Here is a 56,899-nt window from a genome sequence, read left to right as displayed (position 1 = left end):
CGAAGCCGACCACATCCTCGCCTGGCACCAAGGCGGCACCACCGGAATATCGAACCTCGGCCAACCCTGCCCCAAACACCACAAACTCCGCCACACCAGCGGCTGGAAACCAACACCAGCCACCACAACCGAACCACCGGGCTGGACCTCACCCACCGGCAGGCACTACAAAAGCGAACACCAGGACTGGGAACCACCCCACTGGCCGAAATGGATTGAGGAACTTTGGGATGCCTCCGTCCAGGCCGACTCGGAGCCCTCGGACCTGTACGTGCCTGGGTACTTTGCCCTGCCGGAAAACCTGGACCGCCAGGAAGACCCGGACCCGCCGGAAGATCCTGATCTGCCAGATTTGATGTGCCGGAGGACCCAGGCCCTTCTGAAGACGAACTGCCCAAGGACCCGTTTCCGGACTGGCACCTCTGGTTGGATACGGCTACCTCTGCCCGCTAAGACTGGCGGACGCGCAGCAGCTCCGGGGACGGGTCCCCAGCAGAAGGATTGACGGAGCCGCGCATCGTTACATCCACCGCATGCTTGACCACTGCACCAAAGCCCAGGTCCTCCGGGGCTGACGCGGCCAAAGCCCTGTCGCGGATGCAGCGCTGTTCAGCTGCCCCCGTCCCGCGAGCAATGATGTCCTCCACGCCTTGACGGGCCAGGGCGAGTTCACCCTGCTCCTGCAATACCGGTGCAAGGTAGTCCACCAGGGAACGCACCACATCGGCAGCCTGCGCGGGCCGGAAAGTACCGAAATCCAGGAGTTCCCCGCTGAGTCCGCCGCTGCTGGCCTGCCAGGAAGCCATCCGCAAAAGTACGGTGGGTACCGGGGCGGGCTCAACCCCCTCGTGCCACTCACGGCTCGCAGTCTCCACCAGAGCCCTGACAAGAACGGCAAGAAGTGCAGCATCCTCGGCCCGGAGGCAGACATCTGCAACGCGGACCTCGACAGTGGGGTGGTTCCGGGACAGGCGGGCGTCGAAGTAGAGCATTCCTTCGTCCAGCATCACTCCGCTGTCAAGAAGGCGGGTGACCACCCTCCGGTACGCGGAATACGTCCCATAAATACCAGCGGGTCCCGCTGTGGGCCAGCGGTTCCACGCTTGGGTGCGGTAGCTTTCAAACCCCGTTTGAAGCCCGTTCCAGAACGGTGAGTTCGCGCTCATTGCCGTGAGGACGGCAAGCTTGTCACGAATCCGATCCAGCACAGCCACACCCTCGTCGGGTGACTCAATAAAGGTATGGACGTGGAAGCCGCAGGTCAGCTGCTCCTGGGCCGTCAGGCCAAAGCGCTCCAGCATCCGGGCATAGCGTGGATCAGGGGTGGTGTGGCTCGCCAGCCCAAGGGGCGACGTGGCCAGCGCCGCCACCCGCGCATTATGCTTCCTGGCAGCCGTGTCAGCGAGTGCCCGCCCCGCTCGGATCTGGTCAAGCAGCACACCGTACTCCAGGCACGGGCGCGTCTGGGTCTCGATCTGCTCCAGCTTGAGTTCGGCACTCAGGCCCATCTCGTCGTCGTCGTAAACGGTCTTGTCTTCCGTTACGAGATCCCGGGGCTCGTCAGGAGCGTCGTCTGCCGCCAACCGGCGGAGGGACAGCAGGGCGTCAGCGAGGGCAAGCGGCTCCCCGCTGTCTGGATCAACGATCAGGAGCTCTTCCTCAACGCCGAATGTTCGCATACTCACATTCTGCGGCAGCTGAGGGACTTTTGAAGGTCCTCAGGACTTCATGACGAAGCGTGAATGCTCAGTCCTGGAAGTACTCCACCTTGGCCCCGATAGTGTTCAGCCGCTCCGCCAGGTCCTCATACCCGCGCTCGATAACGTAGATGTTCCGCAGCTCGGAGACTCCCCGGGCTGCCAGCATGGCCAGCAGCAGGCAGGCTGCGGGACGCAAAGCAGGTGGACAGCCGACCTCTGCAGCGCGCCACTTGGTGGGCCCATTGACGTAGATCCGGTGGGGATCCAGCAACTGAACCTGTGCACCGAGCCGGTTCAGCTCCGTGAGGTATATGGCCCGGTTTTCGTAAACCCAGTCATGGATCATGGTCTGTCCGCTGGCATTCGCGGCAATGACTGCGAAGAAGGGCAGGTTGTCAATATTTAGGCCGGGGAACGGCATGGGGTGGATCTTGTCCTCCGGCGCGTGCAGTTCCGAAGGTTTGGTGGTGACGTCCACCAGTCGGGTCCGGCCGTTGCGTGCCATGTACTCGCCGGAGATCTCCAGCTGCTGGCCCATCTGCCCCAGCGTGGCCAGCTCGATCTCCATGAACTCGATGGGGACCCGGCGGATGGTCACCTCGGAGTTGGTGACGATACCGGCGGTGATGAGGCTCATTGCCTCGATGGGGTCCTCGGAGGGGAAGTATTCGATCTCGGCATCGATCATGGGACGCCCGGTGATCTTCAAGGTGGTGGTGCCCACGCCGTCGATGGCCACCCCCAGCATCTGCAGGTAGAAGCAGAGGTCCTGCACCATATAGTTCGGGCTGGCGTTGCGGATCACCGTTATCCCCTCACGGTGAGCGGCAGCCATAATGGCGTTCTCGGTGACAGTATCGCCGCGCTCGGTCAGGACAAAGGAACGGTCGCCGGTATCGGCCGAAGGAGCCTGAACGCTGTAGAAGCCTGCCGTCGCCTCCACTGCCAGCCCGAACTGGCGCAGCGCCTGCATATGTGGCTCTACAGTGCGCGTGCCCAAGTCGCAGCCACCCGCGTACGGAAGGCGGTACTCCGAGGTTTCGTCCAGCAGCGGCCCCAGCAGCATGATGACGCTGCGCGTGCGGCGGGCAGCTTCCACGTCCATCGCCGCCAGGTCAAGGACGGCCGGCCTGCGGAGCTGGAGATCGGTATCATTGAGCCAGGTGCACTCGACCCCGATGCTGCTGAGCACCTCGACGATGCGATTAACTTCTTCAATCCGCGCGAGCCGGCGAAGAATAGTTGTACCGCGGTTAATGAGGCTCGCACATAGCAGTGCGACGCCGGCGTTCTTGCTGCTGTTGACGTCCACGGCTCCTGACAGCGTGTGCCCGCCCTCCACGCGAAGGTGTGTCATCTGCGGTTTGCCCACATTAACGATGCTCCGGCCAAAGATGGTCTCGAGCCGCTGGATCATTTTCAGGCTCAAATTCTGTTTGCCCTGCTCCATCCGGGCAATGGCGCTCTGGCTGGTTCCGAGTTCTGCGGCCAGCTGGCCCTGGGTCCAGCCTTTCTCGCCCCGGGCATCCCGGAGCATGGCGGCAACGTGTTCCGTAGTTTCCTGCGTCATGCCGAAAATATATCATAGATGAGTTAGTTTTGAGCCGATTCGCGGGGATGCAACCTAAGCTGGCCAGCATTTACCCACTACATGCGATAGAAATCGTGACCTCTCCTCCGGCCCACCCGGTTGTTGACCCTACCGGCCGGGCCGGAGGAGACTGGATGGAACCTCTTCCTTCGACGACGACGGAGGTGCTGATGCGCCGGAAACGAGGCCCCGCAGCGGCAGCCACGCTGGCGGGCCTGATCTTCGCCATCGTGCTCCTGGTCCCCGGTTGGCCGGCCTCCGCAGCGCCGTCGCCAGGGGAAGGCAGACAGTCAACACTGGGCAACGACGTCTCATGGCCCCAATGCCGCAAGGACCTTCCCACGGGCCAGGCTTTTGCCATCGTCGGCGTCAACAACGGGTTGGCCAATAACACCAACCCTTGCCTGCGGGAACAGCTCGAGTGGGCTGCGGGTTCATCCGGCAATTCGACCCAGCCTGAGGTGTCCCTTTACGTGAACACCGCCAACCCGGGAAGCAGCGGCTCATGGTGGCCCTCCAGCAACGAGTACCCGATAGGATCGGCCGTCCATAACCCCTATGGCTCCTGCAAGGAAAAGGACTACGGCACGGCGTGCGCCTACATGTACGGCTACGCCAAGGCCTGGGACGATGCCTACATCCGCGGAATCAGCAACCCCTCCCACTACGTCTGGTGGCTGGATGTGGAAAGCGAAAATTCCTGGTCCACCACTGACAAGGATGCCAACCGCGCAGTCTTGGAGGGCATGACGGACTTCTTCCACAGCATCGACGTCAAGGGTGTTGGGATCTACTCAACCGGCCTTCAATGGAGCCGGATTGTGGGAACCGTCAGCAGCTCAAGCAACCTGCACTCCCTGCCGAGCTGGCTGGCGGGGGCGCGCGACGTAGCCGGAGCCAAAGCCAGTTGCGCAGGCCCGCCGCTGACCGCAGGCGGCGAAGTCACGCTCACCCAGTTCGTGGCGGGAAGCTTCGACTACAACCACTCCTGCGGCTGACGCAGCAGACGTGTGAGAAATCAGCTCCCCAGCCACACCATATTCCAGGTGCCCGCCCACATCGCAGCAGCAAACGCTGCAGCTGCCATCACCACCCCGGCAGCCAGAACCCAAAGGTCGAGGGCGCTGTACGTGGATTCCCGCGCCCAGGTCCGCCTTCCGCCGCCGAAGCCGCGTGCCTCCATGGTGACGGCAAGCCGGGAAGCACGCCGGATAGCCTGAACCAGCAGCCCGAAGCTCTGCCCCAGCGTCGCCTTCAGCCGCTGGAGGGCACTGCCGCGGGAGCCGACGCCGCGGGCACGGCGGGCCATGCCAATGGTCTGCCATTCCTCCGCCATCAGCCCCACAAGCCGCATGGCGGCCAAGGTCCCCAGCACGAACCGGTGCGGAAGGCGTGCCTTCTGCGCCAGCGCATCGGCCAGGTCGGTGGGATCGGTGCAGCTCATCAACAGGACCGCCGGCAGCGCAATCGCCAGCCCCCGCAGCATGAACCCGGCCCCCAGCTCCAGGGACCCTTCGCTCATGGTCCAGATGCCGACGTCGATAAGCGTCACTCCGCTGTCCGGCGCCAGGATGGAAGTGCTCCAGCCACCCACGGCTGCGGCAAGGATGAGCGGCCAGCCCCGCTGCCACAGCAAAGTCAGGGTGAGGCCCGCCAAGGGGAACAGCAGGAACTCAAAGACCAGCGCCACCGACGCGGACACCCAGTCAATGGACAGCGCCAACACTGCGGTGATCAGGAAGACGGCGGCGAACTTGCTCAGCGGATTGGCGCGGGTCAGCAGGGCGTGGTTGCCGCGCAGGTTCAGCTCCTGCCTCATGGCGCCACCGCCGCCGCAGCAGCCAACCGCAGTTCCATTCCGCCCAGCGCTGCCGTGAACTCGGCATCATGGGTCACGGACACTACGGCCGTGCCCGCGTCCAGGAGCTCGGACAGGAAGGATGCCAGCTCAGCCCAAGTATTGGCGTCCTGCCCGAAGGTTGGTTCGTCCAGGACCAGGACCTGGGGATGCGCTGCCAGGACCGTGGCTACGGAAAGGCGCCGTTTCTCACCGCCCGAAAGGGTATACGGGTTGGCGTCAACGAGTCCCGTGAGCCGGAGCCGCTCCAGCAGTTCATCCACGCGCTCCTCCCCGTGGCCCAGGTGCCGCGGGCCGAACAGCAGCTCGTCCAGTACTTTCCCTGTGACGAACTGGTGCTCAGGCTCCTGGAACACCGTACCCACGCGCTCGATCAGCTGCTCGGCCTTCCACTGGTAAGGGTCAATCCCAGCTCCCCGGCTGAGCGCCAGCGTGGCGGAAACCTTGCCGTCTACGGGCTCCAGCAGCCCGGCGAGGGTCAGCGCGAATGTCGATTTTCCCGCGCCGTTGGGCCCGGTGATGGCCAGCGCCTGCCCGGCCCGGACCTGCGCGGAAATGCCCTGCTGCACCGGCACCGGCGGCACCTTCCGGAAGCCCTTGCGGCGCGGACGTTCACGCGACACCGCCAGCTCCTCGGCGGCAAGCAGCAGGTCGCCAGCCCCGGGAGCCGAACCGGCAGCACGCAGACGCGTCGGCGGGACGTAGCCGGGCACCCAGACTCCGGCCGCGATCAGCATGCTCCGGGCTTCGTTGAGGACCTGATCCGGCGGCCCGTCCAACAGCACGGCGGAATCGGTCGACGAGCCGGGCTGCAGCACCACAATCCGGTCAACCAGGTCCTTCCACACGGCCACGCGGTGCTCCACCACCACCAACGTTGCCCCGGTTTTGTCGAGGCAGCGGCCCACGGCGTCGCGCACCTCCACCACGCCGGCAGGGTCCAGGTTGGCGGTTGGCTCATCGAGGAGGATCAGCCCCGGCCGCATGGCAAGGATGCCCGCCAACGCAAGGCGCTGCTTCTGCCCGCCGGACAGTGCCGGCGTCGGATGGTCCAACGGCAGGTGGGAAAGCCCGACGTCGTCCAGCGCCTCATGCACGCGCGCCCAGATGTCACCGCGGGGCACGGCAAGGTTCTCGGCGCCGAAGGCGACGTCGTCACCTACGCGCGAGAGGACCACCTGGGTCTCCGGGTCCTGCTGCATCAGCCCGGCCCGGCCGCGCTGCTCCCGGGGGGAAGCGCCGTCGATCAGCAGCGACCCGGACTCATCGGAATCGCCGGCGTCAGCGTCGTCGGCATGTGCGTCCCCCAGCACCCCAGCCAGCGCGTGGAGGAGCGTGGACTTGCCTGCGCCGGACGGGCCCACCAGCAGGACGCGTTCACCCGGTTGGATGTCCAGGTCGAGGGCACGGACAGCGGGTTTGGAGCGGCCCGCATGCCGCCAGCCCCAGCCTCTGGCCGTGACTGCAGCCGGCCGCGCCGCCACCGCAGAGCTGTGGAGGGAAGGAGCAGTCATCAGGAGAAGACGGGCTCCGATGCTGCCTTGCGTGACGCAAAGGAGCTCAGGACGCCGGTCCTCGCCAGGCCGCGGGTGGCGATCCAGGACAGGGCTCCTGCGATCACGGCGCCGGAAATCGCTGTGAAGATGATGTATGCCAGCTTGTCCCCGCCGGAGTAGGCGATGTTCCAGCCCCAGGGCGCGAACGAATCGTTCAGGCCGCAGAAAAGTCCGGCAGCGGCGCCGGCGAGCAGGGCTACCGGCAGGTTGAACTTCCGGTACACGAAGATCGCGAAGACGATCTCGGCGCCCAGGCCCTGGACAAACCCGGAGAACAGCACCGAGGCGCCGTACTGCGAGCCCATAAGCAGTTCGCCGGTGGCGGCCACGGTCTCGCAGAACAGTGCGGCGCCCGGCTTGCGGATGATGAGCATGCCCAGCACCGCGGGGATCATCCAGCCGCCGGCCAACAAGCCGGTAAGCGGTGGATAGACGGCGTTCATGGGTGCCGAGACTGCGGCTGCGCCCTGGGACCAGGCCCAGAAAATGACGCCGCCGGCGATGGCGATGAGGGCTGCCACCACGATGTCCACAACGCGCCAGGACTTGCTGGTGGTCTTCTTGATTGCTGTCGTTGCCATGCGATCCTCCTGAGGAACAGGAGGGGAAAGTGGATACAGCAACCGGCGCTGCCGCCGTTGCCGCACACTTCGAGAACTCGACTCCCTTGCGCCGGTACTAACCGGATCAGGTTCGAGGGTCTGCGGCTGTCCGCACTCTCAGCGCCCACCTGCGGTCCCTGGCATGGCCAGTGATGCCCGACGGCGGCGCTCCCCTGTCGTTGAATGATTCTGTCGGTAAATAATCGCCCTTGTGGGCGGGGTCCAGTTTACACCGGAGGAGGGGTAGATTGTGGGCCATGACTGCCAATTCCCCGCATGTGACCGAGTTCGATCCGGATTCCGATGCCATCCAGCAGGAAGGATCCCTGCAAGCGCTCATCGCCCGGATCGAAGGCGAAATCCACGAGCTCCAGTTTCCCGGCTTCTCCCTGGACGATGCACTCAACCTCGGGCTGCTGCTGGTGGAGCTGGGCAAGGAGGGCCAGTTTCCCATCGCGATAGACATCACCAAGGGTGAGCAGGTCCTGTTTCATGTGGCGCTGCCCGGCGCCACCCCGGACAACGAGCACTGGATCCGTGCGAAGCAGCGCACGGCCGCCCGGCATGAGGTGCCTTCCCTGCTGGTGGGGCTGCGCGCCCGGCTCAAGGGCGGACGGATCGAGGACAACGCCTGGTTCGATCAAAGCCTGTATGCGGCCCACGGCGGCTCCTTCCCGGTGTACGTCACAGGGGTGGGCGCAGTCGCAACCGTGACCGTCTCAGGGCTTCCCCAGGTGCAGGACCATGACCTGGTGGTACAGGCCCTGCGCGAGATCCTCGGTTCCATGCGGGCGGACTGACTTCCAGTGGGCGGACCGACTGCAGCATCAACGCGGACTATGGACGCCGCGAAATGCTGGGAGTACATTCGAGGCCAGCGGCCGGAGTTCCAAACAGGAGGACGCCATGATCGGTCCTGCAGCCGAAAACCAAGTGCGTGCGGCGGTGGACAAGGCAGCCGAGGAAATGATCTATATCGGCCCGGACCACCCTTACTATCCACTGCTGGCGGAACTTGTGTCCGCCGTCGGGAAGGCCTGGCAGCAAGGGTACGAGCACGGCCGCCGGGGCGGGCACCAGGCCAACCCCTACGTGTGGAGTACCTCGGAGGGGTGAGTACCACCACCGGCGGCCGGGTCCGCCGCGTGCTGGCTGTCCGCCAGATGGAAAGCGTACTTAGCTTTTATTAGTAATCATGCTTACTATGTTGTCTCCCGGCTTTTGAGGAGACAGGACAATGACAGTCAGCACCCGGGCCACCGGAGCAAGGACCGGCCTGCAGAAGGCAGCGCTTGCAACGGGCGCCCTCTTCCTCCTGGTGGGTGTCCTGGGATTCATCCCCGGGATCACCAGCAATTATGAAGCCCTGGGCTTGGCCGGGCACGGCTCCGGGGCCTTGCTGTTGGGAGTTTTCCAGGTGTCCATCCTGCACAATATCGTGCACGCGGCCTTCGGGGCGGCGGGACTGTTGCTGGCCCGGACCCACCAGCAGGCAAGGAGCTTCCTCATCTACGGGGGCGTTGTCTACCTGGTCCTTTGGCTGTACGGACTCCTGGTGGGTGATCAAACCCCCGCCAACTTTGTCCCCCTCAACGGCGCCGACAATTGGCTGCACTTGGCCCTAGGCTTGGGCATGATCATCCTGGCCATCCTGCTGTCACCGCGGACCACCCCAAAAACGCCGCCCCGGACCTGACCCGCCGGCCAAACCGAAACCGTCACCGTCGACGCCGCAGCACAGGCAGCACCGGCAGTACCACTGCCACCCATAAGGAGCATCATGAAAATCCCCGAAGCCCGAGGCCCCCTTAGCAGCGCCCTTTTTACTTCCCTGGCCGTTGGCGCCGGCACCGACGACGCCACGACGCGCGTCGAAGAACTGCGCCCGCTGGTCACGGCAGGGCTGGCTGCAGCCACAGACATCATCGGGGACGACGACGTCCAGCTGGCACTTTTCTGCCTTTATGAGCTCCACTACTCCGGCCTTGAAGGCGTCAGCGACGACTGGGAGTGGGAGCCGGGCCTTATCCAGGTTCGCCGCCTGCTCGAAAGGCCGTTCGAGGAAGCGCTACGGGCCGCTGCCCAGGCGGCAGCCGGGGAGCTGGACCTACCGCCGGCAGCAGAGATGACCAGTGACGCAGTGGCCGACGTCCTGTTTGGACTGGCCGGAACCGACACCGGGCCCAGCGTGTCCCGCTACGTGGCGAAAAAGGCGAGCCTGGACCAGCTCAAGGAGTTCCTCATCCACAAGTCCGTCTACCAGCTGAAGGAAGCGGACCCGCACACCTGGGCCATCCCCAGGCTTACAGGTCGGCCGAAGGCGGCGCTGGTGGAAATTCAGGCCGACGAGTACGGCGGAGGACGCCCGGAACGGATGCACAGCGCGCTCTTCGCCCGCACCATGCGGGGACTGGGAATGGACGACCAATACGGCGCCTATGTCAACGCGGTACCCGCCATCTCCCTCGCGGCGGTGAACATGATGTCCCTCTTCGGGCTCAACCGCCGGCTTCGCGGGGCCATCACGGGACACCTGGCACTTTACGAAATGACCTCGTCCCGGCCCAACCGCTTGTACGGCAACGGCTTCCGGCGGCACGGCTTCGATACCGAGGTGACCCACTATTTCGACGAGCACGTTGAAGCCGACGCCGTCCACGAGCAGATAGCGGGCCGCGACCTTGCGGGTGGGCTGGTGGAAGCTGAGCCCGGGTTACTCGGGGATGTCCTGTTGGGTGCAACGGCGGCAATGGCGATCGACGGCAGGATTTCCACGCACCTTTTGGCCTGCTGGGAAAACGGCGAGACCTCGCTGAGGGCGGCAGTGCCGGCGGCGGCATGAACGCTAAGGGCATCGTGTCCGCAGAGTACATCCTGCCGCTGCGTTGGACTGAGGATTCGCAACTGCCGGACCTGGCCGCGTACCTTGGGCGCCTGGTGAAGTGGATACCCGTCACCGTGGTGGACGGCTCCGACCCGGAACTGTTCGAGCGGCATGCGGCAGCCTTCCCGGCTGGCGTTCGCCATCTCCGTCCGGTGCAGGGCGGCGGGGACAGCCACAGCAGGGGCGAAGGCAACGGCAAGGTAGCCGGCGTCATGACGGGCGTCCGTGCCGCGAGGGCTGCGCTGCTGGTGATAGCCGACGACGACGTGCGCTACACGCGCGAATCGCTCACCGCCGTCGTCAATCACCTTGCCTCAGCGGACGTAGTGCGGCCGCAAAACTACTTCGAGCCCCTGCCGTGGCATGCGTGGTGGGACACGGCCAGGACACTGATCAACCGGGCCTGGTCCGCAGATTACCCGGGAACCCTGGCCGTGCGGAGGAGTGCACTGCTCGCCACCGGCGGTTACGATCCGGTGCTCTTCGAGAACCTCGAGCTCATCAGGACCGTGAAGGCAGCTGGCGGCCAGGAAAAGATCCTGCCGGACCTGTTTGTTGCCCGCCGGCCGCCCGGGCCGCGGCACTTCCTCAAGCAGCGCACCCGCCAGGCCTACGATGACTTCGCCCAGCCCCGCCGCCTCGCCGCGGAGTTATCCCTGCTTCCGGCGATAGCCGCAGCAGCCTGCCTCCCCCGGGGGTTCCGCGGGCGGGCCTTGCTCGGACTGGCGGCCGCGCCGGTTATCTTCGCCGGCATTGGGCGGCAACGGAACAACGGCGCAGCCGTCTTCCCCCTCCGGGCGGTGTGGTGCGCCCCGCTGTGGGCCCTGGAACGGGCTGTTTGTATCTGGATCGCGCTGGCATTCCGCATCGCCGGCGGCGTTCCCTACGCCGGGACACGGCTAGGGACCGCTGCCCACTCGGAGGCTGAACTGCAGCGCAGGCATTCCGGAAAACTGGCCACTTTGCGCCAACAAGACATCAAGCCGTCCGCCAGCAACCGAGACCAGGAGCAGCCATGAACCAGGAACCCGCCGAAAGCTCGATCGTGGTGTGCCCGGATGGGCCCCTGATTGTCCGGGGCGACTTCGAAATCGTGACGCCCTCCGGCGACCCCGTCCAGCGCGAGCGCAAGACTGTAGCACTGTGCCGCTGCGGCGCCTCGGCCATCAAGCCCTACTGCGATGGCACCCACAAGATGATCAAGTTTCGGACGGAACCGCCCGTTGCTTGAACAGCACTCCTCGACTGAGTGCGCAACGCCAGCAGCGAACCGGCGCCTTGCCGCACCGGGCGCCGCCATGATGCCGCTAGGCTGAAGTCAGCCCGTTTTCCGCCCGCAAGGAGTACTAAGAATGAACCTCTTCATCAAGCTGCTCGGCACCGGTGTGAGCCTTGGCGCAGGCTTCGTCGGAACCAAGCTGGTCAACACCATCTGGGAAAAGTCCACAGGACGGAAGCCGCCTACCGGCAAGGACGAGGACATCCCCACCAGCCTGCAGTCGGCGCTGACCTTCGCGTTGATCTCGGCCTCGGTCAGCACCATCATCCAGGTCCTGGCCAACCGAGGCACCCAGCGGGCCATCACCCGGTTCGCCAAGAGCAAGGACATCGTCTAACTAACGTAGTTTTTGTCCAGGTAAGCCGGGCTAAATCGTTCGGAAGCCAGCATATCTGGACAAAAACTTTTAAGGCTGGGAGCCGTCGCCGGTACCGTCCTCACGGGCGGTCTTGGCGGCGGCTTTCTGCACTACCGCCTCCAGCTCATCCGCCGTCAGCAGCTCGCGGTGCAGGTGCTTGGTCCGGTAGCCCGCCCTGCCCACCATGTGGGCGGACACCGGCACCGTCAACAGCTGGAAAATCCAGGCGACCACCAGCACGGGCCACACCCACCAGGTACGCATCTGCAGGCCGATGGCTGCCAGCAGCAGGAACAGCCCCAGCACCTGCGGCTTGGTGGCGGCGTGCATGCGGCTCAGCAGGTCCGGAAAACGGAGCAGGCCGATCGCGGCGCCCAGGGACATCACGGCGCCCACCACCATGAAGACGGCTGACAGCAGGTCGATCCAACCGTCGAGGGCAGTGGCTTCAGGATTCAATGGGCTGTTCCCTTCGATCGGCCACAAACCTGGCAACAGTCACGGACCCGATGAAGCCGATGATGGAGATGGCCACCACGAGCATCAGGTTGTTCAGGTGCCGGTTAACGGCCATGTCCACACACAGCGCGCCGCCGAGGATGGCGAGCAGGACGTCTGTGGCAAGCACCCGGTCCAGCAGCGACGGCCCGCGCGAAATCCTGATGATGGCGCCGGCTGCGGCCAGCGAGAAAATGACGGCTGTAACAACCAGGACGGTCTGCATCATGATGCTGCCTCCATACGAACGGTTTCGAGTTCTTCCCTGGTACCCATGATCCTGATCAGCCCGGCTTCGATGGACCGCACCTCCTGCCGGAGGTTCTCCACCTCCTCCGGGGAGCTGATGTTCAGCGCATGCAGGTAGAGGGTGGAGGTTGACCGGTCCACCTCCACCACCAGCGAACCGGGAATCAGGGAAATCACGTGCCCGGTGGCCGTGACCAAAAGATCCTGGTGGCTCCGCAGGGTCACAGCCACCACAGCGTTCCTGACCCGCGGCCCGCGCGCTGTTGCCAGGTACAGGACCTGGCCGCTGGCAACCACCACCTTGGCCAGGAACGTGAGTGCGAAGGGGACGGCGTAGAGGATGTTGAAGCGGCCGCTGAGTTCCACCGGCGGGAGATAGAACAGCCGGGCTACGGCTACGGCCAACAGCGCGCCGAACAGGAGGCTTCCGGGGCTGAAGTCCTGCCACAGGGCGCCCCAGACAATGACCAGCCACACCAGGAGCGGAAGTTCCTGGCGCAGCGAGATGCGCCGGCGGCTCATTTTCCTCCTCCGGACGTGAGAACCATGGGGACCGTGGTGTCCTCGCCCAGCACGGCCTGGATGTAGGAAGACCGGTCCAGCATGTCCTCGGCGGCCTGGTCGGAGACGGTGAACAACGGACCCGCGAAAACAGTGAGCGCAACGCCGAGGACCACCAGGCCCAGGGTGGAACCCACCATGGTGCGCGGCAGGAGGGTCACGGTGTTCCGCTTGGCGCCCGGTCCGGCCACTGCTGCCATCGGCGGGGCCAGCAGCACGGGATCCGGATGTTCGGCGTCGCCGGGGCTGCGCCAGAAGGCGCGGTTCCACACCCTGGCGATCGCGAGCAGGGTCAGGAGGCTGGTGACAACTCCGCCGATCACCAGCGCGTAGGCCAGCGGCGTGCCCAGTTCGATGCCGGCCTGCATCAGCCCCACCTTCCCCAGGAATCCGGAGAACGGCGGGATGCCGGCCAGGTTCATGGCGGGAACAAAGAACAGCAGCGCCAGCAAGGGCGAGAGTTTCGCGAGGCCGCCCAGGCGGTCCACGGACGAACTGCCGCCACGGCGTTCAATTAGCCCCGTCACCAGGAAAAGACTGGTCTGGATAGTGATGTGGTGGGCCACGTAGAAAACCGCCGCGCCCAGGCCGGCCGTAGAGGACATCGCCAGGCCAAACACCATGTAGCCGATGTGGCTCACCAGTGTGAACGAGAGCAGACGCTTAATGTCGTTCTGGGCCAGCGCGCCAAGGATTCCCACCACCATGGTCAGCAGTGCGGCCACCATAAGGGGGGTGTTAAGGGTGTCACCGGGAAAGAGCAGGGTCTCGGTGCGCACCATCGCGTAAACGCCCACCTTGGTGAGCAGGCCTGCGAACACGGCAGTAACCGGCGCGGGCGCCGTGGGGTAGGAGTCCGGCAGCCAGAAGGACAGCGGGAAGACAGCGGCCTTGATGCCGAAAGCCACCAGCAGCATTACGTGCAGGAGCGTTTTGGTGCCCTGGTCCAGTTCGCCGAGCTTGATGGCAAGGTCGGCCATATTGACGGTTCCCGTGGCACCGTAAACCATGGCGATGGAGATCAGGAACAGCACCGATGACACCACGGACACCACCACATAGGTAACGCCCGCGCGGATCCGCGGCCCGGTGCCGCCAAGGGTCATGAGGACGTAGCTAGCCGTCAGCAGGATCTCGAAGCCCACGTAAAGGTTGAACAGGTCCCCCGAGAGGAACGCATTGGAGACGCCGGCCACCAGGATCAGGTAGGTGGGGTGGAAGATCGAGACGGGCGCGTCCTGATCGCCGTCGGCCATGCCCTGCCCTGTGGCATACACCAGGACGGCGAGGCTCACGGCCGAGGACACCACCAGCATGAGCGAGGAGAACTGGTCCACCACCATCACGATGCCCCATGGCGGCAGCCAGCCGCCGATGGTCACGGCAGCCGTCCCGCCGTCCCAGACGGAGGCCAGGAGGAAACATTCCAGCAGGAGCGTGAGGGACAGCAGCGCGATGCTGACCGCCCGCTGCGCCCGTGAGTGCCGGATCAGCAGGAAGGTCAGGGCGGCGCCCAGGATGGGAAGTACGACGGCGAGCGGGGCAAAGCTTGCGATGTTCACTTTCCGCCTCCTTCCGGGCCAAGGGCCACATTTCTGGAGCCGGGTTTTTCTTCTGCGGCCGCGCTCTCGGCGGACATCTCCCGGCCACCGGCCACCACCGTTGCCACGGGGAACTCGGAGGTCTCGGCAGGGATCTCGGCGTCGTCCTCGGCGTCGAAGCTTGGCGTTTCCGCCACGCGGCGGTCTTCGATGTCGTCCTGGATCTCATCCTGGCGGGCCAGTACCCACGTGCGGTAGATGATGCCGAGCATAAAGGCCGTGACGGCAAAGGAGATCACAATGGACGTCAGGATCAGCGCCTGGGGAAGGGGGTCGTTGTACTCCTGGGCCGCAATGTCCTTTGAATACAGCGGGGCAAGCCCGGCGTATCCGCCGGTCGCCAGGATCAGCAGGTTGGTGGCATTGGCCAGGAGCATCAGTCCCAGCAGCACCCGAGTGAGGCTGCGCTCCAAGATCAGGTAGATGCCGCAGGCATACAGGGCACCCATAACTATCAGCAGGGTCAGGTTTATGCTCATGCTTGGCCCTTTCCGGTGGTCTCGGCGGAGAGGCCTTCCGGACTGTGTTCCCGTGCGGACGCGTCCTGCGCTGCTATGCCAGCGGCGTGCGCGTCCCCGGCAAATTCCTGCCCGTCGTCGGCCATGTCATGGGACACCGCGGCGGAACCCTTTTCAAAGTGCTCGTCGATTTCGGCTCCGAGGCTCCGCAGGACGTCCAGCACCAGGCCCACCACCACGATGTAGACACCGATGTCGAAGATGGTGGACGTGACGAACTTGATGTCTCCGAACACAGGCAGCCAGAGTTCGATGATGGCCGTCTGGAACACCTGGCCGCCCAGCAGCAAGGGCACTACGCCTGAGGCTGCGGCAACTGCCAGCCCGACGCCCAGCAGGGCTCCGGCGCTAATGGGGGTGGCCTCGCGCAGTTCGAACCGCCCGCCTGCCAGGTAGCGGATGGTCAGGGCAAGGCCTGCGGTGAGGCCACCGGCGAAACCACCGCCCGGAAGGTTGTGGCCGGCCAGCAGGAGGTAGAGCGAGAAGATGATCATGGAGTGGAAGATCAGCCGGGTGACCACCTCGAAGATGATGGAGCGCCGTTCCGGGGCCAGGGTCCTGCCCGCCACAATCCACGCGTCCCGGGCAGACGCGGCGAACTTCCGGCTCACGGCCAGCGCAGCGGCGTCACGGGAACCGGGGCTGGCTCCGCGGTAGCGGCCCACAGTGCCGGCGGCAACGCTGGCGGAGTTCTTGATCCGGTCGCCGCGGCCACGGACGAAGATGAGGCTTGCGACACCTGTTGCTGCCAGGGCAAGGACGGTGATTTCACCGAAGGTGTCCCAGGCCCGGATGTCTACGAGCGTGACGTTGACGATGTTCAGTCCCCCGCCGCCTTCGTAAGCGAGGCGCGGAAACTCCAGCGAAACAGGGATGGCTGTCCTGGCGCCCATCGCGTAGATCGCGGCGAACACCATGGTGACGCCGAAGCAAAGGCCAATAATAACGCGAACCACGCGGTATCTGCCGCCGGTGCGGTCCCGAAGCTCTGGCGGCAGGCTCCGCAGCGCCAGGACAAAAGCCACCAGGACGATGGTTTCCACCAGCATCTGGGTGAGGGCCAGGTCCGGCGCGGCCTGGAGGGCAAACATCAGTGCGATGCCGTAGCCGGTGACGGAAACCATCAGGACCGCCAGGAACCGTTTGTTGGCCTTGACGGCGGCCAGGGCGCCAATCACGATGCCCGCACCCACCACCAGTTGGAGCGGCGAACCCGGATCCACAAGGTAGATCCCGTCCGGAAGCGGCTTGCCCGCCAGCAGGATGGCCGCCAGGGGCAGCACAAAGGCGACGCTGAGGATGACGGCGAGGTAGTAGTACAACGAACCGCGCTGCGTGCGTCCGGTAATCCACACAGCTACGTCATCCAATGCCCCGATGGTGTACTGGTATGCCTTGTCCGAGTCCACCCACGGCGGCACCAGGGACTGGGCCCGCGTAACAGTGTTGCGGCCAAAGTACATTGCCAAACCCAGCGCGAAGGTCAGGGCCGTCAAACCAAGCGCCGGGGTGAAACCGTGCCACAGGGCGAGGTGGCCTGCCTGCTCAGCCGGCGTACCGGCGTCGGGAGCGGACGAAGCAAACAGCGCGGCGTACGGCTGGATCCATGCGTCCACAGGGACCGGCCACAGGCCGTAGACAATGGTCAGGAGGCTGAGGATGGCCGGCGCGGCGAGGAAAGAGGGCTTGACGGCCTTGAAGGGTGTGGGCTCGACTCCCGCCTTGACCGCAAACGCACCCCACATGAAGCGTGCACTGTACGCGAAGGTAAGGACGGACCCCAGGACCAGCCCGGCCAGGACCACCATGCCCCAGGGACCGGCGGCAGGGTCGCTTGCGTGGTGGACAAAGGCCTCCAACACCGATTCCTTGGCCACGAAGCCCGCCAGCAGTGGCACACCTGCCATGGACGCGGCGCCGATGCCGGCCACAATTCCCAGGGCGCGCGCGGACTTGAAGACCCCGGAAAGCTTGCGGACATCGCGGGTTCCGGACTGGTGGTCGATGATGCCCACCACCAGGAACAGGGTGGCTTTGAACAGGCCATGAGCCAACAGCATGGCCAGGCCGGCGAGGGCCGCGTCCGGCGTGCCCAGCCCCACCACCATAGTCAGGAAGCCCAGCTGGCTTACCGTGCCGTAGGCAAGGATGAGCTTGATGTCGGTCTGCCGCAGCGCCCGGTAGCCGCCCACCAGCATCGTCGCCAGCCCGAGGCCCAGCACCACCGGCTGCCAGAAGGACGTCTCGGCGAAGCCCGGGGCCAGCCGTGCAACGAGGTAAATGCCCGCTTTGACCATCGCCGCGGCGTGGAGGTAGGCGCTGACCGGGGTGGGGGCCGCCATGGCTCCGGGGAGCCAGAAATGGAAGGGAACCAGCGCCGATTTGGTGATGGCACCCACCAGGATGAGTACGACGGCGGCACCCACCAAGGAGCCCGCAGGTCCGCTTACGAGCGCCGGCGCCTGCTGGAGGATGTCCGAGATGCGGTACGTGCCGGCCGCGTAGCCAAGCATGATCAGGCCCACCAGCATCGCCAGGCCGCCCGCGGTGGTGACCATAAGTGCCTGAAGTGCAGACCGCCGCGCTGCCAGCCTGGTGCGGGCGAATCCGATCAGGAGATAGGACAGGATGGTGGTGAGTTCCCAGAAGATAAACAGCAGCAGGAGGTCGTCCGCCACCACCAGGCCGAACATGGCTCCGGCGAAGGCCAGGAGCTGGGCTCCGAAGGCGCCAAGGTCCTGGTCCTTCTTTTTGAAGTACCTTGCGCAGTAGACCAGGACCAGCGAGCCGACGCCCAGCACCAACAGGGACATGACCCATGCCAGGGCATCCATGCGGAAGGCGAACTCAAGGTGGAGGCCCGGGATCCAGGGGACCACTTCGGCGACCGCCCCGTCCCTGGAGTAAACAGGGCCGTGCTGGAACAGCAACCAGATGAAGGAGACAGCGGGAACAGCCGCCAGTGCGTAGAAAGCATTGCGGCCCCATGCCCTGAAGAGGAACGGCGCCACCACAGCCACCGTAAAGTGCACGGCAAGGACTGTGATCACTGTTATCTCCGCAACGTCAGGGATTCGATTGTCAAAAGTTGGAGCAGGCGGCTTTTGGTTGGGTTCGGGAGGAGCCAGTTTATCAAGACCCGGCCTCCCCTTCCTTCCTCCGTGTTGTATCCTGCCCCCGCATTCCCCGGCGTGACGGGCTCGAAGTCCGCCGCCTGTTCGCCATCGGCGGATACGATGCATCATATGAACAGCGCCAGCGCTCCCGGGGCAACCCATCCGTCCTCGGAACTTGAATCCGGGAACCAGGCAACCAGCAAGGGCCGGGTTCTGGCTTGGGCGTCCTGGGACTGGGGTTCGGCCGCCTTCAACGCCGTCATGACCACGTTCGTCTTCACCGTGTACCTCACGTCCAACGCGTTCGGGGGCGAAGACCAGGCGTCGGCTGTCCTGGGCGGGGCGCTGGCCGTTGCCGGCTTGGCCATCGCTTTACTGGCTCCGGTCACCGGTCAACGGTCGGACGCCGGCGGCAGGCGCAAGCTCTGGTTGGGAGTCAACACGGCCGCCGTCGCCATTCTCACTGCACTGTGCTTCTTTGTATTCCCCCGGCCCGAATTCCTCCTGCTGGGAGTGTCCCTCATCGCCCTTGGCAACGTGTTCTTCGAGTTCGCGGGGGTCAACTACAACGCCATGCTTGCCCAGATCTCCACGCCGCGGAACATCGGCAAGGTCAGCGGCCTAGGGTGGGGGGCGGGCTACCTGGGCGGCATCGTTGCGCTGTTGATCGTCCTGCAGTTGTTCGTCCAACCAAGCTTCGAGTGGTTCGGCGCCTCAACGGAGGACAGCCTGAACATCCGGCTCGTGGCAGTCTTCTCTGCCCTGTGGTTCTTTGTGTTCGCCTTGCCCGTGCTGTTTGCCGTGCCCGAACTGCCAAAGGCTCCGCAGGTTGGCCGCCTGGGAATCATGGGCAGTTACGGGCTGCTGATCCGCCGGATCAAGGCGATCTATGCCACCAGTCCGCACACCATCTACTTCCTGCTGGCCAGCGCCGTTTTCCGGGACGGCCTGGCCGCGGTCTTCACCTTCGGCGGAATCATCGCCGCGGGCACTTTTGGCTTCGAACTGTCCCAAGTCATTTTCTTCGCCATCTTCGGCAATGTGGTGGCCGCTGTGGGCGCCATCATCGGCGGTTTTCTTGATGACAAGATCGGGCCCAAGTCAGTGATTATCGGATCCCTGGTGGGCCTGCTCATCGCCGGCACGGTCATCCTGGTCCTGGGCAACGGCAACTATGACTTTTTCGGCACGGACTGGCCCGGCAGCACCACCTTTTGGGTGTTCGGGCTGTTCCTTTGCCTGTTTGTGGGTCCCGCCCAATCCTCGTCCCGGGCGTACCTGGCCCGGCTTGCCCCGCATGGCGAATCCGGCGAGCTCTTCGGGCTTTACGCCACCACCGGCCGGGCCGTCAGTTTCCTGGCGCCGGCGCTCTTTACCCTCTGCATTACGCTGGCCACCCCGCTGGTGGCCCCGGGTGAAGCTCAACGCTGGGGCATCCTGGGAATCATGGTGGTTCTCCTGGCCGGGCTCCTGGTTCTGCTGCCGGTGAAGTCACCGGACAAGGCCCCCATCGCGGTCATCCCCGCGGCCTGATTTTCCCCGAACGCTGCCGCACCACGCGCATCTGCCTCGCCTTTTGCTGTGCCCGCCGCAGCCACCAGCTACCCTGCCGTATTGGCCCTCGAGGTATTGACTCCTTCTGTTATCGATCACATACTTGAACTAATCGAGAAAATGAATCCTTTCAATGACGAGGAGCACTACCTATGGAGCAGGCCTCCCGCCGCCCGCGAGCAGGAATCATCGGCACGGGCGGCATAGCCCACGCCCACGCCGAAGCCCTTCAACTCGCCGGCGCAGAGCTCGTGGTCGCGGTGGACATCGACGCAGACCGCGCAACAGCATTTGCGGAGAAAATGGGCTTCGCCCAGACGGCGCCCAGCCTGGCCGCTGCGGCCGAAGCCGGCCTGGACGTCGTCGCCGTCTGCACCCCGCCGTCGTCGCACGCGTCCCTGGCCCTGGAGGCACTGTCCCTGGGCCTGAACGTGGTGCTGGAGAAACCTCCGGCACTCTCGCTGCGGCAGATGCGGGAGCTGCAGGTGGCCGAACGCGCCTCCGGCAAGCACGTCAGCTGCGTCTTCCAGCACCGGTTCGGCAGCGGCGCCCGCAAGCTGGCCGCGCTGCAGGAGTCCGGCGCCCTGGGCGCCGCACTCACCGGTTTCTGCAACACGCTGTGGTTCCGCAACCAGGAATACTTTGACGTTCCATGGCGGGGCCAGTGGGACGTTGAAGGCGGCGGGCCCACCATGGGCCACGGCATCCATCAGTTCGACATGCTGCTCCACCTTTGGGGCCCGTGGCAGGAAGTCACCGCCTTTGCCGGCAGGCTGGCGCGCCGCACGGAAACCGAGGACGTGTCCACGGCAATCGTCCGTTTCGAGTCAGGTGCCCTCAGCACTGTCATCAACTCTGTCATTTCACCGCGCGAAACTTCGCAACTCCGGTTCGACTACGAGAACGCCACCGTGGAACTCGAGCACCTCTACGGCTACGACGACTCCCACTGGCGCTTCACCCCGGCCCCCGGACAGGAGCACCTCGCCGACCTTTGGGCAGACGGCTCCGCCGTCACGCCAAGCGGTCATCCGGCCCAGTACGCACACATCATTCGCGCCATCAGCTCCGGCGCCGTCCCGCCGGTCACCCTTGCAGAGGCCTACCCCACGATGGAACTCGCCGCCGCAATTTACGCTTCCGCCATCACCGGCAAGACCGTCCGCCGTGGCGAAATCACTGAAGGAAACCCGTTCTTCGACCGCGCCGACGGCCGGCTCGAACCCTGGAAACTCGAAAAGAGCAACGCATGAGCACTGCCGCACCCGGATCCTCCACCACCTCTACTGCCGGCCCCTTCAGCTGGGTTGACGACGGGGCTGCCGTCGCCGTGTCCCTCGACAGCGTCCCTGTCCTGACCTACACCTACGCCGCCGATGATCCCCAGGTGGAGTCACCCAGGCCCTACTTCCACCCTGTCCGGACGCGGACCGGCGACTTGGTGAGCGCCTACCGCCCGCACGATCACGTCTGGCACAAGGGCATCGCCTGGTCGCTGCCGCACCTGGGCCCGGACAACTTCTGGGGCGGCCCCAGCTACCGCCGCGGCCAGGACTACCAGTGGCTGCCCAACAATGGCGCCCTGCGGCACGGCGAGCTTCGCCAGGCCGCGGACGACGGCGGCAGGTTCAGTTTTGCTCATACCCTGCAGTGGATTACCCAGGCGGGGTCGCTCGTGGTTGAGGAGGAGCGGTCCTTCCAGGTAGTGCCGGATAACGACGACAGCTACATCCTGGTCTTCGATTCAGCCATGACCAACGTCTCCGGCGAGGACATCCACATCGGATCGCCCACCACGGAGGGACGTGACAACGCCGGTTATGGCGGACTGTTCTGGCGCGGCCCCCGGTCCTTCGCCGGCGGAGCGATCATCGGACCCGGCGGGGCCACAGGTGAGGAGCTGCGTGGACAGCGGGCACCGTGGCTTTCCTTCGTGGGCCAGCATGATGAAACGTGCCGCTTTTCCACGGTTGTGATGGTTGACGACCCCCACAGTGATCACCCCCAGCCGGAGTGGTTTGCCCGGTCCGAGCCCTTCGCCTGCATGGGCCCGGCACCGTTCTTCAGCAAGGAAGTCCTGTTCCCGGCCGGCTCCACCTTGCGGTACCGGTACGGGGTGGTGATAGCGGACGGCGAGTCGGATGCCGGCCGGGCTGAAGCACTTGCCGCCGCCGCCCGCGATGTCCTGGCAGGTGCGGCTGAGCCGCGGGCAGGCCGGGGAACGGAACGATGAATTCATCCGCAGTGGTGCCCGGCTTCCCCGGCGGTACTGCCGTCAGTGGGCTGCGGGTCTACGACTGGGAGGCGAGTGACGGGCTGTGCGGCGGCTCCCCGCACCTGCATACGGTGTCCTCCGAGGCCTACCTGGTGACAAGCGGGGCCGGCCAGGTCCACACCATCTCAATGGAGGGCCCGGCCGAGCATGACCTCACTGCAGGATCCCTGCTCTGGTTCAGCCCCGGAACAATCCACCGCCTGGTCAACACTGCAGAGCTGACGCTCAACGTCATTATGTCCAACGCAGGCTTGCCGGAGGCGGGGGATTCCGTGCTGACCTTCCCGCGGCACATCCTGCAGGACCCGGACCTTTATGCGCAGCACGCGGCCCTCCCGCCGAACGCGGATCAATCAGTGATTTCCTCCGCCGCCCGCCGGCGGCGGGACCTTGCGCTGGAAGGATACGCCGAGCTGCATCAGTCGGTCCTTCGTGACGGGCCGGAAGTCCTGGCTGAATTCCATCTCCTCGCCGCGGCGCTGGTCCGGCCGAAAGTGGAGCGCTGGAAGGAAATCTGGGCTGCGAACGTACGCAGCCAAGTGGCAGCAACGGAGCAAGCGCTGCTGGAGCTGGAGGACGGGTCGGCAGCTTCGATGGCGGGAGCGGCAGTGGTCCGGGGCCGGCAGCGAACTGGTGAAGGCTACGGCATGTGCGGCCGGCTGACCACGTGGGAAGATTCCAGGCTGTGACACAAACCCCGGCCGAGTCCCGGCAACCCGCCCGCGCCGCCACCATTTATGAGGTGGCGCGGCTCGCCGGCGTCTCGCACCAGACGGTTTCGCGGTACATGGCGGACCGTTCGAAGCTGAAGGCGGCCACCTCCGAGAAGGTGGAGCGGGCCATGGCGGAACTGAACTACTCGCCCAACCTGACGGCCCGTTCGCTACGGACCAAGGCCACGTACCGGCTCCTGGCCCTGGTGCCCGGCGCCTCGCCGTACTTTCCGTCCCGGATGCTCAACGGGGCAGCCGACACGGCCCATGCAGCGGGCTACCAGCTCGACGTCGTGGCCCTGGAAGGAACGGGGCCGGAGCGGACAGCGAGGCTGCGGAGGATCCTCGATGGCGGTCCGTTCGCCGGGGCCCTGTCCTTTGTGCCGATTTCGAACAGCGACCTCCTGCAGGCGCAGGAACGCATCCCAGTGGTGGTCGCCGGGGAGTACGACGACAAGATGCGCGGCCAGGGCCGGATCTCCGACGGCTCCGCAGCGCAGGCCATCGTGGCACACCTCGCGAGCCTGGGACACCGACGGATTGCCCACATTGCCGGACCACAGGAGTGGCCAGCCGCGCGCAACCGCCTGGCCATGTACCGGCGGGCCCTCAGCGACATAGGCCTGGAGGACGCCGGGGTCGCAGACGCGGAATGGAGCTCGGCCTCCGGCTACAGGGCCGCAAGAACCCTGATGGCCGATACCTCCATCACCGCCATCTTCGCCGCCAATGACCAACTGGCTATCGGAGCCATGCGCGCCCTCCACGACCTTGGCTACAGTGTGCCTGCGGATGTCAGTGTGGTGGGGTGGGATGACCACCCGGAGTCCGCATTCCTGGTGCCCTCGCTGACCACCGTGCAGATGGACCTGGAGGCCCTGGGAAGCAGCACCATGCACCAGCTGCTCGCTGCGCTTACCCCTGATGCCCCCGCTCCCCCGGAGCCCGGCCCTACCGCGATGCGGCTGGTCGTGCGGGAATCCTCAGGACCAGCGCCAAGCGGGTTGCGGCAGACTAGGCTTGGTTCATGAACGTGGATGAGACGGATCTTCCGGGCCTCGGCCGGCGGAAAGATTTTATGACGGCATCCGGCCGCCGAATCGGCGTGGTGGAGCTGCGGGAAGGCCAGATGGAACTCATCGTTTCCACCTGGGATGATCCCGATACGTGCCAGGCTTCGATTCCCTTGACCGGGGACGAGGCTGCAGCCCTCGGAAACCTCCTAAGCGGGCAGCACCTGGCCATGAAGCTGACTGAAGAACACAAGGATGTTCCCGGCATCGTCACCCGGCAATTCTCGATCGCGCCGGACTCCCCGTTCCAGAACCAGCCCATGGGGAAGGCCTGCATCCGCACCCGTTGTGGCGTTTCCATCGTGGCCATCATGCGCGAAGGCGAGGTGCTCCCCTCGCCGGGGCCCGACGTCGTCCTTCACTCTGGCGACCTGCTGGTAGCTGTTGGCACCCAGGAAGGCCTCGACTCGGCGGCCGATATCCTGCGTAACGGATAAACGCGATGGACCCGTTGGCCCTGACCCTCATCGAACTGGGGGCCGTTGTGTTCTGCCTCGGCCTCCTGGCCAGGCTGGCCGGACGGATCGGAATGTCACCCATCCCGCTGTATCTCCTGGGCGGGCTCGCCTTCGGGGCCGGCGGGATCGTCAAGCTCGAAGGCATGCATGAGTTTGCCCACCTCTCCGGGGAAATCGGCGTCATCCTGCTGCTGCTTATGCTCGGACTGGAATATACGGCCGCCGAGCTTTTCACTGGCCTTCGCCGCTCCTGGCAGGCCGGCGTACTCGACCTGGTCCTGAACTTCCTCCCTGGAGCCGCCCTTGCCCTGCTGCTGGGCTGGGGCGGGGTGGGCGCCATGGTGATGGGCGGCGTCACTTACATCTCCTCGTCGGGAATCGCGGCGAAGGTCATCACGGACCTGGGCCGGCTGGGCAACCGTGAAACTCCCGTAGTGCTGTCCATCCTGGTTTTTGAAGACCTGGCGATGGCTGTCTACCTGCCCATCCTCACAGCGATGCTGGCCGGCGTGAGCTTCCTCGGCGGACTGACCACCGTGGGTGTCGCGCTGGCCGTGGTGAGCCTCGTCCTGATGATTGCGCTGCGCCACGGACACCGGGTGTCGAAGGCCGTGCACAGCGAGAACTCAGAGGTATTCCTGCTGAATGTCCTGGGCGCCGCGCTGCTGGTGGCCGGTTTGGCTTCAGCCATGCAGGTGTCCGCGGCGGTTGGGGCCTTCATGCTCGGGATCGCCATCTCCGGCGCCACCGCCCACAACGCCACCCGCATCCTGGAACCGTTGCGGGACCTGTTTGCCGCCATCTTCTTTGTGGCATTCGGGCTCAACACGGACCCCACGTCGATTCCGCCGGTGCTCGGCTGGGCACTCGTGCTGGCCCTCATCACCGCAGCCACCAAGATGGCAACCGGGATCTGGGCTGCAAAGCGGGTGGGCATCGCCCGTCCCGGCCGGTTCCGTGCGGGAGCCACACTGATAGCACGCGGCGAGTTCTCGATTGTCATCGCCGGGCTGGCCCTGGCCTCCGGGGCAATTCCAGACGAACTTGCCGCCCTCGCTACTGCCTATGTGCTGATCATGGCGGTTGTTGGTCCACTGGCGGCACGCTACGTGGAACCGCTGGTTAAAACGGTGCTGCCCCCTGCGGGCATTGCCGCGAAAGCCTAATCAGCGGTTGTTGCGAAAGCCTAGATAGCGGTGCGGTGGAAGTTCAGGTGGCTGCGGCTGGCTGTTGGCCCACGCTGGCCCTGGTAGCGGTTCCCGTAATCGCCTTGCCCATAGGGGTAGGCGGCCGCCGAGGTCAGCCGGAAGAAGCACAGCTGGCCAATCTTCATACCTGGCCACAACTTGATGGGCAGCGTGGCCATGTTCGAGAGTTCCAAGGTGACGTGGCCTGAAAAGCCGGGGTCGATGAAACCTGCGGTGGAGTGGGTCAGCAGCCCAAGCCTGCCCAGCGAAGACTTGCCTTCCAGCCGGGCAGCAATGTCGTCGGGAAGCGTCACCGTCTCATAAGTGGAGCCAAGGACGAACTCGCCCGGGTGCAGGATGAAGGGTTCGTCCTGCTCCACTTCCACCAAGCGCGTGAGCTCCGGCTGTTCTTCGGCCGGATCGATGTGCGCGTACTTGTGGTTGTCGAACAGACGGAAGAACTTGTCGATTCGGACATCCACCGACGACGGCTGCACCATCGCCGGTTCGTACGGTTCCAGCACGATCCGCTGGGAGTCTATTTCGGCGCGAATGTCGCGGTCAGAGATCAGCACCGTCCCAAATTACCGTATCGGTTATACACAGCCGCATTCTTTCGTTGTTCCTGTGATCTAGTGGGGCTAATGTTGCCTCAGTGATTCAGGCGCCGGATGGTCTCCCGGATGGCCCAACAGAGCTGGGGATGTAGTGAATAAATTGGTCGCGCCCTCTTTTATTGGCGTGCTCTGCGCGCTGGCGCTGGTTTCCTCGTCCGCAGGCACCGCACCCCTGCCGCTTACGGCGAGCCAGGCAGCGAGCGCGGCGGGACCGCGGAGTGTCACCCTGGGCCCAGTCAGCGTGAACGACGACGGCGGCGCTTCCTCGAGCGACCCTTCGGCTGCCTCCGGGCTCACCCCCGCCGTCGAACCGGACATCCGGCCGGCATCACCGGCCGGGACCACAGGTCCGGCCAAAGCGGAGCCAGCCGCGGGAGCAACTGCTACGGAGGCCCTCACCGCACCTGCGCCGGCCACCGCCGCAGCCGCAGAACCAGCCGCAGCACCAGCCCCCGAAGTCCCCTGGATCCCGCCGCTCTGGGGGCCGGACGGGGACCCGGCCCCATCGCCCCAACGCCTGGCGGCCCCCGAGTCCCCTGCTGCTTTGCCCTCGACGGAAGCGCTGATACAGGACAGCAATGCCGCGGCGGTCCTCACGGTGTTCAACAGGATCAATGAGTACCGGGCATCCAAGGGCCTGAACCCGGTGAAGTACCACCCCACCGTGGCAGGGCTGGCGCAGGAGTGGTCGGACAGCATCGCCTCCCGTGAAGTCATTGAGCACCGCGCCAGTTTCTGGACTGACGCCCGTGCCATGAATGCCAACAACGGCGCCGGTGAAGTCATCGCCATCCGCACGGACCGTGACGCCGCACAACTGGTGGAGTGGTGGAAGGGGTCTGCCGGCCACAACGCCATGCTGCTCGATCCACGTTTTAATGTCATGGGTGCCGGGATCTCTTACACGGACCGAACGTACAAAATCTGGGGCGTGGTGAACTTCTTTGGCTACACCAGCCTGCCGGCCGGCACCGTGAATTCCCCCGGCGGCGCAGTGTCAGGCCCTGCGTTCCCCCCGCCCACGCCCAGCATCTGCGACGCTCCCGGCCGGCATATGCCGCCCACTTTGGACCTCTCGGCCGCAGCCATCAAGGGGCCAGCCGACCTCGTGGCAGTTGACTCAGCGGGCCAAGTCCTCGCCCGCGCGGCCACCGGGGCGCGCACCTATGCCGCGGCCCGGTCCATCGGGTCAGGCTTCGCAGGCGCCAAGGACGTGTTCACTACAGACTGGGACCGCGACGGCGCATACGACCTCCTGACGCAATGGACCAACGGCACCGTCACCCTGCACCGCGGCATAGCCGCCGGCGGATTCCAGGTGCCGGTCACGCTTGGGAGCGGCGGCTGGGAAACACTCACCCTTGCAGTGGGCGGCTGGTGCGCCAACAACAGGTACCCCCAGCTTCTGGCACTGGACGGAGGCGGGAACCTTTACCTGTACCCCAACAAGGGGCTGGGAGATCTCTCCGAGCGCGCTTTGATTGGGAACATCGGTACCGCCCGGAAGTTGTCCATGGTGGATTACGACGCTGACGGGTTCCAGGACATCCTGGCCGTGCGGTCGGACGGATCCGTCCAGCTTCACCGCGGCTGGGGCACCACCGCGCTGCGCGCGGAGACAAGGCTGACCATTGCCACCGGCTGGGGCGACGTTACGGGGATTCGCCCGCTGCGGGACGTTACCGGGCTCAACTCCACTGGGGTGGCGCTCCGCCGGGCCTCGGACGTGGTGCAGTACTGGGACCTGACGTCAGGAAGCCTGGCCTCGCCGTCGAACATTACAGGCCCATGGACGGGGCAGCGGCTGGCGCAGTAAAGGCTATACGGCCGGTTGGAGCTCCAAGACGTCCTTGAGCCGCTCCAGCTGGCCTACCTCCGAGCTGAGGCTCCGCCGCATCATCGTGCTAAGCAAACCGAGCCGGTTCAGGAAAGTCATCGGGTTCAGGAACCCATAGGGCCCCTCCTGCTCGGCTTCAACCGCGAACCGGACGCGCGTGCCCGACGTTTCCGTGCTCAGGTAATAGCCGCCCGACCGGCATGACGGGCCCGAAACGACATCAAACTGGATTTCAGCCCCAGGCCTTGCTTGGGTGATTTCCAGGTCGGCCGGGATGCTCAGGCCGGACCGCCCTGCCACCATCTGCCGGTACACGGCGCCCTTGGTTCCTGCGGAGCCCCGCAGCAGTTTGACGCTGCGGACGCCGTCCCGCCAGAGCGGCAGGTTGGTTGCATCGAGCAGGTAGAGGTACACAGCCATGGCATCGCGGCGGATGAGGACCTCATGCTCTGCGAATGCCATCGGGATCTTTCATAGTTGACGTCTACCTGCCGCAGCAGCTGCACCCCCCGGCTTTGCAGCTACCCGGATCAGGTTAGCCCGCACTCCCCCGCCCCCACCTAGCCAGCGCCCGCGACGTTATTGAAGAGTTACTGGATGACGTCCCAGATGTTGGGACACGCGCACCCCGCCCGCCGCTTGGACGGCCCGCCGCCACATCTGCGCTAAGCTATGTTCTGCCCCTGGAACGGGGCGATGCGGCTGTAGCTCAATGGTAGAGCGCTAGCTTCCCAAGCTTGATACGCGGGTTCGATTCCCGTCAGCCGCTCCACGAGTGCAGCGGAAGAGGCACTTACACCCCGGGTCCATTAGGTACCGGCGTGTATCGTCAGAGGTCAGGAACCTCTTCGGTTCCGCTACAGGAGCAATCATGGCTGACAAGTCCCCGCGTCAAGCAGCATCCAAGAAATCCGGCAAATCCATCAAGGAAAAGCGCGCAGACAAGAAGGCCGCTTCCGCGCCGGCCAGCTCCCTGGACCTGACGTCCAGCAAGGCCGCAAAGAAGAAGTGACCGGCCTCGAGAACAAACTGACCCTGGGCGTCCTGGCGTCCACGCGAAAACCGGCCGAGCGCCGGCTCCCCATCCACCCGCTGCATCTTGAGCGCATCGCGCCCGATGTCCGCCAACACATCATCCTCGAGCAAGGCTACGGCGAGCGCTTCGGCGTCCCGGACGCGCACCTCTCCACCCTGGTGGGCAGGATGGCCGGCCGGGAGGAACTGCTGGCGGGGGCCGACGTCGTCCTCCTGCCGAAGCCGCAACCGGAGGATCTCGCCGAACTGCGCGACGGGCAGGTCCTTTGGGGCTGGCCGCACTGCGTCCAGGACCGCGCCATCACCCAACTGGCTATCGACAAGAAGCTGACGCTGATCGCCTTCGAGGCCATGAACCACTGGGCAAGCGACGGCGGCTTCGGCCTGCACGTCTTCCACAAAAACAACGAGCTTGCAGGGTACTGCTCGGTCCTGCACGCTCTGGCGCTGACCGGTTCAACCGGCGACTACGGGCGGCGGCTCAGCGCAGTGGTGATCGGTTTCGGCGCCACGGCCCGCGGTGCAGTGACGGCCCTGAATGCCCACGGTATCCACGACGTCCAGGTACTGACCAACCGCGGAGTGGCCGCCGTAGGCGCGCCTATTCACTCGGTCAATATCGTCCAGTTCGATCACGACGACGAAGCACCCTTCCTGAGCCAGGTCATCACCGAGCGGGGCCGGGTGCCGCTGGCGCCCTTCCTGGCCGAGAGCGACATCGTGGTCAATTGCACCCTGCAGGACCCCAACAATCCGCTGACCTACCTGCAAACAGAGGATCTTGCCGCTTTCACCCCGGGCAGCCTGATCGTGGACGTTTCCTGCGACGAGGGAATGGGATTCAGCTGGGCCAGGTCCACCACCTTCGCAGATCCCATGTTCACCGTGGGTGAACACGTCAACTACTACGCGGTGGACCACAGCCCGTCCTATCTCTGGAACTCCTCCACCTGGGAGATCAGCCAGGCCCTGCTCCCGTTCCTGGCAACGGTCATCGACGGCCCGGAGGCGTGGGCCGGGAACGACACCATTACCCGGGCCATCGAGATCCGTGACGGCGTCATCCGCAACAAGGATGTGCTCGCGTTCCAGAAGCGGGAAGCCGCATACCCGCACCTGGCCCTGTAGCCCGCTTTACGCCGCCGTCGCCTTGCTGACGATGCTCACGGGGTGGCGGCGGTCCTTAAGGCTGACCCTCAGCAGCAGCGAGCCTTTCCGCGCCAGGACGACGGCGACCGTCAGGGCGGCGAGAGCCGGGACTCCCCCGGCGACCAGCAGGGCCACGTGCGGGCTGGCATGCTCGGAGAGCCAACCGAGCATCGGCCCGCCTATTGCCTGGCCGCCGATCAGGACCATGATGTACAGGCTCATGACCCGGCCCCGGATGCTCATGTTGGAGCTGACCTGGACGAGTTGATTCGATCCCGTCAGGAACATCAGGCACCAGAATCCGGATAGCACCATCACCGCCCCGAACACCGGCATGGACGGTGCCACGGCAGCAAGGCAGAGCATGATTCCGTACATGCCGGCGCAGAACACCACGGAGCGGAGCCGCAATTGCCGGCGCCGCGTCGACGCCACGGCTCCCGCTAGCGCGCCAAGTGCCACGAGGGCGTTCAGCAGCCCGTAGCCTCCGGCTCCGACGTCGAAGACGTGATCGGCGAAGGCGGCAAGCACTACCGGCAGGCTCATGGCAAAAACCGCGATGAACCCCGCCATCAGCCACGGCCAGTAGATGGTGGGCTTGCTGAGGGCATAGCTGAGTCCTTCGCGGAGCATGCCCTTGCTCTTGGGCGTCGGTGCACTGACGAACAGCTGGTCCTTCCGCAGGATCAGGAGCATGGCCACCGTGGAACAACAGGCCACGGCATTGCCGGCAAACGCCCAACCGGCCCCCACGGCGGTCAGCAACCATCCAGCGAGGGCGGGACCAATCAGTCCTCCAAGTTGGAAGGTGGTGGAGTTGACGCTGATCGCGTTGCGCAGGTACTTCGGCCCCACCAGTTCGTTGACGAACACTTGCCTGGCGGGCTGATCCAGCACGGTGACCAGGCCGAGGACCAGGGCGATGACGTAGACGTGCCAGACTTCAACGGTCCCTGTCAGCGCAAGAACCGCGAGCGCGGCAGCCAGGACCGCGGCCATACTCTGGCACAGGATCAGGATTTTCCGTTTGGCGAATCGATCCGCCACCATGCCGCCCCAGGGTCCCAGCAGAAGGGAGGGCAGGAACTGCAGCGCCACGGTGATGCCCACCGCAGTTACGGATCCGGAAAGCTGCAGGACCATCCAGTCCTGGGCGATGCGCTGCATCCAGATGGCGATGACGGCGATGAAGTGACCCACCGCGAAGATCCGGAAATTCGGGACCTTCAGCGAGATAAAGGTGTGCTTCCACGGCAGTCGGTCAGGGACGACGGCGAGGGGCTGGGTCTGGTTATCCGGCGGCGCAGCGCTTGTGGAGTCGGTGACGGGCTGGGTGACGGTTGCCGATGAAGGCGGAGGGGGTGCCACAGGTGTGTCCTCAAATTGCGGTCGGTCCGGGATGCCGTTAACGCTAGGCTGGGTGCACGTGATTATGGAGGCGTATTGTCCCTATAACTCGTATTGCAAACTGCAATGCCGCCTCTATCCGCACCCTGCCCCACTGGAGTCCACAGTGTTTGAACCTGCGCAGCTGCGCTCCTTCCTGGCGGTCGCCGAAACCCTGAGTTTCACAAAGGCTGCTGATCGGCTGGGGCTGGCCCAACCAACCGTCAGCCAGCACGTCCGCAAGCTAGAAACAGCTGCCAAACGGGTGCTGATCACAAGGGACACGCGGGATGTCCGGCTGACGGACAACGGGGATGCGATGGCAGGCTTCGCACGGAACATCCTCTCGGCTCACGATGCCGCTGCACGGTATTTTTCCGGCTCCGCCATGCGTGGAAGGCTCCGGTTTGGTACCGCTGATGATTTGGCAATTACCGGCCTGCCAAGGATCCTTCGCGAATTCCGGCAAATCTATCCGCAGATCAACCTGGAACTCACCGTCGGCCAAAGCGATCAACTGTACCGGAAGCTCAATGCGGGCCAGCTGGACCTCGTCTTTGTGAAATGGGTCGCCGGGGCCAAGGACGGCACAGTGGTGCAGCACGACTCGTTCTCCTGGGTGGGCCAGGAACAGACCGTGCTGGAACCCGGGGCTCCCGTCCCGCTGATCGCCTACCCCTCACCCAGCTTGAGCCGAAAGCTCGCCATCGATGCGTTGGAGGCGCACGGCAGGACCTGGCGCATCACCTGCACCACGCGCCAGATCAGCGGCGTCCTTGCCGCAGTCCGGGCCGGCATCGGGGTCGCCGTCATGCCGTCCTCGCTGGTGCCCGACGACTTGAAGATCATCACCCGCCGCTTTGACCTGCCGGCAGTGGGCGACGTGGATTTCACCCTGATCCGCAACCCCTTGGCAAACTCCGAGGTGATCGATGCGCTGACGCAGTCCATTGTGGGCCGGACTATCAACCGCCCGGCCTAGGCACTTTCGAACCTATTGATGCCGGTCCCCGCCTGCGGGCTCACGCCGAGTAGGTTGTACGCATGACAGCAACCACCGGCGTTGTACAGCAGTTCGCCCTTGACGTTGGATTCGGGGTCCGGATCAACTACTTCGACACGGGCGGGGACGGTTCTCCGGTCGTTATCCTGCACGGCCTTGCCGGCAGTGCAATGGAATTTTTCGAAACCGCCGGCGCCCTTCCGGAGTTCCGGACCATCCTGGTTGACCTGCGCGGCCACGGCCGAAGCACCTCACGGCCCAGCGACCTTTCCCGGGAAGCCTTTGTTGCCGACGTCGTCCACGTGATCGAGTCCGCGGTGGGCGGCGCCGTGGCACTCGTGGGCCAATCGATGGGCGGCCATACCGCGATGCTCGTTGCAGCGAAGCGGCCGGACCTGGTCAGCAAGCTCGTGCTTCTGGAAAGCAGTGCCGGCAGCAGCAGCGCTGCCGGGAATATGCAGCTCGGAGAATTCTTCCGTTCCTGGCCGGTTCCATTTCCAAGCCGGGCCGCCGCGAAAGAGTTCCTGGGCAACGGGCCCCTGCAGGACGCGTGGGTGGCCGACCTTGAAGAACGGGAGGACGGGTACTGGCCTCGCTTCTGTGCTGACGTCATGGCGGGCACGATGGAAGGGCTGAACCGGCCCCGCTGGGAGGAGTGGGAAGCCGTCGCGGGGCCAACCCTCGTGGTGTATGGCGAAGAAGGAATGTTTTCAGCGGAGGAGAAAGCGGAGTTCGTCGCCCGCGGCCATAACGTCCGGCGCGTTGACATTCCCAGGGCATCCCATGACGCACACCTTGATGCCCCCGGAGCCTGGGTAACAGCCCTGAAGTCGTTTCTGAACAGCTGAAGCTTTGGCTGGAAGACAACCCGTTCTCCATTGATGCCGGAACGTTACATCCCCTATGCTGGTTTTCCCATGGTCAAGCAGCTGGCCGTTCTTCAATACGAGCACGGCCCTGCCCGGCAGGTGGCGCGCTCGGGACAGGCAGCCAATGACGACAGCCAAGAACACCCGCCTCAGCACTTCACATGCCCGCCCGCATAACACTGCGCGGCCACTGGCCACCCGCCAATCCACCCTCGGCTCCGGACTGGCCACCACGGACTCCGGATACGTCGGCAAGCCCACCTGCGACAAGTGCCGCACTGATGAATTTATCTACCTTGAGTCCTACATCCCCCCGACCTACCGGCGGGACGGGGCTGTTGCAGCCCTGGGCGAAGTCGCCTATACGTGCACCCGCTGCGAGGAGTTTTCCGCTCACAGCGTGCCGGTGACATGGACACCGCCGGGCTGGTACCTCGGCTAGCGGATAGCCAACCAGTCCGTACAGCAGAAGGCCGGGTGGCCACCGTCAAGGTGACCGCCCGGCCTTTGCTGTGCCCCTGCGAATGAAGCTAGATCAACGCGTCCGAGAGGTGGTTCGGCGTGCCGAAGCGGTGCGCCGTGATGCTGACAGCCTGCTCATGCAGGAACGGCAGCAGTTCCACGCGGCCGGCCTCGGTGACCGGGTGGGAGTAGACAGCAAGGTCCGGCCGGCCGCCGGTCGCGTGCGCCAGGGCAGCAGCATCTCCGCCGATCAGGCGGATGCGTGCTCCGGAAAGCCTGCCGGCAGTGGCGAGCTGGCCGGCGGTTGACAGCCATTCGGCGTCGGACTCAACTTTGACGTCGATGTCCAGTGCGGTGAGCACCGCGCGCAGTTGGGCAGGAAGCCCGGCTGCGGTGGACACCGTAAGCTCGGAGCCCGCCAGCACGCCCGCCGCCACGGTCCGCACGAGGTGTGCGAGAGGCGCGCCCCCCGAGAGTCGGATTGTCACGGGCAGGCTGCGGTAGCGGAAAATGTTGCGCTCCGCGCTGAGGCCGGAGACGTCCTTGGCCGTACCGAACTCGCTGGCCCAGGCCTCAGCATCGGAGGCCAGTGCGCGCTGGACGGATTCGAGTTCTGCAGGTTCCAGCGCGGCACCGGCTGCATTGATGATCCGCCCGACACCGGGATTGGTCACAGGCGTATCCGCCGTGCTCGCGGCGGAAGTCCACTCGCCCAGGCCGGCAAGGTAGTTGGGGCCGCCAGCCTTGGTGCCGGCTCCGACTGCTGACTTCTTCCAGCCGCCGAAGGGCTGGCGCTGCACGATGGCGCCGGTGATGCCGCGGTTCACGTACAGGTTTCCGGCCTGGATAGTCTCCAGCCAAGTACCCAGCTCCGCCGTGTTCAGGGAGTGCAGGCCTGCGGTGAGGCCGTACTCGATCTGGTTCTGGATGGCGATGGCCTCTTCCAGCGTTTCAGCGGTCATCACACCCAGCACCGGGCCGAAGAATTCGGTCAGGTGGAAGTAGGAACCGCGCTTGACGCCGTAGCGCACGCCTGGGCTCCAGAGCCGGCCGGTGTCATCCAGCTTCTTCGGTTCCACGGCCCAGTTTTCCCCGTCACCCAGGGTGGTGAGGGCGTTGAGGAGTTTTCCGTTGGCAGGCTCGATGATCGGCCCCATCTGGCTGGTGGGATCCTCCGGGTAGCCCACCTTCAGGGAGGTCACGGCGTCGATCAGCTGGTTGTGGAACCGCTTGGACTTGGCCACCGAGCCCACCAGGATAACCAGTGAGGCCGCGGAGCATTTCTGGCCGGCGTGGCCGAACGCGGAGTATGCCACGTCCTTGGCTGCGAGATCCAGGTCCGCGCTGGGGGTGACGATGATGGCGTTCTTGCCGCTGGTCTCCGCCAGCAGGGGCAAGTCCTGGCGGAAGGACCGGAACAATTCGGCGGTCTCGTAACCGCCGGTGAGGATCACCCGGTCAACGGCCGGGTGCGAAATCAGCTGCTTGCCGAGCTCCCGCTCACCAAGCTGCACCATGGTGAGGACGTCGCGCGGCACGCCCGCTTCCCACAGGGCCTCGATCATCACGGCGCCGCTGCGGGCGGCCTGCTTGGCAGGCTTGATGACGACGGCGGAGCCGGCGGCGAGTGCCGCCAAGGTGGATCCTGCCGGAATCGCGACCGGGAAATTCCACGGCGGCGTGACCACGGTGAGTTTGGCCGGGACGAACGTGGCGCCGTCGACCTCATCCAGCTTCCGGGCCGACTCGGCGTAGTAGTGGGCAAAGTCCACGGCTTCGCTGACTTCGGGGTCGCCCTGGTCGATGGTTTTGCCGGTCTCGCTGGCCATGACCTCAAGCAGGTCGGCGCGACGGGCCTCCAGGACGTCGCCGGCGCGGTGCAGGATCTCCGCGCGCGCGGCGCCGGAGAGTTCGCCCCAGGCCTTGCCCTTTTCGACGGCGGTGGTGATGGCCGCGTTCAGCTTTGCCTCATCCTTAATGAAGGCGGCTTCCACGGAGGCGTTGCCGAGCGTGGAGGACGGGACGCGTCCCAGGATGGCCCGGCCCCAGTCGCGGTTGGCCGGCAGGGAGGGATCCGTGTCCGGGGTGTTCCCAAAGCCTTCATGGGGCATCGGAACCGGCGGCAGGTTGCGGTTTTGCTGGCGGTTGGCCGGGGGAACGCTGTTGTCCAACGCCGCAAGCGAGGCGAGGAAGCGCTGCTTCTCACGCTCGAACAGGACCTCGTTTTCGCTCAGCTCGAACACCGCAGACATGAAGTTGTCCTGGCTCGCGCCCTCTTCGAGGCGGCGAATCAGGTAGGCGATGGCGACGTCGAACTCGGCCGGGTGCACCACGGGGGTGTAGAGCAGCAGCGAGCCGACGTCCTTCTTGACGGCTTCGGCCTGGCCCTGCGCCATGCCCAACAGCATCTCGAACTCGATGCCGGTTTCAACGCCGCGCTGCTTTGCCAGGAGCCAGGCGAAGGCGATGTCGAACAGGTTGTGGCCGGCCACGCCGATCCGGATGTTCTGGATCCGGCCCGGGTGAAGGGAGTAGTTGATGACGCTCTTGTAGCTGGTATCTGAATCCTGCTTGCTGCCCCAGGTCGCCAGCGGCCAGTCGTGCAGCGAGGACTCCACCTGCTCCATGGGCAGGTTGGCACCCTTGACCACGCGGACCTTGATGGCGGCGCCACCGTTGGCACGGCGTTCGGCCGCCCAGTCCTGCAGGCGGATCATGGCGGACAGGGCGTCCGGGAGGTAGGCCTGGAGCACGATGCCGGCTTCGAGGTCCTTGAACTCTGGCTTGTCCAGGATCCTGGTGAAGACCGCGATGGTCATGTCCAGGTCCTTGTACTCCTCCATGTCCAGGTTGATGAACTTGGCCTTCTTACCGTTGCCGGCGAAGGAGGCGGCGCGCTGGAACAGCGGGGTCAGCTTCTCGACGACGTGCTCAACCGCTTCATCGAAGGCCCAGGCGGAGTGCGGGGCAACGGTGGAAGACACCTTGATGGAGACGTAGTCGACGTCGGGGCGGGCCAGCAGGGTGTGCGTGCCCTCGAGCCGGCGGGAGGCCTCGTGCTCACCGAGGACGGCTTCGCCGAGGAGGTTGACGTTGAGCTTGATGCCGTCCTTGCGGATCTTTGCGATGGCAGGGCCGAGCTTGGCGTCGGTGGCGTCAACAATCAGGTGGCCCACCATTTCGCGCAGCACCTTGCGGGCAATGGGGATAACAACCTGCGGCATCACCGGAGCCATGGTCCCGCCCAGCTGCACCGCGCGGCGCATGTACCAGGGCAGGAACGCGGGGACCTTGGGCGCGAGCGCGGCGAGGTTCCGCGCGGCCACGTTCAGGTCTTCGGGACGGACCACGCCGTCCACGAAGCCAACGGTGAACTCGAGCCCGTTGGGGTCCTTCAGCACCCCTGCAAGTTGCTGGGCGGAAGCATCCACGGGAACCTTGGATGCCTCGGTCAGCCAGTGGCGGACCAGCGCTACCGCTTCGCTGGCCAGCGCCTTCGCCTGGGGCACATCGACGTCGACGGTCCGTGGCGTAGTTCCGGTTGCAACTGCCGGTTCCATTGCAATGTGGGTCATGGCTTTTCTCGTTCTTTCCTGTGATTCGAGGAGGTCTTACCCACCAGTATGAGCTTCCTGTCACGTAAGATAAAGCGATCTTTTCTAAGCAATACAGGTTAGAAAACCCAAAGGTTCAAAGGGCTCAAACATGACCCCGCACCCTTCCTCAGACGCCCCATCACTTACCGCACCATTTGGGCCACCCTCTCTCACTTAATGCGGGAAAAACGGAAACGCTCTATCACCCTCCAGAGGAAGGTGATAGAGCGTCCGGGTTCAAGCGACATTAAGTGGGAGAGCGTCCCGGAGAGGGTCAGCCGACAGGCCGGTGCATCTCCACGATCTCGTCGTGCCGCGGGCTATTCGGGTTCATCAGGGAGTTCTTCTTGCCATAGAAGAAGTAGATGGCCAGGCCAATAACAAGCCAGACACCGAAGCGGGCCCAGGTTTCCCAGTGCAGCTGGAACATCAGGAACGCCGAGGCCAGCACACCGAAGGCCGGGATGACCGGCATTAGGGGCAGGCGGAAGGACCGGGGAGCATCCGGCTTCTTGTAGCGGAACACGATCACAGAGAAACAGACGACGACGAACGCGGCCAGGATGCCGATGTTCGTGAGGTCAGCAACTGCCTTGATGGGGAACACTCCGGCCAGCAGGGCGGACGTCACGCCGGCGATCCATGTGACGCGCTGCGGGGTGCCGTGGCGGTCGGTCTTGGAGAACCAGCCGGGCAGCAGGCCGTCGCGGCTCATGGAGAACCAGACGCGGGTAACACCCAGGAGGAAGGTCAGCATCACGGTGAGGATGGACAACACGGCGAACACCGAGATGATGGTGGCAATCACCGGCAGGCCTACACCTGTGAAGGCCGAAGCAAAGCCTGCGGTGGGGTCGATGTCCTTGTAGTTCTGCATGCCGGTCAGCACCAGTGTGGCGGCCACGTACAGGAGCATCGCAATGATCAGCGAAAGGATAATGGCCTTGGGCATGTGCTTCTTGCCGTCCTTGGCCTCTTCGGCCGCGGTGCTCATGGCGTCGTAGCCGAACACGGCGAAGAAGACAGTGGCAGCACCCGCAAGGACGGGCCCGAAGCCGCTGGGCATAAATGGGTTGTAGTTGTTGGTGTCGATGTAGAAAACGCCCAGTCCAATAATGAAGAGGATCAGGACGACCTTGATGGCCACCGCCACGAGCTCGAACCGGCCGAACGCCTTGGTGCCGCGGGAGAGGATCCAGGTCACGATGAGGCACACGACGATGGCCGGGATGTTCACGATGCCACCCCTGCCTTCCTCGGCGGTGGAGGTCATCCAGATGGGCATGTTGATGCCGATGCCTGAGAGGAAAGCGTCAAAGTAACCGGAAATGCCGATGGCCACAACGGCCACGATGGCAATGTATTCGAGCAGCAGGTCCCAGCCGATGAACCAGCCAATGATCTCGCCCAACGCCACATATCCGTAGGTGTACGCCGAGCCGGCGCGGGGAATCATGCCCGCGAACTCTGCGTAGGACAGCGCCGCGGCCGCCGAAGCAAGGCCGGCCACCAGGAAGGAAATCAGCACCGCGGGCCCCACCCCGGGTGCGGTTTCGCTTCCTGCTGCCACCAGTCCCGCAAGGGAGAAGATGCCGACGCCGATGATGCCGCCTACGCCGATAGCCGTAAGCTGCCACAGCCCGAGTGACTTAAAGAGGCCACTGTGTTTGTTTTCTTCCTCAATGTCGTCGATGGGCTTGCGCCTCATGATCGACTGGCTCATATCTCTAGTGCTCATCAGGAACTCCTGCTTGGGGTGCGACCCCGCCGCGGCACGCCGTTAGGCGCTGTGACGGGGGTAACTCGGTCCCAACAGTATGCAAGCCTGCTTGCATTAGATAAAGTGACTACTTCTAACCTATATTCGTTAGTTTCAGTTAGGAATTCCCCATGCTTGACCTGCGCAGGCTCCGGTTGCTCCGGGAATTAAGCATCCGGGGAACGCTCGCAGAGGTGGCAGAGGCACTGCAGTACAGCCCGTCGTCGGTATCGCAGCAGCTTGCCCTGCTGGAGAAGGAAGTAGGCGTTGAGCTGCTCCGCAAGACCGGCAGGCGGGTGCAGCTCACGCCGCAGGCTGAAGTGCTGGTGGCGCACACGGCGAGCCTGCTGCAGACCATGGAACAGGCCGAAGCCGACCTCGCGGCTTCCCTGACCACTGTCACGGGGACCGTCCGGATCGCGGTCTTCCAGTCCGCGGCCCTTGCCCTGATGCCGGAAACGCTGACGAGGATGGCCAAAGCCTACCCGGAGGTCCGCATCGAGATGATCCAGCGCGAACCGGAAACCGCGCTGCACGAGACCTGGGCGCGGGACTTCGACCTTGTCATCGCCGAACAGTACCCGGGGCACGCTGCCCCGCGTTATCCCGAGCTGGACCGCGTTCGGCTGACCACCGATGCGATCAGGCTGGCAGTTCCACCGGCGTCCGACGGCGGGCCCGCCATCAGCTCGCTGGCGGACACCGCAGAGCTCGCCTGGGTTATGGAACCGCGGGGAGCCGCATCGCGGCACTGGGCGGAGCAGGCCTGCCGCAGCGCCGGGTTTGAACCGGACGTGCGCTTTGAAACCGCCGACCTGCAGGCGCAGATCCGGCTGATCGAGTCCGGCAACGCCGTAGCCCTGATGCCGGACCTGGTCTGGACAGGCCGCGGCACCACTGCCCAACTGCTGGAGCTGCCGGGCAAACCGCACCGGACAGTCTTCACGTCAGTGCGCCGTTCCAGCGCCAAGCGGCCCGCCATCCTGGCAGCAAGGGAGACGCTGGCCGCGGCCGCCGCGGCGGTGGCGACAGACGACGCCGGGTGACCGGCCGCCGTCGGGCCCTTCACTTCGCGGTTTGCAACTTCCGCCTGCGGTGTTCCCTGCGTCACTGCGCGGAATGGCCCCCGGCGCTAGACTGATGCCGTTATGAATCGAACAATGTTCAAGTCCAAAATCCACCGGGCCACCGTGACGCACGCCGACCTGCACTACGTAGGTTCGGTCACCGTCGACCTGGACCTCCTGGATGCTGCCGATATTCTTCCCGGCGAGCTGGTGTCCATCGTGGACGTGACCAACGGCGCCAGGCTGGAGACGTACACCATTGCCGGCGAGCGCGGCTCCGGCGTCATCGGCATCAACGGTGCTGCGGCCCACCTGATGCAGGAAAACGACATTGTCATTCTGATTACCTACGCACAGATGACCACCGAAGAGGCGAAGGCCTACGAGCCCAAGGTGGTCCACGTGGACGGAAACAACCGCGTTGTCCAACTGGGCAACGACCCCGCCGAGGGACTGACGCCCGGGCTGCTCCGCCCCCCTTTTGCCCTTAACAACGCTTCCCTCTAAACCGGAGCGTGTGTCCCAGTACCTTCCGCCGCCGCGCCCTGCAGTTTAACTACAAGCGGTATAACTCCCAGCGGGTTGTCCCTTGTTAGGTGTCCTTGCTGGCTTCTTTGTGGTCTGGTGCATCATCCTGGTGGGCTGGTTCGTGGGCCGGCAGAAGATACTGGGTGACAACGCACGCCAGGTCCTCAGTTCCCTCACCTTCTTTGTGGCCAGCCCGGCGCTGTTGTTCGAAACCCTGAGCAAGGCGCGCCTCGCCGAGGTTTTTGCGGCTCCCCTGCTGGTCGCCGCGGTGTCGGCCGTCGCCACGGCCGCACTCTTCTTTGCCATCGCCAAGTTCTGGCTGAAACGCTCGCTTCCCGAGTCCCTGATGTCCTCGATGGCGGCCTCCTTGGTGAACTCCGCCAACCTGGGCATCCCCATCGCCGTCTACGTCCTGGGCGATGCGAGCTACGTGGCGCCGCTGCTGATCTTCCAACTGGCCTTCTTCACGCCGCTGTTCCTGATGATCCTGGACTCGAGTACCAGCTCGCACCGCACCACTCCCCTGAGCTTTGCGGTGATGATTCTCAAGAACCCCATGATCGTCGGGTCCGCCCTGGGCCTGCTGGTGGCAGGCACGGGCTGGCAGGTTCCGCCGCTGGTTATGGAGCCCATCCACCTGATCGGTGGTGCGGCGATTCCGGCCATGCTGATTGCCTTTGGCATGAGCCTTAACGGCACCCGCCCGCTTCAGGCCTCCACCGCCCGGCGGGTGGATACCCTGCTGGCCAGCGCGTTCAAACTGGCGGTCCAGCCAGCGCTTGCGTACGTCTTTGCCCGTTTCGCGCTGGGGCTGGAGGGCCACATCCTGTTTGCCGTCGTTGTCACTTCAGCACTGCCCACCGCGCAGAATGTTTTTGTGGCCGCCAGCCGTTACAAGACGGGCCTAACCGTGGCCAAGGACACCGTGCTGATTACTACCGTGGTGGCCGTCCCGGCGATGATTGGCGTAGCGCTGCTGCTGACGTGATGGGAGTTTGATGGAGAACATGCTGGACACCGTGGTGATTGGCGGCGGAGCCATGGGCTCTGCTGCGGCATGGGCGTTGTCCCGCCGCGGCCGCCAGGTAACGCTGGTGGAGCAGTTCGGGCCGGGACACAAGATCGGTGCCTCGCACGGGGCCACGCGCAACCTAAACCCCGGCTACCACCGGCCGGAATACGTGGCCATGCTGGCCGAAGGTTTGAGCCTGTGGGACGAATTGGAACAGGACAGCGGCGAAAAGCTGCTGGCCCGAACGGGAATCGTCAGCCACGGCCCCGATCCCCGGCTTCCGGAGGTCGCCGATGCGCTGAACCAGGCCGGTATTCGCGCCGAGTTCCTGTCCCCGGCGGTGGCTGGCGAGCGCTGGCGCGGCATCCGTTTCGACCAGCAGGTACTCCATATGCCCGACGGCGGCCAGCTCAACCCGGAGGCGGCCCTGCCCGCCTTCCAGCGGCTCGCGGTGGCCCGCGGCGCCGAGATGCGGCATCACACCAAAGTGGTGGAGCTGAAAGTGATGGACGACGGCGTCCGGCTCACCTTTGAGTCCGGCGCGGGCACCGAAGTGGTCACCGCCGCCCAGGTGGTGGTCACCGCCGGCGGCTGGACTCAAAAACTCCTGGCCGGCGCCTCGGGAAGTACCCAGCTGAGGATTCCGAAGCTGCGGGTCACCCAAGAGCAGCCGGCGCACTTCCGGGTGGCGGATGCGGGCGCCCGGTGGCCGGGGTTCAACCACATGCCCGGCGCGGGCGCGGAGTACAAGAGCTGGTACTCCCCCGTCTATGGCATGCAGACTCCAGGCGAGGGGATCAAGGCCGGGTGGCACGGCGTGGGCCCGGTAGTGGACCCGGACCGGCGATCCTTCCAGCCGGAACCCGTACAGCTCGCCGCCCTGCAGGATTACGCCCGGGCGTGGCTGCCCGGCGTTGACGCCGATTCATTCGAGGCCATCAGCTGCACGTACACCACCACCCCCGATGAGGACTTCATCCTGGACCGGATTGGCCCCGTGGTCATAGGCGCAGGATTCTCCGGACACGGGTTTAAGTTCACTCCCGTCGTTGGCCGCATCCTTGCCGACCTCGCCACCGGCACTCGGCCTGCGCCGGAGATCTTCCGCGCATCCCGCTAGCCTTTAGCGCTCCTGACCGTCTTCGGCCCCGCTGGCGACCGGCTCGGCTTGGGCGGGCTTCCCCGCGGCCTGCTTTCCCGTGTTCGCCTTGACCGCGGGCATTGACAGCACCGCCGCCACAGTGAGGAGGCCTGCGGCCAGCGCCGCCAGGAAGACGGCCCCTGAAGCGGCGACGACGGCGGGCGCCTCACCGCTGCCTCCTGCCGTGGTTGCGTACACCGAGTTCGCGATGGCGCCAAACACGGCCACGCCGAGGGCGCTGCCAATGGACCGCGCGAACATATTGGTGCTCGTCACGACGCCGCGCTCATTCCATTCCACGCTGGACTGGGCAGCGATAAGGGTCGGGGTGGCCACCAAGCCCAGGCCGAGTCCGACGACGAAGCAGCTGGTGGCAATCAGCGCCACGTTGGGAGTGGCCGAAGTTAGGGCAAGGACCAGAAGGCCTGCCACTGTGACGGCGATTCCGATCAGGGCTGTGGGTTTGAACCCGATCCGCAGGTAGAGCCGCCCCGCCTGCGAGGCGCTGATCGGCCAGCCGAGGGTCAGCGCTGCGAGCGCCAGGCCGGCAATCAACGGCGAGGTGGACAGGGCCCCTTCGAGGAACGTGGGCACATACGAGGTCAGTCCGATCATGACTGCTCCGACGCCGAAGGACACCAACGCAGTGGTACCCAGCAGCCGCCGCGACACCACCCAGGTTGGTAGGACTGGCTCCGCGGCCCGCCGCTCCACCAGGAGGAACAGGACCAGGAGGGCGGCACCCACGGCGAAGACGCCGATACCAACCGGTGAGTTCCATTCCCATGCCTGTCCGCCCTGGAGGGCCCCAAGGATCAGCAGGGTAAGCGAGCCTGCCAGGAGCGCAGCGCCGGCGTAGTCCACGCGGTGCTTGGCGCGCTCGACGTTTTCGTGCAGGGTCCGGAGCAGCATCCACCCTGCCAGCAGGCACAGCGGAACGTTGACCAGGAAGATGCCGCGCCAGATCCCCAGCGAGGAGAAGATGCCGCCCAGGCTGGGACCCACCACTGAGGAGACCGCCCACACACTGGCCAGGTAGCCCTGGACTTTGGCCCGCTCTTCAACTGAGTAGATATCACCGGCGATGGTGATGGACACCGGCAGCACGGCTCCCGCGCCGAGGCCCTGCAGCGCCCGGAAAGCGATGAGGGCGGGCATGCTCCAGGCGATCCCGCAGAGGATTGAACCGAGCAGGAACAAACCGATGCCTGCCAGGATGATCGGCTTGCGGCCAACCATGTCCGAAAGCTTTCCGTAGATGGGCACCGAGACGGCCTGGGCCAGCAGGTACGCAGAAAAGAGCCAGGGGAAGGATTCGAACCCGCCCACGTCGCGAACAATCGAAGGGACTGCGGTGGCAACGATGGTGGAATCAATGGCAACCAGTCCGGTGGACAGCATCAGTGCCATGAGAATGGGGCCCCGCTCTGAACGGAACCCCACTCCTTGGGCTCGCGTAGTCATATGTCTCGTTTCGGTCCCTGTTTGCCTGTTTCCCTGTCAACTCCACTCTAGGGACCGAAGCGGAACCGCGACTACCTTCTGTGTTGGTGCCCGTCGAGGAGCCGGGCACAGCGGATGAAACCCAGGTGCGAGTATGCCTGCGGGTGGTTCCCCAAGTGGGTTTCCGTGCCGGGGTCGTATTCCTCCGGCAGCAGGCCCGTGGGGCCGAAGAGGTTCACCAACTGGTCAAAGAGGTCCCAGGCCTCCTCAATCCTCCCCACCGCGACGTACGCCTCGATCAGCCAGGTGGTGCAGATGTGGAAACCGCCCTCCAAACCCGGCAGGCCGTCGTCGTACCTGTACCGGAAAACGGTGGGTCCCACCCGCAGCTCCCGTTCCACGGCCGTAACGGTATCCAGGAAGCGCTGGTCGGTGACGTCGAGCAGGCCTGAGAGGCCGATGTGCAGGACGGCCGCATCCAGGTCCGGACTGTCGTAAGCCACGGTATAGGAGGATGCGGACTCGTCCCAGCCTTCCGTCAGCACCTCTTCCCGGATGGCTGTGGCCGTGGCTTCCCATGCCGGTTCGGATCTGCGTCCGTGCCGGGCCGCGGTCCGCAGGGCCCGGTCAAGGGTCACCCAGCACATCACCTTGGTGAACACGTGGTGCCGGGGAGCCCGCCGGGCTTCCCAGATGCCGTGGTCCGGTTCCTGCCAGCGGGCCAGCACTGCCGAGGCCATCTGGACCATCAGCTCCCAGTGGCCGTCGCTCAGGGCCGCTTCCCTCTCACTGAGAGCGTGGATCAGTTCCGCGATGGGGCCGAACACGTCCAGCTGGACCTGGTGGTCGGCGGCATTGCCGATCCGGACAGGGCGGGAGCCGGCATAGCCGGGGAGGCTGTCGATGACCGCTTCTGTCGAGAGTGGCGCGCCGGTGACCGAGTAAAGGGGATGCAGCCACTCCGGGCCGGGGGCGTGCTCCAGGATCCGCCCGAGCCAGCCCAGGAAACCCACTGCTTCCTGTGTGGAACCAAGGTCCACCAGCGCGTTGACCGTCATGGAGCCGTCCCGCAGCCAGCAGTACCGGTAGTCCCAGTTGCGGGTGCCGCCGATGCCTTCCGGCAATGATGTGGTGGGCGCAGCCAGCACCGCGCCGGTGGGCTCGTGGACCAGTGCGCGGAGGACCAAGGCGGACCGGCGCACCAGGGATGGCTTGACGCTGGGCAGGTCGAGGCGCTGCACCCAGCTGCGCGAGTGGAGCGCCACGCCGGCCCGCCGCTCGGTTTCGCCGCCGGGGTCCACGGGTTGATGCTCCGTGTCACCGCACCTCAGGTTGAGCACTATTGGACCGTCCTGCAGGTTGACGGCGGCTGTGGCCGTGCCATGCCGGCCATCCGAGGCAATGGCAAACGTCACGCCTGGGGCGAAGAGAACGATGGGGTCGGAGGTTCCCACCACGTGCAGCCCGTCACCGCGCGCCTCCATGCTGAAGGGAGCGTTGGCGTAATCGGGGCGGGGCGCAAAGACGATCCTCGCCGCACCGCTTCCTGAGAGCACGCGGACAAGGCTGGTGATGCCCTCGGGGGCCGGTTCCAGGTAGTCCGTGACCGTAACATCGGCCCAGCGGGTTTCCACAATCATGGTGCTGTCCACGTAACGCTGGCCCAGCACCTGGGAAGCTTTGACGGGCTCAACAGAAAAGTGTCCGGCCGCGTCCCCGCCAAGGATGTGGGCAAAGAGCGATCCGGAGTCAGGCAGAGGATGGCTCATCCAGCAGATCCGGGCGTCGGGGGTGACGAGGGCTGTGGACGATCCGTTCCCGATCATCGAATGCCGTTCAAGCCCCACGGCGTCCTCGCCGAACAGCCACGCCCGCCGGAGTTCGAACAGGATGGCAAGCACGCGGGCAAAGCACTCCGGGTCGCGCAGCCGGTGTGAAGCGCCTGTCTCCCCCGGCCCTACCCGCAGGCCCATGTCCGGCCCCCGCAGTGTGGCGATGGCAAGCTCATCGCTGTAAGCGTCCCCGGCGTAGATGGCAGCACTCGCGCCAAGCCGCGACCGGAGATTTTCCAGCGCCTCGGCCTTGGCCGGTTCCACGACGGAGAGATCCAGGACGGACCCGTCCACGATGAAGAACAGCCCGTGCTCACGGGCAATCTCCCGGGCAGTTTCCGTGACCGCCTCCACCACCTCTGCGGCGGCGGGGCGGGTGTGGATCGAAACGGCCACAGGCTTACGCTCGATCCAGACTCCCTTGTGGAAGCCCACCGCCTCAGTGACTGCTGCACTGACTTTCTGCAGGACCGCTTCCGTGGCCAGGGGCTGGACGTGGGCAAACTCCATATCCGATTCAGCGCCGTGCGAGCCAATGAGGTGCACCTCCGCGGGCAGGCGGGACACGGCCGCCAGGTCACGGAGGGAGCGGCCGGAGATGACGGCGGCATGGGTGTTGGGCAGCGCAGCCAGGGCGCGCAGGGCGATTGCTGCGCTGCCCAGCGGGAGGGTTTCGGTGGAGATCCCCTCGGCATCGCACAGCGTTCCGCCATAATTGCAGGCCACCAGCAGCCCCGGAACCCGGGCGAGGACCTTGAGTTCCGCCATCAGGGTGGGCGTCAGCCCGTCGTCGGCTGCGTCGGACCGGACGAAGGATCGGAGCAGCCCCAACGGAAGGGACCGGGTTAGAAGCGCGGAATCCGCCACGCTCTGGTTCAACGGCATCGCCATTCGTGCACCCCTTAGGCAGGACACACCCGGAAAGGCAGCCGAGGGATGGCCCACGGCTATCGGGTGGTGCCCCTCCCCGGAGTTCCGCAGGGAACTTCGAAGGGGGCATTCCTCATGGTCCGCCCGGCGGGTTTCCCCCAAAAGTCCCCATCATTGCGTATGTGTAAAAGCACTGAGTATGTGGAAAAGTCCGGCGGCGGGCCGCCGCCAGCTGCTACACGCGGGCCAGGCCCGCGACTTCAGCGAGGAGTTCCACGGACCGCAGCCGCGCGGCGGTGCCCGTGCTTTGGTGCGCCACGATGAGTTCGTCGGCGTCGGCGTGCCTGCCGAATTCGTCCAGGTAGTCCATCACTACGTCGGGCGTACCCACCGCAGAGTAGGTCATCATCTGCGAGACGTGCTGGCCCTGCGGTGAGTCGAGGATCATGTCCGCTTCGTCGTCCGTGAACTCGCGGCCGCCGCCGAAGAACAGGGAGACCCTGGCGCGCTTGGTCTCCTGCAGCATGGCCTGCGCCTCAGAGGCAGAGTCGGCGGCAATGACGTTCACGCCCGCGATGACGTGCGGAGCATCCAGCTGTGCCGAGGTCTTGAACTCACGGCGGTAAAGGGCCACCGCATCCTGCAGCGCGTTGGGGGCAAAATGCGAGGCGAACGCGTACGGCAGGCCAAGCTGGGCGGCGAGGCGCGCGCCGAACAGGGACGAGCCCAGGATGTACAGCGGGACGTTGGTGCCCTTGCCCGGCGTTGCTTCCACCCCTTGGATCCGGGTGGGCCCGGTGAGGTAGCCCTGGAGCTCCAGGACGTCCTGCGGGAAGCTGTCGGCGGACATCGGGTCACGGCGCAGCGCGCGCATGGTGTTCTGGTCGCTCCCGGGCGCACGGCCAAGACCCAGGTCGATCCGCCCTGGGTGCAGGGTTTCCAGGGTGCCGAACTGCTCCGCGATGGTCAGCGGCGAGTGGTTGGGCAACATCACGCCGCCGGCGCCGAGCCGGATGCTTTCGGTGTGTGCGGCAACGTGGGCGATCAGGACGCTGGTGGCGGAGGAGGCGATGGAGGACATGTTGTGGTGCTCGGCGTACCAGACCCGCCTGTAGCCAAGCTTCTCGGCGCTCTGCGCCATGGCAACGCTGCCCGCCAAACTCTCTGCCGCCGTCTGGCCCTTACCGATGGTTGCCAGGTCAAGGATGGAGAGGGGAAGTGCCACGGTGGGAGCCGACCTTTCAAAACGTTTCGCAGGGATGTGCCGGCCGGGTCGCGGCGGCACTTAGTGCATAACGACGGCGGCGGCCGGCTTATTTCTGTGACGTTCGGAATACTCAGCAGGCTGATGAGGTTGCCGCCCCTATGAGCCTAGAGACAACGAAACAGTTGGAACTGTCCGCAACGATTGACCTGAAGGACCTCGGGACCGTGCACCGGCTCGGCTTCGGTGCCATGCGCATCGTGGGCGACGGCGTCTGGGGCGAACCCGCTGACCGCCGCACCGCCATGGACGTGGTGCGCCGCGCCGTTGAACTCGGTGTGGACTTCATCGATACCGCAGACTCTTACGGGCCGAACATCAGCGAGGAAATCCTGGCCGAGGCACTGCACCCGTACAAGGAAGGGCTGAAGATCGCCACGAAAGTGGGCTTCACGCGGACTGGCCCCGGCAAGTGGATTCCCGTTGGCCGGCCGGAATACCTGCGCCAGCAGACCGAGCTGAGCCTGCGAAAGCTTAAGGTGGACACCCTGGACCTGCTGCAGCTGCACCGGATCGATCCGAAGGTGGATGCTGAAGAGCAGTTTGGCGTGCTCCGCGAACTCCAGGACGAGGGCAAAGTCCGGGCGCTGGGCCTCTCGCAGGTGAGCGTGGAGGAACTGGAAGCGGCCGGCAAGCACTTCACCGTTTCCACTGTCCAGAACCGCTACAACCTGACGGACCGGAGCTCCGAGGATGTGCTGCGGTACTCCGAGGAGAACGGGATCGGCTTTATCCCCTGGGCGCCTATCTCGGCGGGCGAGCTTGCGCAGCCGGGCGGGCCGCTGGACGAGGCCGCGAAGCGGCTGGATGCCACCACCTCGCAGGTGGCACTGGCCTGGCTGCTGCGCCGCTCCCCCGTGATGATGCCCATCCCCGGTACTGGCTCCGTGAAGCACCTTGAGGAGAACATGGCCGCTGCGGGCATCACGCTCGACGCCGATACCTACGCGGAGCTCGAAGCCCCAGGCCAGTAACTTCGGAGGGGAGCTGTCCCACCCGCTGATTCTGACAAAGAAGTGGCCCGGTCTCGCTGACCGGGCCACTTCCTCTTGGGACATCCTTGGGTGCCGTCGCCTAGTGGCTAGACCGCGCAGCCCCCGTTCGCGATGGTGGGATCGATCGCCGAAATCTGCTTCTGGACATCCGCAAGCTTCGACTGAAGATCGGCTACCACGTCCCTTTGTAGCTTGATGCCGTCATTGTTCTGCTTCTTCTGCGCCTGAAGATCCGCCAGTTTCTTTTGGGCGGCTACGAGCTGCGGATCGAGGCTCGTCAGCTGCAACTGAAGTGCGGCGAGTTTTGATTCAACCTCGCTGATCTGACCATTCAAGCTGTTGAGCTGGTCCAGCAGCGGCTTCACCCGTGCATGCAGGGCAAGAACAGCAGCTTCTTTGTCGGCGATCTGCTCGTTGAGTGCCGTGATCTTGGATACCAGGCCATCTCCGAGCCGGTTTAGCTCCTCAACATCCGTCGTCGTGTCCGTGACTGCCTGGTTGGCCGCGTCCAAGGTTGCCTGCAGTCCCTCGCGCTCGTCCTGCAGGGTGGAGATCTCCGACGTCTTGGTTTCGGCCGCCCTGTTAGCTGCAGCCAGCGCATCCTGCGCCTGGGTCAACGCCTGCGTCTTGGACTCCAAAACCGCTTTCTGGTCCGCGATGTCCTGCTGGGCCTTCTCGACGTTTTCTGTCAGGTTCGACAAGGTTGCGTTGAGGTCTGCCACCACTTTCTCCTGGGCAGCGACGGCATCGGTTGCCGCAGTCGCAGCCTGTTCCAGTGCCGGGAGTTGGCCCTGCAGGGCGCTCAGCTCGGTCTGCTTGGAGGTAACCGCGGCGTTGGCCTGATTCACTCCAGCTTGGAGCGCGGGCACCTGGGCATTAAGTGCTGCGATGTCCTCTTGCTTGGTTGATACGGCGAGGTTGGCGGCATCGAGCGAAGCTTGGAAGGGCTGAACATTCTTCTGCAACGCGCTGCTTTCCTGCTGCTTTGTGAGCAACTGAGCGTTAAGGGTAGTCACCTGTGTCTGGAGTGCAGCCAGGTTGCCCTGGAGACCTGAAATGATCGTGTTCTTGTCCGCGATCTCGCTGTTCACTGACGTCAACTGGGCCTTGGCCGCGTCGCGCTGTGCTTCCAACTGACGCTTTGCGATGGAGTTGCCGTTGATCGCATCGATCTGCTTGGTCAGGTCAGCGATCTGCTTTATCAGGGCCTCCTTTTTCGCAGTCAGGGTGGCCAGCACGCTCTGGGCGGTCGCCAACTGCGCCTGCTTCGTTGAAATCTCACTGTTCAGCGCCGAAATCTGTCCCTGCAGGGCGATGAGGTCAGCCTTGACCGCAGTGATCTTGGCGGCGTTGTCGCTGACGGCTTTCGCTGCCGTCGCCGCAGTGGCCTGGAGGGCTTCCAAAGCTGTCTGGGCTGTCGTAATCGCGTCATTCTTGGCGTCGAGGGCTGCCTTGGCCGCTGAGGCCGCCGACTGCAGGGCCGTGAGCTGAGCCTGGGCAGCGGTAATCTGGTCCTTCTTCGTCGTGACGGCGGCGTCGGCGGCGGCGGCATCGCGCTGCATCCCGGCCAGCGTCTCCTTCGCGGCGTCGACCTCGGCCTGCTGGGCCTGCAACTCTGCTGCGGCGGCAGTTCCAGTCGCCTCAAGCGCTTGCAGCTGGGCGTCGGCATCATTGACTGCCTGCTGGGCGGCGGCCACGTCGTCGGCCGCCTGCGCTGCCGCGATATTCAGCGCGGCAAGGTCGGCCGTGGCTTGCTGAATTACAACGACCTTGGCCGCAACAGCGGAGGCGGCATCGGACGCTGCCTCCTGCAGCTCGTCAAGCTGCGTCCTGGCGGCGTCAAGGGACTTAGTGTTCGCGGCCTGCTCTGCCTTAAGGTCAGCGAGCGTAATTTTGAGGTTCGCAGATTCGGACTCTGCTGTTGCCAGTTCGTCCTGCAGTGGCGCCAGCTCGCTTGCCACCTTTGCCTGCTGGCCCTGCAGGTCGGCGAGGTCAGCCGTGGCAGCCTTCACGGCAGCCGTTGTGTTCTCCTGCTCAGAGGTCAGCTTGTCCACCTCGGCCTGCGCCGCGGATTCCTGACCGACGAGCTGCTTCTCCTGGTCTGAAAGGTTGGCCAATTCCTTCTCTGCTGCCGCAACCTGAGTCGTGAGCGAGTCTGCAGAGGATTGGAGCTCCGCCCTGTCCGCCTGCAGCACAGCGATCGCGTCCGCATTCTTCTTGGCCGCGTTCTTCAGCAGGTTCTCCTGCACGGCACCCCGGTGCGCCAACTGGTTCACCACGCCATTGCACATACCTGTTACGGACGTTGTTCCTGCTGCAACCGCCGGCTGGACCAGCACAAGGCTGGTGGTGAGCAGTCCTGGCAGCACAACAGCTGCGGCCAGACGGCGGGAAAGGGCAGACTTTGACGCTGCAGTGCGCATGTGAACTCCTGTTGAGACCAATAAGCGGCCCACCCGGGCCGCTGCCTGGACCAACCGTACGGGCGGGCGGAGGACGGGCACACGCGTAATGCCCCACCTGTCTTTGGCCTTTAAGTACTCGTCTTCTGATGCCGCCCCCGACTGGCACCACTTGGTTTCGGTTCAGCACTCGCTCCGAATGTGACCGCCGCGGTCCTCCCGTGACCTGCCGTTACTCCCCGTATCTCCGGGTTTCAGCGCCTTTGATTCCCCTGCTCGGGCTGCCGGATAGTTGCTGCAACGAGCACACTCCGATGCATCCGCTACCCACCTCCAAGGAGGACAAATGACCATTTTCAAGGCGAAACCGACTGCTGCCGCCGCCCTCACCATCACCGCGCTGCTGGGGCTGGCAGCGTGCTCCGACCCGGGCGCGACGGCGGCGACAGCACCGACGTCGGGATCCTCCACCACGGCGGCCGGCAAGACCTTCAATCTGTCCCCTGAGCAGGACCGTTTCAAGGTTTCCCTCGACTCCGAAGCCGCCGCACTTGTTCCCGACGTCATCAAAGCCGACGGCAAGCTCACGGTTGTCAGCACTGGCGGCACGGCCCCGCTCAGCACCTTCGCCACGGACAACAAGACCCTGATCGGCAGCGAGGTGGACATCGCTTATGCGGTGGGGGAGACGCTCGGCCTGGAGGTCGAGGTCCTTCCCGTGGCTTGGGCCGACTGGCCCCTGGGCATTGAGTCCGCGAAGTACGAAGCCGTGCTGTCCAACGTGACTGTCACCGAAGCCCGCAAGGAAAAGTTCGACTTCGCCACCTACCGGAACGACCTCCTGGGCTTCTACGCGAAAAGCGATTCGGACATCGGCGAGATCAAGGAGGCCAAGGATGTTGCGGGCAAGCGCGTCATCGTTGGCTCCGGCACCAACCAGGAAGCCATCCTGGTGCGCTGGGACGAGGAGAACAAGAAGAACGGCTTGAAGCCGGTCGAGTTCCAGTATTACGACGACGACTCCGCCTCCACGCTGGCCCTGCAGTCCGGCCGCGCGGACCTGACGTTCGGCCCCAATGCCGGGTCTGCCTACAAGGCCGCGCTGGACGGGAAGAGCAAGCAGGTTGGCACCCTCAACGGCGGGTGGCCGCTGACCGCGCAAATCGCCTTCACCACCAAGAAGGACAACGGCCTGGCGGTAGCAGCACAGGCCGCACTCAATGAGCTGATTGAAAACGGCACGTACGCCAAGATCCTGGACCGCTGGGGCCTCTCATCAGAGGCCATCCAGAAGTCCGAATTGAACCCGGCAGGCCTGCCCAAAAAGTAGGGAAGCCTGCCGACGAATGGATCCCCGCCTCGCTTCAGCAAGGCGGGGATCCTTCACGTTTTGGCGCGTCGCGAGGAGCCACCAGCCGGGCTGGCCGCCGGGCTGGCCCCGACCCTCATCGCCCGAAGACCAGTCACGTCAGGCCTCATATTCTGAGAAGGAGCCGCCCCCGATGCTGAAGGAGCCCCATGCCCCACCCCACACATCCCTTGCGCAAGCTTGGATTCCTCACTATTGGCCTGTTCGATCCGGCAGATCCCGCCTCGGGCCACGAATCTACTTTGCAGATCATCGAACGTGGCGAGCGGCTTGGATTCGACAGCGCCTGGCTGCGCCACCGCCACCTGCAGTTCGGAATCTCCTCCCCCATTGCGGTGATGGCCGCCGCCAGCCAGCGCACCTCCCGGATTGAGCTTGGAACCGCTGTGACACCGCTGGGCTGGGAAAACCCATTGCGCCTGGCCGAAGACCTGGCCACCGTGGATCTGCTCGCCGGGGGACGCATCAATCCGGGGCTGAGCGTGGGCGAACCGATGCACTACGACACGGTGAAGCACGAGCTGTACCCGGACACCTCAGAGCTTGAGGACTTCAGCTACGCCCGCGTGGACCGGCTTGCACGCCTGATCGCAGGGGAAAGGGTGCGGGACTTTTCGGGCAGGCAGGGTGTGGTCGAGGAATTCTCCAATCGCGTCGAGCCGCACTCGCCGGGCCTGCGGACTCGCCTTTGGTACGGGGCAGGCAGCAGGAAGTCGGCCGTCTGGGCCGGGGCGAACGGTTTCAATCTGCTCTCCAGCAGTGTGATCTTCCCCGAAGCGGATCAGGAACCGGACTTTGCCCGCGTTCAGCAATCGCAGATTCGTGCCTTCCGTGAGGCCGCCGCAACGTCAGCCCAGGTACATGGACCGGCCCGGGTGTCGCAGGGCCTGGTGGTCATCCCCACCGATTCGGCGTCACCGCTACAGCGGGAGAAGTACCAGCGGTACGTCGATGAACGCACTCCCCGCACACGGGCGCCGCAGGGGCCAAAAGGCATGATGTTCGCCCCGGACCTCATCGGCACCAGCGATGAAATTGCCGAGCAGCTGTACGCACACGCAGGATTCCAGGAAGTGGATGAGGTGGCCTTCGCACTCCCCTTTAGCTTTGACCTCGAGGACTACCTCCAGATCCTCACCGACATCGCCGGCAAATTGGGCCCCGCCCTGGGATGGGCCCCGGCGGGGGTTGGGCAAGACTCACCGTAACCGCCAAGACCTAATCCACCCTTCCACCCGCCCTGAAAGTGCACGCCGGGCAGGTTTGGCCATAGTCTGGCCAGATGGGGACGAATACCGTGAACTCCGGCGAACAGGTCGACAGGCAGTCGCGCATCCTCGAGGCGGCACTCGATCTGCTGTCCCGCCACGGTATCTCAGGGGTGAGTATGCGCGCTGTTGCCCGCGAAGCCGGCGTTGCGCTGGGGCTGGTGAACTATTACTACGACGACAAGGCCAGCCTGATCCGGGCGGCCCTGCACCGGGTAGACGAGCACGACCTTGCACTCGTGGCACCAGACCCCTCGTCGGCCCCGGACGAACAGTTGCGCAAGGCCCTGCGGCGGGTTGCGGGCGCCGAACTGCTGACCACACGGTACCTGTCCCTGCGCCTGCACCTTTGGGCCCTCGCGCAAGCCGATGAGGACTATGCGGAGATCAATGCCGCAGCTTTTGACCGTTACCTCGACGGGCTCGCTTCACTGGTCTCCAACGCCGTCCCCGGGCTCCCGTGGGAGCACTGCCGGGAACGGGCAGCCGACATTGTCGTCGTACAAAACGGCATGTGGCTCACGGCGCTTCTTGGCATAGACAAGGCAGCCATCCAGAGAAGTATTGCCCGCACCGAGCAGATCGCGTTCGCCCCGCCGCGGGACCAATAGCCGCAGCCAGGGCGCAGGGCTTCCGCAGCACATCCGTCGTCGGGCCCCGCACTGGCGGCGGCGCCGGCAGAAGCGTAAGTGCCGGCGTTAAAAGTACCTTAGAGCTGCAGCTCCCATACTGTCAGCTGCAGCCTGACGCTGCCCAGGGAAGGGTCGACGACGGCAGTCTCCGTGCCGTCGTCGGCCCTTTCCCCGTAGCCGGCCGCGCTCATGATGCGCGGACCGCCTCATCAGCACGCACCGGCGTCGGCAGCCCAAGGTTTTCGCGCAGGGTGCTGCCCGGGTAGTCCGTGGGGTAGACGCCGCGTTCCTGCAGCTCCGGCACCAGGTGGTTCACAATGTCGTCCAGGCCACTGGGGATCAGCCACGGGGAGATGTTGAAGCCATCCACCGCGCCAACCCGCGCGTACTCAGCCAGCTGGCTGGCGACTCCCGAGTAGGAACCCGTGAAGGTGGCGTCCACCCGTGCTGTCCGGGAGGTGACGAACTGGCGGATGGAGAGGCCCTTGTCCTTGGCCTCCGCCCGCCACTGGTCCGCCAGCTGCCTGGCTTTGGCTCCGTGGAAGCCGCTGCCGCGGGTCTCGGAGGTTTCCTCCACCACGGGATCAATCTCCGGAAGGGGCCCGTCGGGATCATATTCGGAGAGCTCACGGCCCCAGAACTGCTCCAGGTACGCCACCGCCTGCTGCGGACCGATCTGCAGGCCGCGGACCCATTCCTTCTTCTCCACCGCTTCTTCGGCGGTGGGCGCCAGGATGAACTCGCTGGCCGGCATGATCTGCACGGCGTTCGCGCCACGTCCCGCTTTCAGGGACCGTTCCACGAGGTCCTTGCGGAACTCGACTGCGTCGTCGAACTTGGGATGGGCCGAGAAGATGACGTCCGCCTGGCGGGCGGCAAAGTCCCGGCCTTCCGGAGAGTCACCCGCCTGGAACAGCACGGGCCGGTACTGTGCACTTCGAGGCAACCGCGGCGTCACGTCCACTGTGTAGTGCTGCCCTTCATGGAATACCCGGCGCGCCGGTCCTTCCGCGGTCTCCCAGGAATCCCAGATGCGCTTGGCGGTCTGCACGAAGGCTTCCGCATGCTTGTAGCGGTCGGCGTGGTCCAGGTATCCCCCGCGCCGGAAGTTGGCACCGGTCCAGGCGTTGTCCGTGGTCACAATGTTCCACGCGGCCCGGCCACCGGAGATCAGGTCGAGGGACGAGAGCCGGTGGGCCAGGTCCGCGGGGTCGTTGTACGTGGTGTTCTGGGTGGCCACCAGCCCGATGTTCTTGGTGACGGAGGCAAGGGCGGCGAGCATGGTCTGCGCATCCGGCCTGCCCACCACGTCCAGGGCGTGCGGCCTGCCGAGGTGTTCCCGCAGGCGAAGGCCTTCGCCCAGGAAGAACGCGGCGAACAGCCCGCGCTCGGCCGTCTGGGCAATCCTGCGGAAAGACTCGAAGTCGGTCTGTGAGCCCGACTCGGCCGCCTTCCAGATGGTGCCGGAATTGACGCCTTGGAAAAAGACGCCGAACTGCAGCTTGCCTGTAGGCGTAAAAACTTCGGCTGGAGCACCGCTGTGCTGTGTCATGGTCTTCCCCTTAGTTTCCGGCAGCAGTGGCCGGGGATGGATCTGGGTAGCGGCTGGCCGGGCGCGGGAGCCCGAGCAGGTCGCGGCCAGGAGCACCACCTCCGGTGAGGCGTAGGTGGCCACTGCTGCCGCAATTTCGTCCAGCTCCGCAAGGGTCTTTGGCAGCTGCAGCAGGACCGT

Annotated in this window: 50 protein-coding genes, 1 tRNA gene, 1 pseudogene and 1 riboswitch (1 of these 53 cut by a window edge); of the genes and pseudogenes, 31 read left to right on the top strand and 21 right to left on the bottom strand. The window is 65.1% G+C overall.

What is annotated here, in order from left to right:
* Positions 1–505 (top strand): annotated as a pseudogene (locus tag AC5RV1_RS13020) (HNH endonuclease signature motif containing protein) (it extends 1,176 nt beyond the left edge of the window).
* Here AC5RV1_RS13020 and AC5RV1_RS13015 read toward each other — a convergent pair.
* Entirely contained in the window at positions 450–1,679 is a 1,230-nt protein-coding gene (locus AC5RV1_RS13015) for a glutamate--cysteine ligase 2 (protein WP_493994845.1), read from the bottom strand. The pseudogene AC5RV1_RS13020 and the gene AC5RV1_RS13015 sit on opposite strands and share 56 nt — an antisense overlap.
* Positions 1,680–1,746: 67 nt before the next feature.
* On the bottom strand, positions 1,747–3,270 hold the full coding sequence (locus AC5RV1_RS13010) for a UDP-N-acetylglucosamine 1-carboxyvinyltransferase (RefSeq protein ID WP_493994844.1): 1,524 nt from the start codon (positions 3,268–3,270) through the stop codon (positions 1,747–1,749).
* A 191-nt stretch (positions 3,271–3,461) separates the two neighbouring features.
* On the opposite strand from AC5RV1_RS13010, the gene AC5RV1_RS13005 reads away from it, so the two are divergent.
* Entirely contained in the window at positions 3,462–4,289 is an 828-nt protein-coding gene (locus tag AC5RV1_RS13005; protein WP_493994860.1) for a glycoside hydrolase family 25 domain-containing protein, read from the top strand.
* A 20-nt stretch (positions 4,290–4,309) separates the two neighbouring features.
* Here AC5RV1_RS13005 and AC5RV1_RS13000 read toward each other — a convergent pair whose 3' ends face one another.
* Genes AC5RV1_RS13000 through AC5RV1_RS12990 form a run of 3 tightly spaced genes read right to left on the bottom strand, consistent with a single transcriptional unit; the run spans position 4,310 to position 7,286 of the window.
* The gene (locus AC5RV1_RS13000) at positions 4,310–5,110 is read right to left on the bottom strand and encodes an energy-coupling factor transporter transmembrane component T family protein (protein WP_493994843.1); all 801 of its coding nucleotides are present in this window, start codon (positions 5,108–5,110) and stop codon (positions 4,310–4,312) included.
* Complete coding sequence (locus AC5RV1_RS12995; RefSeq protein WP_493994842.1) at positions 5,107–6,663, bottom strand: ABC transporter ATP-binding protein; 1,557 nt, start codon at positions 6,661–6,663, stop codon at positions 5,107–5,109. Before AC5RV1_RS12995 ends, AC5RV1_RS13000 begins: the two co-directional genes overlap by 4 nt.
* On the bottom strand, positions 6,663–7,286 hold the full coding sequence (locus AC5RV1_RS12990) for an ECF transporter S component (RefSeq protein WP_493948069.1): 624 nt from the start codon (positions 7,284–7,286) through the stop codon (positions 6,663–6,665). The genes AC5RV1_RS12995 and AC5RV1_RS12990 overlap by 1 nt, the downstream gene beginning before the upstream one ends.
* 65 nt (positions 7,287–7,351) lie before the next feature.
* Positions 7,352–7,492, bottom strand: a riboswitch (TPP riboswitch).
* A gap of 72 nt (positions 7,493–7,564) precedes the next feature.
* Between AC5RV1_RS12990 and AC5RV1_RS12985 the strand changes: the two genes are divergently transcribed.
* The 7 genes from AC5RV1_RS12985 (at position 7,565) to AC5RV1_RS12955 (ending at position 11,807) form a co-directional block, all read left to right on the top strand.
* Positions 7,565–8,107, top strand: coding sequence for a heme-degrading domain-containing protein (locus tag AC5RV1_RS12985; RefSeq protein WP_493994841.1), 543 nt, complete (start codon positions 7,565–7,567; stop codon positions 8,105–8,107).
* 106 nt (positions 8,108–8,213) lie between these two features.
* A complete protein-coding gene (locus AC5RV1_RS12980; RefSeq protein WP_493994840.1) occupies positions 8,214–8,423 on the top strand; it encodes a hypothetical protein in 210 nt (69 codons plus the stop codon).
* Between the two features lie 121 nt (positions 8,424–8,544).
* The gene (locus AC5RV1_RS12975; protein ID WP_493948072.1) at positions 8,545–9,003 is read left to right on the top strand and encodes a DUF4383 domain-containing protein; all 459 of its coding nucleotides are present in this window, start codon (positions 8,545–8,547) and stop codon (positions 9,001–9,003) included.
* Positions 9,004–9,087: 84 nt separating this feature from the next.
* Positions 9,088–10,149: an iron-containing redox enzyme family protein gene (locus AC5RV1_RS12970; protein WP_493994839.1), complete on the top strand. Its 1,062-nt coding sequence runs from the start codon at positions 9,088–9,090 to the stop codon at positions 10,147–10,149.
* Positions 10,146–11,210: a glycosyltransferase family 2 protein gene (locus AC5RV1_RS12965; RefSeq protein WP_493994838.1), complete on the top strand. Its 1,065-nt coding sequence runs from the start codon at positions 10,146–10,148 to the stop codon at positions 11,208–11,210. The genes AC5RV1_RS12970 and AC5RV1_RS12965 overlap by 4 nt, the downstream gene beginning before the upstream one ends.
* Positions 11,207–11,422, top strand: a complete 216-nt coding sequence (locus tag AC5RV1_RS12960) for a CDGSH iron-sulfur domain-containing protein (RefSeq protein ID WP_493994837.1) — start codon at positions 11,207–11,209, stop codon at positions 11,420–11,422. Before AC5RV1_RS12965 ends, AC5RV1_RS12960 begins: the two co-directional genes overlap by 4 nt.
* Before the next feature lie 121 nt (positions 11,423–11,543).
* Positions 11,544–11,807, top strand: coding sequence for a DUF4235 domain-containing protein (locus AC5RV1_RS12955; protein WP_163167563.1), 264 nt, complete (start codon positions 11,544–11,546; stop codon positions 11,805–11,807).
* 69 nt (positions 11,808–11,876) lie between these two features.
* Here AC5RV1_RS12955 and mnhG read toward each other — a convergent pair whose 3' ends face one another.
* Genes mnhG through AC5RV1_RS12925 form a run of 6 tightly spaced genes read right to left on the bottom strand, consistent with a single transcriptional unit; the run spans position 11,877 to position 18,305 of the window.
* Positions 11,877–12,287 carry a monovalent cation/H(+) antiporter subunit G gene (gene mnhG / locus AC5RV1_RS12950; RefSeq protein ID WP_163167561.1) on the bottom strand — a complete coding sequence of 137 codons (411 nt, stop codon included), beginning with the start codon at positions 12,285–12,287 and terminating at the stop codon, positions 11,877–11,879.
* Positions 12,277–12,555, bottom strand: coding sequence for an MrpF/PhaF family protein (locus AC5RV1_RS12945; RefSeq protein WP_163167559.1), 279 nt, complete (start codon positions 12,553–12,555; stop codon positions 12,277–12,279). The genes mnhG and AC5RV1_RS12945 overlap by 11 nt, the downstream gene beginning before the upstream one ends.
* Entirely contained in the window at positions 12,552–13,097 is a 546-nt protein-coding gene (locus AC5RV1_RS12940) for a Na+/H+ antiporter subunit E (RefSeq protein WP_493994836.1), read from the bottom strand. Before AC5RV1_RS12940 ends, AC5RV1_RS12945 begins: the two co-directional genes overlap by 4 nt.
* The gene (locus AC5RV1_RS12935) at positions 13,094–14,698 is read right to left on the bottom strand and encodes a Na+/H+ antiporter subunit D (RefSeq protein WP_493948076.1); all 1,605 of its coding nucleotides are present in this window, start codon (positions 14,696–14,698) and stop codon (positions 13,094–13,096) included. The genes AC5RV1_RS12940 and AC5RV1_RS12935 overlap by 4 nt, the downstream gene beginning before the upstream one ends.
* Positions 14,695–15,216 (bottom strand): Na(+)/H(+) antiporter subunit C, encoded by a 522-nt coding sequence (locus AC5RV1_RS12930; protein WP_493994835.1) that lies wholly within the window; start codon positions 15,214–15,216, stop codon positions 14,695–14,697. Before AC5RV1_RS12930 ends, AC5RV1_RS12935 begins: the two co-directional genes overlap by 4 nt.
* Positions 15,213–18,305: a Na+/H+ antiporter subunit A gene (locus AC5RV1_RS12925; protein WP_493994834.1), complete on the bottom strand. Its 3,093-nt coding sequence runs from the start codon at positions 18,303–18,305 to the stop codon at positions 15,213–15,215. Before AC5RV1_RS12925 ends, AC5RV1_RS12930 begins: the two co-directional genes overlap by 4 nt.
* A gap of 195 nt (positions 18,306–18,500) precedes the next feature.
* Here AC5RV1_RS12925 and AC5RV1_RS12920 point away from each other — a divergent pair, with 195 nt between their 5' ends.
* From AC5RV1_RS12920 to AC5RV1_RS12890, 7 genes are all read left to right on the top strand, one after another.
* Positions 18,501–19,904 carry an MFS transporter gene (locus AC5RV1_RS12920; RefSeq protein ID WP_493994833.1) on the top strand — a complete coding sequence of 468 codons (1,404 nt, stop codon included), beginning with the start codon at positions 18,501–18,503 and terminating at the stop codon, positions 19,902–19,904.
* A gap of 173 nt (positions 19,905–20,077) precedes the next feature.
* Complete coding sequence (locus AC5RV1_RS12915) at positions 20,078–21,178, top strand: Gfo/Idh/MocA family protein (protein ID WP_493994832.1); 1,101 nt, start codon at positions 20,078–20,080, stop codon at positions 21,176–21,178.
* Positions 21,175–22,158 carry a DUF6807 domain-containing protein gene (locus AC5RV1_RS12910; protein WP_493994831.1) on the top strand — a complete coding sequence of 328 codons (984 nt, stop codon included), beginning with the start codon at positions 21,175–21,177 and terminating at the stop codon, positions 22,156–22,158. The genes AC5RV1_RS12915 and AC5RV1_RS12910 overlap by 4 nt, the downstream gene beginning before the upstream one ends.
* Positions 22,155–22,889 (top strand): cupin domain-containing protein, encoded by a 735-nt coding sequence (locus tag AC5RV1_RS12905; RefSeq protein ID WP_493994830.1) that lies wholly within the window; start codon positions 22,155–22,157, stop codon positions 22,887–22,889. The genes AC5RV1_RS12910 and AC5RV1_RS12905 overlap by 4 nt, the downstream gene beginning before the upstream one ends.
* Positions 22,886–23,944 (top strand): LacI family DNA-binding transcriptional regulator, encoded by a 1,059-nt coding sequence (locus AC5RV1_RS12900; protein WP_493994829.1) that lies wholly within the window; start codon positions 22,886–22,888, stop codon positions 23,942–23,944. Before AC5RV1_RS12905 ends, AC5RV1_RS12900 begins: the two co-directional genes overlap by 4 nt.
* Entirely contained in the window at positions 23,941–24,423 is a 483-nt protein-coding gene (locus AC5RV1_RS12895; protein ID WP_493948084.1) for a cation:proton antiporter regulatory subunit, read from the top strand. Before AC5RV1_RS12900 ends, AC5RV1_RS12895 begins: the two co-directional genes overlap by 4 nt.
* Before the next feature lie 5 nt (positions 24,424–24,428).
* On the top strand, positions 24,429–25,610 hold the full coding sequence (locus tag AC5RV1_RS12890; protein ID WP_493948085.1) for a cation:proton antiporter: 1,182 nt from the start codon (positions 24,429–24,431) through the stop codon (positions 25,608–25,610).
* Positions 25,611–25,630: 20 nt separating this feature from the next.
* Here the strand turns inward: AC5RV1_RS12890 and dcd are convergent, their stop codons facing one another.
* On the bottom strand, positions 25,631–26,206 hold the full coding sequence (gene dcd, locus AC5RV1_RS12885) for a dCTP deaminase (RefSeq protein ID WP_163167536.1): 576 nt from the start codon (positions 26,204–26,206) through the stop codon (positions 25,631–25,633).
* A gap of 133 nt (positions 26,207–26,339) precedes the next feature.
* Between dcd and AC5RV1_RS12880 the strand changes: the two genes are divergently transcribed.
* Entirely contained in the window at positions 26,340–28,064 is a 1,725-nt protein-coding gene (locus AC5RV1_RS12880; protein ID WP_493994828.1) for a CAP domain-containing protein, read from the top strand.
* A 3-nt stretch (positions 28,065–28,067) separates the two neighbouring features.
* Here the strand turns inward: AC5RV1_RS12880 and AC5RV1_RS12875 are convergent, their stop codons facing one another.
* Complete coding sequence (locus AC5RV1_RS12875) at positions 28,068–28,547, bottom strand: SRPBCC family protein (RefSeq protein ID WP_493994827.1); 480 nt, start codon at positions 28,545–28,547, stop codon at positions 28,068–28,070.
* A 236-nt stretch (positions 28,548–28,783) separates the two neighbouring features.
* Here AC5RV1_RS12875 and AC5RV1_RS12870 point away from each other — a divergent pair.
* The 3 genes from AC5RV1_RS12870 (at position 28,784) to AC5RV1_RS12860 (ending at position 30,248) form a co-directional block, all read left to right on the top strand.
* Positions 28,784–28,857 (top strand) — tRNA-Gly (locus tag AC5RV1_RS12870).
* A 99-nt stretch (positions 28,858–28,956) separates the two neighbouring features.
* On the top strand, positions 28,957–29,097 hold the full coding sequence (locus AC5RV1_RS12865) for a hypothetical protein (protein ID WP_205484577.1): 141 nt from the start codon (positions 28,957–28,959) through the stop codon (positions 29,095–29,097).
* Positions 29,094–30,248, top strand: a complete 1,155-nt coding sequence (locus tag AC5RV1_RS12860; protein ID WP_493994826.1) for a N(5)-(carboxyethyl)ornithine synthase — start codon at positions 29,094–29,096, stop codon at positions 30,246–30,248. Before AC5RV1_RS12865 ends, AC5RV1_RS12860 begins: the two co-directional genes overlap by 4 nt.
* 6 nt (positions 30,249–30,254) lie before the next feature.
* Here AC5RV1_RS12860 and AC5RV1_RS12855 read toward each other — a convergent pair whose 3' ends face one another.
* Positions 30,255–31,637 (bottom strand): MFS transporter, encoded by a 1,383-nt coding sequence (locus AC5RV1_RS12855; protein ID WP_493994825.1) that lies wholly within the window; start codon positions 31,635–31,637, stop codon positions 30,255–30,257.
* A 145-nt stretch (positions 31,638–31,782) separates the two neighbouring features.
* Here AC5RV1_RS12855 and AC5RV1_RS12850 point away from each other — a divergent pair, with 145 nt between their 5' ends.
* The 3 genes from AC5RV1_RS12850 (at position 31,783) to AC5RV1_RS12840 (ending at position 33,969) form a co-directional block, all read left to right on the top strand.
* Positions 31,783–32,637: a LysR substrate-binding domain-containing protein gene (locus AC5RV1_RS12850; protein WP_493948090.1), complete on the top strand. Its 855-nt coding sequence runs from the start codon at positions 31,783–31,785 to the stop codon at positions 32,635–32,637.
* Between the two features lie 62 nt (positions 32,638–32,699).
* Positions 32,700–33,506: an alpha/beta fold hydrolase gene (locus AC5RV1_RS12845; protein ID WP_493948091.1), complete on the top strand. Its 807-nt coding sequence runs from the start codon at positions 32,700–32,702 to the stop codon at positions 33,504–33,506.
* 145 nt (positions 33,507–33,651) lie between these two features.
* Positions 33,652–33,969: a hypothetical protein gene (locus tag AC5RV1_RS12840; protein ID WP_493948092.1), complete on the top strand. Its 318-nt coding sequence runs from the start codon at positions 33,652–33,654 to the stop codon at positions 33,967–33,969.
* 88 nt (positions 33,970–34,057) lie between these two features.
* On the opposite strand, the gene AC5RV1_RS12835 is transcribed toward AC5RV1_RS12840, so the two are convergent.
* Both AC5RV1_RS12835 and AC5RV1_RS12830 read right to left on the bottom strand, forming a co-directional pair.
* Positions 34,058–37,564, bottom strand: coding sequence for a bifunctional proline dehydrogenase/L-glutamate gamma-semialdehyde dehydrogenase (locus AC5RV1_RS12835; protein WP_493994824.1), 3,507 nt, complete (start codon positions 37,562–37,564; stop codon positions 34,058–34,060).
* 295 nt (positions 37,565–37,859) lie between these two features.
* Positions 37,860–39,323: an amino acid permease gene (locus tag AC5RV1_RS12830; RefSeq protein WP_493948096.1), complete on the bottom strand. Its 1,464-nt coding sequence runs from the start codon at positions 39,321–39,323 to the stop codon at positions 37,860–37,862.
* Positions 39,324–39,475: 152 nt separating this feature from the next.
* Between AC5RV1_RS12830 and AC5RV1_RS12825 the strand changes: the two genes are divergently transcribed.
* The 4 genes from AC5RV1_RS12825 to AC5RV1_RS12810 all read left to right on the top strand — a co-directional run bounded on the left by AC5RV1_RS12825 (position 39,476) and on the right by AC5RV1_RS12810 (position 43,071).
* Positions 39,476–40,390 (top strand): LysR substrate-binding domain-containing protein, encoded by a 915-nt coding sequence (locus AC5RV1_RS12825; RefSeq protein WP_493994823.1) that lies wholly within the window; start codon positions 39,476–39,478, stop codon positions 40,388–40,390.
* Positions 40,391–40,492: 102 nt separating this feature from the next.
* Positions 40,493–40,918 carry an aspartate 1-decarboxylase gene (panD, locus tag AC5RV1_RS12820; RefSeq protein WP_493948098.1) on the top strand — a complete coding sequence of 142 codons (426 nt, stop codon included), beginning with the start codon at positions 40,493–40,495 and terminating at the stop codon, positions 40,916–40,918.
* Between the two features lie 82 nt (positions 40,919–41,000).
* Positions 41,001–41,927, top strand: coding sequence for an AEC family transporter (locus AC5RV1_RS12815; RefSeq protein WP_493948100.1), 927 nt, complete (start codon positions 41,001–41,003; stop codon positions 41,925–41,927).
* A gap of 10 nt (positions 41,928–41,937) precedes the next feature.
* A complete protein-coding gene (locus tag AC5RV1_RS12810; protein ID WP_493994822.1) occupies positions 41,938–43,071 on the top strand; it encodes an FAD-dependent oxidoreductase in 1,134 nt (377 codons plus the stop codon).
* Between the two features lie 3 nt (positions 43,072–43,074).
* Here the strand turns inward: AC5RV1_RS12810 and AC5RV1_RS12805 are convergent, their stop codons facing one another.
* From AC5RV1_RS12805 to AC5RV1_RS12795, 3 genes are all read right to left on the bottom strand, one after another.
* A complete protein-coding gene (locus AC5RV1_RS12805) occupies positions 43,075–44,556 on the bottom strand; it encodes an MFS transporter (protein ID WP_493994821.1) in 1,482 nt (493 codons plus the stop codon).
* Positions 44,557–44,627: 71 nt separating this feature from the next.
* Positions 44,628–47,258 (bottom strand): trehalase-like domain-containing protein, encoded by a 2,631-nt coding sequence (locus tag AC5RV1_RS12800; protein WP_493948104.1) that lies wholly within the window; start codon positions 47,256–47,258, stop codon positions 44,628–44,630.
* A 214-nt stretch (positions 47,259–47,472) separates the two neighbouring features.
* Entirely contained in the window at positions 47,473–48,462 is a 990-nt protein-coding gene (locus tag AC5RV1_RS12795) for an LLM class flavin-dependent oxidoreductase (protein WP_493994820.1), read from the bottom strand.
* Positions 48,463–48,602: 140 nt separating this feature from the next.
* On the opposite strand from AC5RV1_RS12795, the gene AC5RV1_RS12790 reads away from it, so the two are divergent.
* Positions 48,603–49,475, top strand: a complete 873-nt coding sequence (locus AC5RV1_RS12790) for an aldo/keto reductase (RefSeq protein ID WP_493948107.1) — start codon at positions 48,603–48,605, stop codon at positions 49,473–49,475.
* 107 nt (positions 49,476–49,582) lie between these two features.
* Here AC5RV1_RS12790 and AC5RV1_RS12785 read toward each other — a convergent pair whose 3' ends face one another.
* Positions 49,583–51,919, bottom strand: coding sequence for a coiled-coil domain-containing protein (locus AC5RV1_RS12785; protein ID WP_493994819.1), 2,337 nt, complete (start codon positions 51,917–51,919; stop codon positions 49,583–49,585).
* A gap of 325 nt (positions 51,920–52,244) precedes the next feature.
* On the opposite strand from AC5RV1_RS12785, the gene AC5RV1_RS12780 reads away from it, so the two are divergent.
* The 3 genes from AC5RV1_RS12780 (at position 52,245) to AC5RV1_RS12770 (ending at position 55,146) form a co-directional block, all read left to right on the top strand.
* Complete coding sequence (locus tag AC5RV1_RS12780) at positions 52,245–53,228, top strand: ABC transporter substrate-binding protein (RefSeq protein WP_493994818.1); 984 nt, start codon at positions 52,245–52,247, stop codon at positions 53,226–53,228.
* A gap of 188 nt (positions 53,229–53,416) precedes the next feature.
* Positions 53,417–54,475 carry an LLM class flavin-dependent oxidoreductase gene (locus AC5RV1_RS12775; RefSeq protein ID WP_493994817.1) on the top strand — a complete coding sequence of 353 codons (1,059 nt, stop codon included), beginning with the start codon at positions 53,417–53,419 and terminating at the stop codon, positions 54,473–54,475.
* A gap of 74 nt (positions 54,476–54,549) precedes the next feature.
* Positions 54,550–55,146, top strand: a complete 597-nt coding sequence (locus tag AC5RV1_RS12770) for a TetR/AcrR family transcriptional regulator (protein WP_493948112.1) — start codon at positions 54,550–54,552, stop codon at positions 55,144–55,146.
* A gap of 208 nt (positions 55,147–55,354) precedes the next feature.
* Here the strand turns inward: AC5RV1_RS12770 and AC5RV1_RS12765 are convergent, their stop codons facing one another.
* Positions 55,355–56,719, bottom strand: a complete 1,365-nt coding sequence (locus tag AC5RV1_RS12765) for an NtaA/DmoA family FMN-dependent monooxygenase (protein WP_493994859.1) — start codon at positions 56,717–56,719, stop codon at positions 55,355–55,357.
* Positions 56,720–56,899 lie beyond the last annotated feature (180 nt).

The sequence above is a fragment of the Arthrobacter sp. Hb9-2 genome, assembly GCF_059091165.1.
This window is presented reverse-complemented; position numbering and strand designations above follow the sequence as displayed.

Coding starts and splice junctions, on each gene's coding strand:
- AC5RV1_RS13015 (WP_493994845.1), bottom strand. CDS start 1,679: ATGCGAACATTCGGCGTTGAGGAAGAGCTCCTGATCGTTGATCCAGAC.
- AC5RV1_RS13010 (WP_493994844.1), bottom strand. CDS start 3,270: ATGACGCAGGAAACTACGGAACACGTTGCCGCCATGCTCCGGGATGCC.
- AC5RV1_RS13005 (WP_493994860.1), top strand. CDS start 3,462: ATGCGCCGGAAACGAGGCCCCGCAGCGGCAGCCACGCTGGCGGGCCTG.
- AC5RV1_RS13000 (WP_493994843.1), bottom strand. CDS start 5,110: ATGAGGCAGGAGCTGAACCTGCGCGGCAACCACGCCCTGCTGACCCGC.
- AC5RV1_RS12995 (WP_493994842.1), bottom strand. CDS start 6,663: ATGACTGCTCCTTCCCTCCACAGCTCTGCGGTGGCGGCGCGGCCGGCT.
- AC5RV1_RS12990 (WP_493948069.1), bottom strand. CDS start 7,286: ATGGCAACGACAGCAATCAAGAAGACCACCAGCAAGTCCTGGCGCGTT.
- AC5RV1_RS12985 (WP_493994841.1), top strand. CDS start 7,565: ATGACTGCCAATTCCCCGCATGTGACCGAGTTCGATCCGGATTCCGAT.
- AC5RV1_RS12980 (WP_493994840.1), top strand. CDS start 8,214: ATGATCGGTCCTGCAGCCGAAAACCAAGTGCGTGCGGCGGTGGACAAG.
- AC5RV1_RS12975 (WP_493948072.1), top strand. CDS start 8,545: ATGACAGTCAGCACCCGGGCCACCGGAGCAAGGACCGGCCTGCAGAAG.
- AC5RV1_RS12970 (WP_493994839.1), top strand. CDS start 9,088: ATGAAAATCCCCGAAGCCCGAGGCCCCCTTAGCAGCGCCCTTTTTACT.
- AC5RV1_RS12965 (WP_493994838.1), top strand. CDS start 10,146: ATGAACGCTAAGGGCATCGTGTCCGCAGAGTACATCCTGCCGCTGCGT.
- AC5RV1_RS12960 (WP_493994837.1), top strand. CDS start 11,207: ATGAACCAGGAACCCGCCGAAAGCTCGATCGTGGTGTGCCCGGATGGG.
- AC5RV1_RS12955 (WP_163167563.1), top strand. CDS start 11,544: ATGAACCTCTTCATCAAGCTGCTCGGCACCGGTGTGAGCCTTGGCGCA.
- AC5RV1_RS12945 (WP_163167559.1), bottom strand. CDS start 12,555: ATGATGCAGACCGTCCTGGTTGTTACAGCCGTCATTTTCTCGCTGGCC.
- AC5RV1_RS12940 (WP_493994836.1), bottom strand. CDS start 13,097: ATGAGCCGCCGGCGCATCTCGCTGCGCCAGGAACTTCCGCTCCTGGTG.
- AC5RV1_RS12930 (WP_493994835.1), bottom strand. CDS start 15,216: ATGAGCATAAACCTGACCCTGCTGATAGTTATGGGTGCCCTGTATGCC.
- AC5RV1_RS12920 (WP_493994833.1), top strand. CDS start 18,501: ATGAACAGCGCCAGCGCTCCCGGGGCAACCCATCCGTCCTCGGAACTT.
- AC5RV1_RS12915 (WP_493994832.1), top strand. CDS start 20,078: ATGGAGCAGGCCTCCCGCCGCCCGCGAGCAGGAATCATCGGCACGGGC.
- AC5RV1_RS12910 (WP_493994831.1), top strand. CDS start 21,175: ATGAGCACTGCCGCACCCGGATCCTCCACCACCTCTACTGCCGGCCCC.
- AC5RV1_RS12905 (WP_493994830.1), top strand. CDS start 22,155: ATGAATTCATCCGCAGTGGTGCCCGGCTTCCCCGGCGGTACTGCCGTC.
- AC5RV1_RS12895 (WP_493948084.1), top strand. CDS start 23,941: ATGAACGTGGATGAGACGGATCTTCCGGGCCTCGGCCGGCGGAAAGAT.
- AC5RV1_RS12890 (WP_493948085.1), top strand. CDS start 24,429: ATGGACCCGTTGGCCCTGACCCTCATCGAACTGGGGGCCGTTGTGTTC.
- AC5RV1_RS12875 (WP_493994827.1), bottom strand. CDS start 28,547: ATGGCATTCGCAGAGCATGAGGTCCTCATCCGCCGCGATGCCATGGCT.
- AC5RV1_RS12865 (WP_205484577.1), top strand. CDS start 28,957: ATGGCTGACAAGTCCCCGCGTCAAGCAGCATCCAAGAAATCCGGCAAA.
- AC5RV1_RS12845 (WP_493948091.1), top strand. CDS start 32,700: ATGACAGCAACCACCGGCGTTGTACAGCAGTTCGCCCTTGACGTTGGA.
- AC5RV1_RS12840 (WP_493948092.1), top strand. CDS start 33,652: ATGACGACAGCCAAGAACACCCGCCTCAGCACTTCACATGCCCGCCCG.
- AC5RV1_RS12835 (WP_493994824.1), bottom strand. CDS start 37,564: ATGACCCACATTGCAATGGAACCGGCAGTTGCAACCGGAACTACGCCA.
- AC5RV1_RS12830 (WP_493948096.1), bottom strand. CDS start 39,323: ATGAGCACTAGAGATATGAGCCAGTCGATCATGAGGCGCAAGCCCATC.
- AC5RV1_RS12825 (WP_493994823.1), top strand. CDS start 39,476: ATGCTTGACCTGCGCAGGCTCCGGTTGCTCCGGGAATTAAGCATCCGG.
- panD (WP_493948098.1), top strand. CDS start 40,493: ATGAATCGAACAATGTTCAAGTCCAAAATCCACCGGGCCACCGTGACG.
- AC5RV1_RS12810 (WP_493994822.1), top strand. CDS start 41,938: ATGGAGAACATGCTGGACACCGTGGTGATTGGCGGCGGAGCCATGGGC.
- AC5RV1_RS12805 (WP_493994821.1), bottom strand. CDS start 44,556: ATGACTACGCGAGCCCAAGGAGTGGGGTTCCGTTCAGAGCGGGGCCCC.
- AC5RV1_RS12800 (WP_493948104.1), bottom strand. CDS start 47,258: ATGGCGATGCCGTTGAACCAGAGCGTGGCGGATTCCGCGCTTCTAACC.
- AC5RV1_RS12790 (WP_493948107.1), top strand. CDS start 48,603: ATGAGCCTAGAGACAACGAAACAGTTGGAACTGTCCGCAACGATTGAC.
- AC5RV1_RS12785 (WP_493994819.1), bottom strand. CDS start 51,919: ATGCGCACTGCAGCGTCAAAGTCTGCCCTTTCCCGCCGTCTGGCCGCA.
- AC5RV1_RS12780 (WP_493994818.1), top strand. CDS start 52,245: ATGACCATTTTCAAGGCGAAACCGACTGCTGCCGCCGCCCTCACCATC.
- AC5RV1_RS12775 (WP_493994817.1), top strand. CDS start 53,417: ATGCCCCACCCCACACATCCCTTGCGCAAGCTTGGATTCCTCACTATT.
- AC5RV1_RS12770 (WP_493948112.1), top strand. CDS start 54,550: ATGGGGACGAATACCGTGAACTCCGGCGAACAGGTCGACAGGCAGTCG.
- AC5RV1_RS12765 (WP_493994859.1), bottom strand. CDS start 56,719: ATGACACAGCACAGCGGTGCTCCAGCCGAAGTTTTTACGCCTACAGGC.